General features: G+C 43.4%; 45 protein-coding genes and 3 pseudogenes (1 of these 48 running past the window's edge). 25 read left to right on the forward strand and 23 right to left on the reverse strand.

Going from position 1 to position 57,671, the window contains the following annotated elements; all coding sequences use genetic code 11:
• Positions 1-248 precede the first annotated feature (248 nt).
• Positions 249-1,103 carry a cyanophycinase gene (locus O9334_RS05425; RefSeq protein ID WP_045358267.1) on the reverse strand — a complete coding sequence of 285 codons (855 nt, stop codon included), beginning with the start codon at positions 1,101-1,103 and terminating at the stop codon, positions 249-251.
• Positions 1,104-1,476: 373 nt separating this feature from the next.
• Here O9334_RS05425 and trmD point away from each other — a divergent pair, with 373 nt between their 5' ends.
• The gene (trmD, locus tag O9334_RS05430; protein WP_045358266.1) at positions 1,477-2,172 is read left to right on the forward strand and encodes a tRNA (guanosine(37)-N1)-methyltransferase TrmD; all 696 of its coding nucleotides are present in this window, start codon (positions 1,477-1,479) and stop codon (positions 2,170-2,172) included.
• Positions 2,173-2,502: 330 nt separating this feature from the next.
• On the opposite strand, the gene O9334_RS05435 is transcribed toward trmD, so the two are convergent.
• Positions 2,503-3,081: a transposase gene (locus O9334_RS05435; protein WP_287999639.1), complete on the reverse strand. Its 579-nt coding sequence runs from the start codon at positions 3,079-3,081 to the stop codon at positions 2,503-2,505.
• A gap of 352 nt (positions 3,082-3,433) precedes the next feature.
• On the opposite strand from O9334_RS05435, the gene O9334_RS05440 reads away from it, so the two are divergent.
• A complete protein-coding gene (locus tag O9334_RS05440) occupies positions 3,434-7,159 on the forward strand; it encodes a class I SAM-dependent DNA methyltransferase (protein WP_287999640.1) in 3,726 nt (1,241 codons plus the stop codon).
• Between the two features lie 316 nt (positions 7,160-7,475).
• Complete coding sequence (adhE, locus tag O9334_RS05445; RefSeq protein ID WP_287999641.1) at positions 7,476-10,142, forward strand: bifunctional acetaldehyde-CoA/alcohol dehydrogenase; 2,667 nt, start codon at positions 7,476-7,478, stop codon at positions 10,140-10,142.
• Positions 10,143-10,579: 437 nt separating this feature from the next.
• Here the strand turns inward: adhE and gloB are convergent, their stop codons facing one another.
• Together gloB and O9334_RS05455 are read right to left on the reverse strand one after the other, a co-directional pair.
• Positions 10,580-11,353, reverse strand: a complete 774-nt coding sequence (gene gloB, locus O9334_RS05450) for a hydroxyacylglutathione hydrolase (RefSeq protein ID WP_045358234.1) — start codon at positions 11,351-11,353, stop codon at positions 10,580-10,582.
• 45 nt (positions 11,354-11,398) lie between these two features.
• Positions 11,399-13,249, reverse strand: a complete 1,851-nt coding sequence (locus O9334_RS05455; RefSeq protein ID WP_287999642.1) for a polysaccharide deacetylase family protein — start codon at positions 13,247-13,249, stop codon at positions 11,399-11,401.
• Positions 13,250-13,776: 527 nt separating this feature from the next.
• Here O9334_RS05455 and O9334_RS05460 point away from each other — a divergent pair.
• Positions 13,777-14,928: an NAD-dependent epimerase/dehydratase family protein gene (locus O9334_RS05460; protein ID WP_045358229.1), complete on the forward strand. Its 1,152-nt coding sequence runs from the start codon at positions 13,777-13,779 to the stop codon at positions 14,926-14,928.
• Positions 14,929-15,200: 272 nt separating this feature from the next.
• The gene (locus O9334_RS05465) at positions 15,201-15,947 is read left to right on the forward strand and encodes a hypothetical protein (RefSeq protein WP_190381662.1); all 747 of its coding nucleotides are present in this window, start codon (positions 15,201-15,203) and stop codon (positions 15,945-15,947) included.
• 31 nt (positions 15,948-15,978) lie between these two features.
• On the opposite strand, the gene O9334_RS05470 is transcribed toward O9334_RS05465, so the two are convergent.
• The 8 genes from O9334_RS05470 to glmM all read right to left on the reverse strand — a co-directional run bounded on the left by O9334_RS05470 (position 15,979) and on the right by glmM (position 23,193).
• On the reverse strand, positions 15,979-16,479 hold the full coding sequence (locus O9334_RS05470) for a Spy/CpxP family protein refolding chaperone (protein WP_045358227.1): 501 nt from the start codon (positions 16,477-16,479) through the stop codon (positions 15,979-15,981).
• A gap of 20 nt (positions 16,480-16,499) precedes the next feature.
• Positions 16,500-16,874 carry a hypothetical protein gene (locus tag O9334_RS05475; RefSeq protein ID WP_045358226.1) on the reverse strand — a complete coding sequence of 125 codons (375 nt, stop codon included), beginning with the start codon at positions 16,872-16,874 and terminating at the stop codon, positions 16,500-16,502.
• A complete protein-coding gene (locus O9334_RS05480; RefSeq protein WP_045358224.1) occupies positions 16,874-17,458 on the reverse strand; it encodes a sigma-70 family RNA polymerase sigma factor in 585 nt (194 codons plus the stop codon). The genes O9334_RS05475 and O9334_RS05480 overlap by 1 nt, the downstream gene beginning before the upstream one ends.
• A gap of 94 nt (positions 17,459-17,552) precedes the next feature.
• Positions 17,553-17,678: a hypothetical protein gene (locus tag O9334_RS05485; RefSeq protein ID WP_287999643.1), complete on the reverse strand. Its 126-nt coding sequence runs from the start codon at positions 17,676-17,678 to the stop codon at positions 17,553-17,555.
• A complete protein-coding gene (gene hpsO / locus O9334_RS05490; protein ID WP_287999644.1) occupies positions 17,678-18,847 on the reverse strand; it encodes a hormogonium polysaccharide biosynthesis glycosyltransferase HpsO in 1,170 nt (389 codons plus the stop codon). Before hpsO ends, O9334_RS05485 begins: the two co-directional genes overlap by 1 nt.
• Positions 18,844-19,839 (reverse strand): hormogonium polysaccharide biosynthesis glycosyltransferase HpsN, encoded by a 996-nt coding sequence (hpsN, locus tag O9334_RS05495; RefSeq protein ID WP_287999645.1) that lies wholly within the window; start codon positions 19,837-19,839, stop codon positions 18,844-18,846. Before hpsN ends, hpsO begins: the two co-directional genes overlap by 4 nt.
• A 129-nt stretch (positions 19,840-19,968) precedes the next feature.
• A complete protein-coding gene (gene hpsL, locus O9334_RS05500) occupies positions 19,969-21,696 on the reverse strand; it encodes a hormogonium polysaccharide biosynthesis protein HpsL (RefSeq protein WP_287999646.1) in 1,728 nt (575 codons plus the stop codon).
• Positions 21,697-21,753: 57 nt separating this feature from the next.
• The gene (glmM, locus tag O9334_RS05505; RefSeq protein ID WP_045358218.1) at positions 21,754-23,193 is read right to left on the reverse strand and encodes a phosphoglucosamine mutase; all 1,440 of its coding nucleotides are present in this window, start codon (positions 23,191-23,193) and stop codon (positions 21,754-21,756) included.
• A 298-nt stretch (positions 23,194-23,491) separates the two neighbouring features.
• Here glmM and O9334_RS05510 point away from each other — a divergent pair, with 298 nt between their 5' ends.
• On the forward strand, positions 23,492-24,433 hold the full coding sequence (locus tag O9334_RS05510; protein WP_045355998.1) for a glycosyltransferase family 2 protein: 942 nt from the start codon (positions 23,492-23,494) through the stop codon (positions 24,431-24,433).
• Between the two features lie 579 nt (positions 24,434-25,012).
• Positions 25,013-26,608 carry a GumC domain-containing protein gene (locus tag O9334_RS05515; RefSeq protein WP_045356000.1) on the forward strand — a complete coding sequence of 532 codons (1,596 nt, stop codon included), beginning with the start codon at positions 25,013-25,015 and terminating at the stop codon, positions 26,606-26,608.
• A gap of 68 nt (positions 26,609-26,676) precedes the next feature.
• On the opposite strand, the gene O9334_RS05520 is transcribed toward O9334_RS05515, so the two are convergent.
• Positions 26,677-27,111 carry an META domain-containing protein gene (locus tag O9334_RS05520; RefSeq protein ID WP_052426655.1) on the reverse strand — a complete coding sequence of 145 codons (435 nt, stop codon included), beginning with the start codon at positions 27,109-27,111 and terminating at the stop codon, positions 26,677-26,679.
• A 36-nt stretch (positions 27,112-27,147) separates the two neighbouring features.
• Positions 27,148-27,591 carry a riboflavin biosynthesis intermediates N-glycosidase gene (ybiA, locus tag O9334_RS05525; protein ID WP_045356001.1) on the reverse strand — a complete coding sequence of 148 codons (444 nt, stop codon included), beginning with the start codon at positions 27,589-27,591 and terminating at the stop codon, positions 27,148-27,150.
• Between the two features lie 24 nt (positions 27,592-27,615).
• Between ybiA and O9334_RS05530 the strand changes: the two genes are divergently transcribed.
• From O9334_RS05530 to O9334_RS05570, 9 genes are all read left to right on the forward strand, one after another.
• On the forward strand, positions 27,616-28,137 hold the full coding sequence (locus O9334_RS05530; RefSeq protein WP_190356647.1) for a photosystem I assembly protein Ycf3: 522 nt from the start codon (positions 27,616-27,618) through the stop codon (positions 28,135-28,137).
• 172 nt (positions 28,138-28,309) lie between these two features.
• Positions 28,310-28,606 carry an Asp-tRNA(Asn)/Glu-tRNA(Gln) amidotransferase subunit GatC gene (gene gatC / locus O9334_RS05535; protein WP_045356003.1) on the forward strand — a complete coding sequence of 99 codons (297 nt, stop codon included), beginning with the start codon at positions 28,310-28,312 and terminating at the stop codon, positions 28,604-28,606.
• 134 nt (positions 28,607-28,740) lie between these two features.
• Positions 28,741-29,142 (forward strand): phosphomannose isomerase type II C-terminal cupin domain, encoded by a 402-nt coding sequence (locus O9334_RS05540; protein ID WP_045356005.1) that lies wholly within the window; start codon positions 28,741-28,743, stop codon positions 29,140-29,142.
• Positions 29,143-29,697: 555 nt separating this feature from the next.
• Positions 29,698-31,914, forward strand: coding sequence for an Hsp70 family protein (locus O9334_RS05545; protein WP_190381675.1), 2,217 nt, complete (start codon positions 29,698-29,700; stop codon positions 31,912-31,914).
• 272 nt (positions 31,915-32,186) lie between these two features.
• A complete protein-coding gene (locus O9334_RS05550) occupies positions 32,187-32,675 on the forward strand; it encodes a LysM peptidoglycan-binding domain-containing protein (RefSeq protein ID WP_287999647.1) in 489 nt (162 codons plus the stop codon).
• A 29-nt stretch (positions 32,676-32,704) separates the two neighbouring features.
• Complete coding sequence (locus O9334_RS05555) at positions 32,705-35,164, forward strand: tetratricopeptide repeat protein (protein WP_287999648.1); 2,460 nt, start codon at positions 32,705-32,707, stop codon at positions 35,162-35,164.
• A complete protein-coding gene (locus O9334_RS05560) occupies positions 35,164-35,550 on the forward strand; it encodes a J domain-containing protein (RefSeq protein ID WP_238567709.1) in 387 nt (128 codons plus the stop codon). The genes O9334_RS05555 and O9334_RS05560 overlap by 1 nt, the downstream gene beginning before the upstream one ends.
• A gap of 2 nt (positions 35,551-35,552) precedes the next feature.
• Positions 35,553-36,020, forward strand: coding sequence for a nucleotide exchange factor GrpE (locus O9334_RS05565; RefSeq protein WP_045356015.1), 468 nt, complete (start codon positions 35,553-35,555; stop codon positions 36,018-36,020).
• A gap of 393 nt (positions 36,021-36,413) precedes the next feature.
• The gene (locus O9334_RS05570; RefSeq protein ID WP_045356016.1) at positions 36,414-36,785 is read left to right on the forward strand and encodes a hypothetical protein; all 372 of its coding nucleotides are present in this window, start codon (positions 36,414-36,416) and stop codon (positions 36,783-36,785) included.
• A 225-nt stretch (positions 36,786-37,010) separates the two neighbouring features.
• Here O9334_RS05570 and O9334_RS22805 read toward each other — a convergent pair.
• Positions 37,011-38,703: pseudogene (locus O9334_RS22805) on the reverse strand (IS1634 family transposase).
• Between the two features lie 200 nt (positions 38,704-38,903).
• Here O9334_RS22805 and O9334_RS22810 point away from each other — a divergent pair.
• From O9334_RS22810 to mutL, 3 genes and pseudogenes are all read left to right on the forward strand, one after another.
• On the forward strand, positions 38,904-39,095 hold the full coding sequence (locus tag O9334_RS22810; RefSeq protein WP_080754209.1) for an element excision factor XisI family protein: 192 nt from the start codon (positions 38,904-38,906) through the stop codon (positions 39,093-39,095).
• Between the two features lie 411 nt (positions 39,096-39,506).
• Positions 39,507-39,644 (forward strand): annotated as a pseudogene (locus tag O9334_RS05595) (element excision factor XisI family protein); the annotation flags it as partial.
• Between the two features lie 12 nt (positions 39,645-39,656).
• Positions 39,657-41,309: a DNA mismatch repair endonuclease MutL gene (mutL, locus tag O9334_RS05600; RefSeq protein ID WP_045356017.1), complete on the forward strand. Its 1,653-nt coding sequence runs from the start codon at positions 39,657-39,659 to the stop codon at positions 41,307-41,309.
• Between the two features lie 75 nt (positions 41,310-41,384).
• On the opposite strand, the gene O9334_RS05605 is transcribed toward mutL, so the two are convergent.
• On the reverse strand, positions 41,385-42,497 hold the full coding sequence (locus O9334_RS05605) for a sensor histidine kinase (protein WP_045356018.1): 1,113 nt from the start codon (positions 42,495-42,497) through the stop codon (positions 41,385-41,387).
• Positions 42,498-42,991: 494 nt separating this feature from the next.
• Here O9334_RS05605 and O9334_RS05610 point away from each other — a divergent pair, with 494 nt between their 5' ends.
• Positions 42,992-43,408: a DUF1816 domain-containing protein gene (locus O9334_RS05610; protein WP_045356019.1), complete on the forward strand. Its 417-nt coding sequence runs from the start codon at positions 42,992-42,994 to the stop codon at positions 43,406-43,408.
• A 26-nt stretch (positions 43,409-43,434) separates the two neighbouring features.
• Here O9334_RS05610 and O9334_RS05615 read toward each other — a convergent pair whose 3' ends face one another.
• Complete coding sequence (locus O9334_RS05615; protein WP_287999650.1) at positions 43,435-43,629, reverse strand: hypothetical protein; 195 nt, start codon at positions 43,627-43,629, stop codon at positions 43,435-43,437.
• A gap of 265 nt (positions 43,630-43,894) precedes the next feature.
• Between O9334_RS05615 and O9334_RS05620 the strand changes: the two genes are divergently transcribed.
• Positions 43,895-44,902 carry a GspE/PulE/PilB domain-containing protein gene (locus O9334_RS05620; RefSeq protein WP_287999651.1) on the forward strand — a complete coding sequence of 336 codons (1,008 nt, stop codon included), beginning with the start codon at positions 43,895-43,897 and terminating at the stop codon, positions 44,900-44,902.
• A 66-nt stretch (positions 44,903-44,968) separates the two neighbouring features.
• A complete protein-coding gene (locus tag O9334_RS05625) occupies positions 44,969-45,259 on the forward strand; it encodes a DUF3082 domain-containing protein (protein ID WP_002786666.1) in 291 nt (96 codons plus the stop codon).
• A 116-nt stretch (positions 45,260-45,375) separates the two neighbouring features.
• On the opposite strand, the gene O9334_RS05630 is transcribed toward O9334_RS05625, so the two are convergent.
• Both O9334_RS05630 and O9334_RS05635 read right to left on the reverse strand, forming a co-directional pair.
• Positions 45,376-47,025, reverse strand: coding sequence for an alpha/beta hydrolase (locus O9334_RS05630; protein WP_045356024.1), 1,650 nt, complete (start codon positions 47,023-47,025; stop codon positions 45,376-45,378).
• Positions 47,026-47,345: 320 nt separating this feature from the next.
• Positions 47,346-48,989 carry a Ppx/GppA phosphatase family protein gene (locus tag O9334_RS05635; RefSeq protein WP_287999652.1) on the reverse strand — a complete coding sequence of 548 codons (1,644 nt, stop codon included), beginning with the start codon at positions 48,987-48,989 and terminating at the stop codon, positions 47,346-47,348.
• 406 nt (positions 48,990-49,395) lie between these two features.
• Here O9334_RS05635 and O9334_RS05640 point away from each other — a divergent pair, with 406 nt between their 5' ends.
• Together O9334_RS05640 and O9334_RS05645 are read left to right on the forward strand one after the other, a co-directional pair.
• Entirely contained in the window at positions 49,396-50,694 is a 1,299-nt protein-coding gene (locus tag O9334_RS05640) for a Glu/Leu/Phe/Val family dehydrogenase (RefSeq protein WP_190380481.1), read from the forward strand.
• Between the two features lies 1 nt (position 50,695).
• A pseudogene (locus O9334_RS05645) lies at positions 50,696-50,788 on the forward strand (phosphoribosyltransferase); the annotation flags it as partial.
• 85 nt (positions 50,789-50,873) lie between these two features.
• On the opposite strand, the gene cydB reads toward O9334_RS05645, so the two are convergent.
• Both cydB and O9334_RS05655 read right to left on the reverse strand, forming a co-directional pair.
• Positions 50,874-51,887: a cytochrome d ubiquinol oxidase subunit II gene (cydB, locus tag O9334_RS05650; protein WP_002792975.1), complete on the reverse strand. Its 1,014-nt coding sequence runs from the start codon at positions 51,885-51,887 to the stop codon at positions 50,874-50,876.
• Between the two features lie 8 nt (positions 51,888-51,895).
• Positions 51,896-53,323, reverse strand: coding sequence for a cytochrome ubiquinol oxidase subunit I (locus O9334_RS05655; RefSeq protein ID WP_190380480.1), 1,428 nt, complete (start codon positions 53,321-53,323; stop codon positions 51,896-51,898).
• A gap of 232 nt (positions 53,324-53,555) precedes the next feature.
• Here O9334_RS05655 and mnmG point away from each other — a divergent pair, with 232 nt between their 5' ends.
• Entirely contained in the window at positions 53,556-55,463 is a 1,908-nt protein-coding gene (mnmG, locus tag O9334_RS05660; RefSeq protein WP_045356032.1) for a tRNA uridine-5-carboxymethylaminomethyl(34) synthesis enzyme MnmG, read from the forward strand.
• A 163-nt stretch (positions 55,464-55,626) separates the two neighbouring features.
• On the opposite strand, the gene O9334_RS05665 is transcribed toward mnmG, so the two are convergent.
• Both O9334_RS05665 and O9334_RS05670 read right to left on the reverse strand, forming a co-directional pair.
• Positions 55,627-56,082, reverse strand: a complete 456-nt coding sequence (locus tag O9334_RS05665) for a peroxiredoxin (protein ID WP_045356034.1) — start codon at positions 56,080-56,082, stop codon at positions 55,627-55,629.
• Positions 56,083-56,131: 49 nt separating this feature from the next.
• Positions 56,132-57,671: the 3' portion of an ABC-F family ATP-binding cassette domain-containing protein gene (locus O9334_RS05670; RefSeq protein WP_045356036.1), read on the reverse strand. It continues 155 nt past the right edge of the window; only the last 1,540 of its 1,695 coding nucleotides appear in the window; its start codon lies off the right edge, out of view; its stop codon occupies positions 56,132-56,134.

Genomic DNA, 57,671 nt, shown 5'->3' on the forward strand with positions numbered 1-57,671 from the left:
ACCAATAAAGCTGAGAGGGAATCCGAACTAGGGAAGCATTCGGAAGTCTGTGCCAGATTGTGTCTCGGTGCGGTAGTCTCTACTTGCGTCGCCTAAATTGGTTTAGGCAAGCTCCGTCCCTTTTAGGGCGGGGTTAGTGACGATATAGCTGATGTTCGCTGTTGAGAAGCACAAAGAAGCCGTTGTTTATTGTCCGGGTTTCCGAGATCGGTAAACTGTTCACGATGAACAGTTTTTCAGGAGTTTTTTTACCCCAATTTAGCGATCACTTGCTGTTTTTTGAGATGATAGCCATCACCGTAGGAAAGAATATGTACCCGCAGATTATGCAGACTCAGGGGTTCGTTAGCGGTGACCTGATGGTGGTTGGTGTGGGACATTGCCCTGGCATCAATTACCGTCACTGTACCGCAGCCGATTACCGTCATCGTGCCATCCCGTTCAAACATAGCGCAGGTATCTTCATCGATGCCAATTCCTAAACGTTCGGGATAACCGGAGATAGCGCTCATTAACCGAGCCATGCGGTTGCGATTGTGGAAGTGTTGATCGACAATGACTTCAGGAATCAGACCTAATCCCATGGCCATATCCACTAGGGCCCGATTTGGTGCTTCCCCGCTGCTGCCCCCAGCAATCATGTGATGACCCATAACGGCAGCCCCGGCGCTAGTTCCAGCCAGGGTCAGTTCTCCCCGTTGCACTCTTTGTCTGATTCTTTCCATCAGGGGAGTATCGGAGAGCAACCCGCATAAACGCAGCTGGTCGCCTCCGGTCATAAATACACCTGTACATTCTTCGATGTAGGCCTGGAATTGGGGGTCTTCTCCCTGTACGCGATCACGAATATCGATAACTTTGACGTATTTTGCCCCCATTTCCTCGAAAATCTTCTGATAGCGATCGCCGATTAAAACCGGTTCTCTAGAAGCGGAGGGAACAATAGCGATCACTGCTTCGCTACCCCCGGCGCGATTCCAAAAGGTGTGCAGTATCTCTTTACCGTGGACTTTATCCTCGGCACCTCCAATGACTAAAATCGCCGTTTTGAGAGATATGGGGGCAGGATTTTCGTGGTGTTGGGTTTCTAGCTCGATGATCATGTCACTGAACGAATAGACATTTTTAGGGATGGAAGGTTTTTCGGGAAGATGGACAAGTATTTTAATGTTATTTTCCCTGAACGGTTGACGGAAAAAAATGCGGTTTAGGAATATTTTTCGGGACATCAAGCAATAGTAGAGGCGATTTTAGCAATTTTCTTCGATCCACTGGCAATGACGGACTTTTAGTTAACTTTAAGTCTAGGCTAGACTTCGATCACTCAAGCTAGAGCCAGAAAAACCCCTAGACAGTACAGCATAGTCTATCATGTTATCGAGATAGACTAGCGCCAAATTAGCAAGATTTTAACCGATCGAGCCGTGACAAAATGATACATTAAACACTATTCCAGTCTAGGCCTTAATTTTCCCCGTGCAGTTTGACATTATTACTCTCTTTCCCGATTTTTTTACTTCACCGCTGCAGTCGGGGTTGTTGGCAAAAGCTCTCGAACGCGACATCGCTAGGGTAAATTTGGTCAATCTCCGGGATTTTGCCCACGATAAACACCGTCGCGTCGATGATGAACCCTACGGTGGTGGTGTGGGAATGTTATTAAAACCAGAGCCAATTTTTGAGGCGATCGAGTCTTTAGAAATTTTACCACCCCGGGAGATCCTGCTGATGACTCCCCAGGGGGAACCTCTCAATCAAGCTTTACTGAAAACTTGGTCCAGTAGTTATCAGCAGTTAATTCTCATCTGTGGGCATTATGAAGGAGTAGATGAGCGGGTTTGTGAGCATTTGGTGACTAGAGAGGTATCTTTAGGGGATTTTGTCCTAACTTGTGGGGAAATTCCTGCTTTAGCGATTATTAACGGGGTGACGCGGTTGTTACCCGGGACGGTAGGTAAGGCGGAATCGTTGAAATTGGAGAGTTTTGAGGCAGGTTTATTGGATTATCCCCAATATACCCGGCCGCCGGTCTTTCGCGGTTGGCAAGTGCCGCCGGTTTTGCGATCGGGTAATCATCAGGATATCGCTGATTGGCGCTATCAACAACAACTCGATCGCACTAAGGAACGTCGTCCAGATCTCTGGCAAAAATGGCTAGAGGAACGGGATTAATCCCCAAAAATGCTCGCGTGGGGAGAAGGGAGCAGGGAGCAGGGGAGATTTCCTGAAAACCCTTGACAAATGACGAGACTTGCTTTAAACTTTATGTATAATGGGAATCCGTGCGCACATATATATAGGGTTTTTGGGCAAAGATAAGAGAGAAAAAAATAGCCTGAAAAATCGGGTTGGGTAGGAAGAGGATAAAGGTATGAAGACGGAAAATTTCTCTCCCCGACAAGCATTAAACAAAGCATTTCTGAGTAGGGATAATTCATGAATTATCCCTACGGAATTATCCCTACGGAATTATCCCTACGATCTGAATTGTTGTTACGGTGATTATAAATCCTTTCTACCGAAGTTTTGCCAAAACTGAAGTTCCTCCTGACTAGGTTTGACTTGCTGATTTTCAATATCTTGATGCCATTTTAAAGGATTATTAACAATATATTCTCTAATTTTCGTTAAGGAAACCTCATCACGGATAATATGTTCATAATAATTCTTTTGCCAAACCGATTGACCTTGATTACCCCGCAATTGATTAATCAGTTTAGCACTATTCATTTTAAAATAACCAATCACTTTGGGTAACAACATTTTTCTCCTTTCCTTCAGTAGAGATAATTCATGAATTATCTCTACTGGGTTATCAATAAATATTATTCCATGAATATGATTAGGCATAATCACAAATTCATCCAAAATAACCTCTTTATAACGAGTATCTAAACTATGCCAAATATCCTTAACAACTTGACCAAATTGATTAAGAACCATAACATTATCCTCTATGTTTCCTAATGAATTTTCACTATTTTTAATACAAATTGTTACGAAATATCCACCCGATTGAGAATAATCATAGTGAGATAATCTTAAGGAACGACGATGGGTTTTATCAGAAAAGTTATTCATTTATTCATCTCCTTGTCAGGATAATAAATAGGAATCTCATTTTAGTTTTTGGCTATTTAGTAAAATAAGATCAAGCTGAAGATAACAATAATTGTAACTGCTCGGTCTCGCGTAGCGAGCGCGTTGCGACCGCTTCCTTTAAACTTTCTACCCCTGCAAACTTACTGGCAATTTCCCTCACCTCTTGGGAAGTGGGGAGATTTTCTCAAAACCCTTGACAAATGACGAGACTTGCTTTAGACTTTTTAGATAATGGGAATCCGTGCGCAAATATATATATAGTTTTTGAGCAAAGATAAGAGAGAAAAAAATAGACCCCAAAATCGGGTTGAGTAGGAAGAGGATATAAGGTATGAAGACAGAAAATTTCTCTCCCCGACAAGCATTAAACAAAGCATTCCTAAGAGTCAAACCGAATCGTAGTCAGGTGGAGAAGTTTCAAACCCACCTAGAACAACTTTTGGGGAGTATAAACGAGACAGAATCAGAGGAGTTCCATAAAAACCTGCTTGCAGACTTTCTCAAACACAGCTACTATAGTCCCCAACATTTCATCAACACCAAGGGAAGGAATGATTTAGTCATCCATAATGGGAAAGAGTCGCGGGATTCCGTGGGGGTGATATTGGAAGTCAAGAAACCCAGCAATAAAAGCGAGATGCTGCGGAGAGACAAACTCAACTGTAAAGCATTACAAGAATTACTCCTCTACTTCCTACGGGAAAGAATAACCGAGAAAAACCTAGAGATAAAACACCTGATTGCTACCAATATATATGAGTGGTTTATCTTCGATGGGAATATCTTCGAGAGACTATTCGCACAAAATCAGGAACTTGTCAGACAGTTTAATGACTTTGAGACGGGGAGACTAACGGGAAAAACCACCGACTTCTTCTACAAACAGATAGGAGAACCCTTCCTTAACTCCAGACTCGATTCCCTGACATACACCCATTTTGACTTGCGGGAATACTCCCAAACCATCCGGGAGGACGAACATAACCTTATCAGTCTCTATAAAATCTTTTCTCCCGAACACCTCTTAAAACTCCCCTTTGCGAACGATAGCAACAGTCTCGACAAAAACTTTTATAGTGAACTGCTGCATATCATCGGATTGACAGAGATAAAAGAGGGAGGAAAAAAACTCATCCAACGTCTGCAACCGGCAGCGCGACAACCCGGTTCGCTGCTAGAGAACGCTATCAGTCAAGTGGAGAGTTTAGATAAAATCTCTCGTTTACCCAATCCCGAAGAATTTGGGGAGACGGAAGAGGAGAGACTATTGAATATCGGTTTAGAGTTGGGGATAACCTGGATAAATAGAATCCTCTTCCTCAAACTATTAGAAGCGCAGATAATTAGGTATCATCGGGGGGATAAATCCCTAGGGTTTCTCAATTTAGGCAAAATTGCCAACTATGACGACTTAAATCGCTTATTTTTCAGCGTTTTGGCCAAAAAACAGACAGAAAGAAGCAAAGACATCCAGAATACCCATACTCAGGTTCCCTATCTCAACAGTTCCCTATTTGAACCGACGGAATTAGAACAATCAACCATAGTCATCAGTAACCTGCGTTCGGAGAATATAGAGATTTTTGCAGGAACAGTCTTAAAGGATAGTCAGGGGAAAAAGCGAACAGGAGAAATCAACGCTTTAGCATACCTATTCGAGTTTCTCAATGCCTACGATTTTAGCAGCGAAGGTGGGGAAGCGATACAGGAGGATAATAAGACTCTTATCAATGCGTCAGTGTTGGGATTAATCTTCGAGAAAATCAACGGATATAAGGATGGTTCCTTTTTCACCCCCGGTTTCATCACTATGTATATGTGTCGGGAAACGATTCGACGCGCAGTAATAGAGAAATTTAACCAGAGTCAGGGATGGGATTGTCAGACAATCGAGGATGTGTATAACCGCATCAAAGATAAAACGGCAGCCAATGCTATTATCAATAGTCTCAAAATTTGTGATCCTGCGGTGGGTTCGGGACATTTTCTTGTTTCTGCTTTGAACGAGATAATCGCAATTAAGAGTGAGTTACAGATTTTGGTGGATAAAGAGGGTAAAACTCTCAGGGATTATCGGGTTGAGGTGGTGAACGATGAGTTAATCGTCACCGATGATGACGGTAATCTGTTTGAATATAATCCCCGCAACCGAGAAAGTCAGCGAGTACAGGAGACTTTATTTCAGGAAAAACAGCGTCTGATTGAGGGGTGTCTCTTTGGAGTTGATATCAATCCCAACTCGGTGAAAATCTGTCGGTTGCGTTTATGGATTGAGTTACTCAAGAATGCTTACTACAAAGCAGATAATGAGTTAGAGACGTTACCGAATATCGATATTAATATCAAGGTTGGCAATTCTCTGATTAGTCGCTTTGGGTTATCCAATGATTTACAAGTCTTTTCCCGCAAAAATCGTTTAAGTATCGAGAGTTATAAGGATGCGGTGAGAGTCTATCGCAACGCGGAGGATAAATCGCAAAAGCGTGAGATGGAGAGATTGATTAGTGAGATTAAGAGTAGTTTTCGTCAGACTTTACAGTTAGATAATCCTCTGAAAAAGCGCTTGCGGGGTTTGGAAACGGATTTATATAGTCTAGAGAATCAAATTTTGTTATTTGAGGAGTCACCCAAGGAAAAGAAAGCGCGGGAAAGGAAGATTATTCAGTTAAGGAATGAGATTGATAAGTTACGTCCGCAACTGGAGGAGATTGAAAGCGGTAAGATTTATCATAATGCTTTTGAATGGCGCTTCGAGTTCCCCGAAGTTCTAGATGATAAGGGGAATTTTATCGGTTTTGATGTGGTAATTGGCAATCCTCCTTATATCCGACAGGAGGAACTCAAAAATATTAAACCTATCTTGCAGAAAATTTATCAATCCTATACCGGGATTGCCGATTTATTTGTCTATTTCTATGAGAGGGGTTTACAAATACTCAAAACTAAAGGTTATTTAACGTATATCTCCTCAAATAAATATTTTCGTTCGGGATACGGAGAAAAATTAAGACAACTTCTCAGCAATTCGACGAAAATTTTTAATTTAATTGACTTTGGTGATTTTCCTGTCTTTGAAGAAGCTACCGCTTATCCCAGTATTATCGCTTTAAGTAAAGATAAATGTGATGGCAATCAGTTTAAAGCTTTAGCTTGGGATAAACACAAAGAGCAAAATATCACCCAGTTTGCTACAATTCTAGAACAAGATTATCTGACAATCACTCAAGCTAATTTATCTGCTGATGGTTGGAAATTAGAATCTTCACAAACTTTAGATTTATTGGCTAAATTGCAAAAAGTCGGTACTCCTTTGGGAGAATATGTAAAAGGTAAATTATATTATGGCATTAAAACAGGTTTAAATGAAGCTTTTGTGATTGATAAAATCACCCGCGATAGATTAATTAGTGAACATCCCTCCTCCGAGGAAGTTATTAAACCTTTTCTCCGAGGACGAGATGTAAAAAGATGGTGCGTAGAATATAAAGATTTATGGATAATCTTTACCAGAAGGGGAATTGATATTAAAAAATACCCTGCAATTGAACAGTATTTGAGTCAATACAAACAAAAATTGACTCCAGGTATAGGAAGAAAAGTAGGGAGTTATAAATGGTATGAAATTCAGGATAATATCGCTTACTGGCAAGAATTTGAACAACCTAAAATTATTATTCCTGCTATCGTCAATAATGTTGAATATACCCTAGATTTATGTGGATATTATAGCAATGATAAAACTTCAATCTGTATAACTGATAATGCTTATTGTCTGTTAGCTATTTTAAATTCTTCAATAATGTGGTGGTTTATTCAACAGATAGCATCATCTAAACAGGGTGGTTTTTTTGAATTTAAACCGATGTATGTTTCTCAGATTCCAGTTGTTGACATTGATAATACCCAAAAACAAGCGATCGAATATCTAGTTAAACAATGTTTAGAAGCTAAGGGAAAAGAAGTCAAGGAGTTAGAAACAAAAATTAACCAAATAGTGTATGAATTGTATGGATTAAGCGAGGAAGAAATCGGGATAATAGAGGGAGAAATGAAATAAATATAAATGTAGTAACGCACCCAAAAGCATCCCAAAGGACTAAAAAAAATTTGATCCCCCTAAATCCCCCTTTTTAAGGGGGATTTAGGGGGATACAATCGTTCTCATGATAAATTCTGTTTTTAATAGTATGATAAACTCCCAATCGAACTTTAAAACCCATCTCCCCACTTCCCCATACCTATTACCTAGAATTATTAGTATTCTATAATACCAATGCTTAGGAAACTATAAAGAAAATCCCAAGATTGAGCGAGTACCTTGGCGAAAAAAGCTATAATAGAATAAAATGCCTAATTTTTTCAACAAAATTGTTATGATAGTTACCAATAGACAAGAGCTAGAAGAACTGATACAACAGGTAAAAAAAGCTCAACAACAATTTGCCAACTATAACCAAGAACAAGTAGATCTTATCTTCAAAAAAGCCGCATTAGCAGCCAACAACGCGCGCATTCCTTTGGCTAAAATGGCAGTACAAGAGACAGGGATGGGAGTAATAGAAGATAAAGTGATTAAAAACCATTTTGCCTCAGAAATCATCTACAACAAATATAAACACAGCAAAACCTGCGGAATTATCGAAGAAGATAAATCCTTTGGATTGCAAAAAATCGCCGAACCCGTGGGCATTTTAGCGGGGATCGTACCCACTACAAATCCCACCTCCACAGCCATTTTTAAAGCCCTAATTGCCCTGAAAACCCGCAACGGCATCATTTTTTCCCCCCATCCGCGAGCCAAAGACTGCACCATCGCGGCGGCCAAAATAGTCTTAGAAGCGGCCGTCAAAGCAGGCGCACCGGCCGGTATTATTGGTTGGATTGATCAGCCATCGGTGGAACTTTCCCAAGCATTAATGCAACATCCCAGCATTAATTTAATCCTTGCTACCGGCGGTCCCGGTATGGTAAAAGCGGCCTATTCTTCCGGAAGACCTTCCCTAGGAGTCGGTGCCGGCAATACCCCCGCTTTAGTGGACGAAACCGCTCACATAAAAATGGCCGTTTCCTCGATTATTCTCAGTAAAACCTTTGATAACGGCATGATTTGCGCCTCGGAACAATCGGTAATCGTTGTCGATAGCATCTATGAAGAAGTTCGACAGGAATTTATTGATCGCGGGGCCTATCTTCTTTCCCCCGAAGAAAGGGAAAAAGTCGTCGGGATTCTCCTAAAAGATGGTCATATCAACCCCGATATCGTCGGACAACCGGTAGAAAAATTAGCCACCATGGCCGGAATTTCCGTTCCCGAAGATACCCGCTTACTAATCGGAGAAGTGGAAAATATTGGCTTAGAGGAACCATTTTCCTACGAAAAACTCTCGCCAATTTTAGCCATGTACCGAGCGAAAGACTTTGAAGATGGGGTAAAAAAAGCCGAAAAACTGGTCTTATTTGCCGGTCGAGGTCATACGGCCGTGCTTTATACCGCACCCTCCAATCGGGAACATATTAAGCACTTTCAAGACAACGTACAAACGGCCCGGGTATTAATTAATACCCCTTCCTCCCAGGGTGCGATTGGTGATATCTATAACTTCCGTCTCGATCCTAGTTTAACCCTCGGTTGTGGCACTTGGGGCGGTAATTCCATCAGCGAAAACGTCGAACCTACCCACCTATTAAATATTAAAACCGTAGCCGAGCGCCGGGAAAATATGCTTTGGTTCCGAGTACCACCAAAAGTATATTTTAAATACGGGTCATTACCCGTCGCTATTCGGGAATTAGCCGGCAAAAAACGGGCCTTTATTGTCACCGATAAACCTCTTTTTGACCTAGGAGTTACCGCAGCTTTAGAGGAAGTTTTAGAAGAAATCGGCATCACGATTAATATCTTTTATGATGTGGAACCCGATCCTTCCCTAGAAACCGTCGAACGGGGGTTAAATGTAATTAATACCTTCAATCCCGATGTGATTATCGCTATCGGTGGTGGTTCCCCCATGGATGCCGCTAAAATTATGTGGCTACTCTACGAGCATCCAGAGATAGAATTCGAGAGCTTGGCCATGCGTTTTATGGATATCCGCAAACGAGTCTATGAATTGCCCCCTTTAGGCGAAAAAGCTCTGATGGTTTGTATTCCCACCACTTCGGGAACAGGATCAGAAGTGACTCCCTTCGCCGTCGTGACCGATCGCCGTAATAATATTAAGTATCCTCTGGCAGATTATGCCCTAACTCCCAGCATGGCAATTGTCGATCCAGAATTAGTGCTAAATATGCCGAAAAAATTGACAGCCTACGGCGGAATTGACGCTTTAACTCACGCTCTTGAGGCCTACGTCTCGGTTTTAGCCTCAGAATATACTAATGCTCTTGCTCAAGATGCCATCCGACTGCTGTTTAAATACTTGCCCAGTTCCTATCATAACGGAGCTAAAGACCCGAAAGCGCGGGAAAAAGTCCATTATGCGGCGACAATGGCAGGAATGGCCTTCGCTAATGGCTTTTTAGGCATCTGTCACTCCATGGCCCACCAATTGGGGGCAATTTTCCACATTCCCCACGGTCTAGCCAATGCCTTGATGATTTCCCACGTCATCCTCTATAATGCCACCGATGCCCCCTTTAAACAGGCGACCTTCTCTCAGTACAAATATCCTAACGTGAAGTGGCGCTATGCCAGGATCGCTCATTCCTTGGGATTGGGAGGAGAAAGCGAGACCGAAAGTGTGGAAAGATTGGTATTAGCGATCGAATGTTTAAAACGGGAAATCGGTATTCCGGCCAGTATTAAAGAGGTAATTCCCGAAACTGAAGCCGAATTTATGGCCAAATTAGACCATTTAGCCGAACAAGCTTTCGATGATCAGTGTACCGGAGCCAATCCCCGTTATCCCCTGATTGAGGACTTAAAAACCCTGTTAATCCAAGCTTATCACGGCAATTTGCCCCTAGAGGTGGCGGTAAATGGTCACGGTGATGTCAGTCTTGCCGATTTGAAGTTAGAGCCGCAACCGTTGAGCTTGTAGGGATAGATTTTGCCTTTGATTCCCCCTACCCCCTGTAGGGTTGATTCATGAATCAACCCTACACCCCACACCCCACACCCCACACCCCACACCCCACACCCTACACCCCACACCCTACACCCCACACCCTACCCCCCTTAATCAGGGGATATCCCCCCTACCCCCCTTAATAAGGGGGGCTAACCACAGAAACCAAAAACCTACCTACTTAGGGTTTGCTGAATAAATGTGAAATGTAGGCAAAGTAAGGGTTTTGGGGCTTTTCTCGCGAAACAGGTGCAAGATTTTGAGAGAATCGTCGTTCAAAACCTTGCATCTTCATCGGCCCGCGTCCTGTAGGGGCGAAGCATTCGGGCAATAACCTATCGGTGAAACCGTAGATTTTCTATCCGAATGCTTCGCCCGTACTTTTTCAGCAGACCCTACTTAGCCACTACTTAAAAATTATCTTTTTTGCCCCGCAGCCGCGCAAACACTTGTACTGGTTCGATGCTATCCATGGTCATGGCCAAAGCGGGACTATCCCAACGCAAAAAAGGATTAGTCAGCTTTTCCGTCCCCAAAATTGCCGGAATCGTGGGCAGATCTTCAGCGCGATGTTTTTCCACTTCCCGATAACGCTGTTGCAGAGCAGCATTATTAGGGTCAACTGTCAAGGCAAACTTTAAATTATTTAACGTATATTCGTGAGCGCACCAAACCCTGGTCTGGTCGGGCAGCGATCGCAATTTAGTTAAAGAAGCCACCATTTGGCCCGGTGTTCCCTCAAATAAACGACCACAACCCCCAGAAAACAGGGTATCACCACAGAATAACTCGCCGTAATCTCCGGGGTTAACCGGGGGAAAATAATAGGCAATATGAGCGCGAGTGTGGCCGGGGACAAAGAAAACCTCGGCCCAGCGACCGGCAAATTCCACCCGGTCCCCCTCCTCTAAAAACAGCTGCTGGCCCGGAATGCGACCGCGATCCTCCTTTCCCCCATAAACACAAAGATGGGGATAACGATTAATTAAAGCCTGATTAGCCCCCACATGGTCGCCGTGGTGATGGGTATTGAAAATAGCGACTAAATCCACCTGTAAAGCCTCTAATCGCCTGAAAACGGGTTCAGGTTCGGCTGGATCCACCACGGCCGCGATTTTTTGTGCCGGATCGTAGAGGAGGAAAATATAATTATCGGAAAGGGCGTTAAGACGTTCGATCTCCATGGTAGAATTTTGGGCTAAGGTTTAACTCGATCATATAGTGCTAACCTAACTCCCCGCAGGACAGGAATCGGCGAAAATTACGCAGGGAATCCCCACATGACTAACGGGAACAATATAGGTTTCTGTGGGGGGAAATAAAGCGACAACGTGGGGAACGGGACGGGGAGTATAATGCACTTGCGACTGGCCTTGATAAGCGAGGGAGGTGCTTGCTCCTGAATCCAACATCACCGCGTCCCGAAAACCTGCCTGTACTAATAATTCTCCCAAAGCCATCGAATCGATCGGCTCTCTGGAAACCCCGATTACTGGCTGTCCTGCCTGATTAATCCCCCAAAAAGCCCGGTGACGCAGGGCATCAAAACCGTAAAGTGTACCAAAGGATTCTCGGGATTGTGGTTGTCCATCTTTGACTAACCAAGCGGCCGCGACAAAAGCATCCGTCACCTTGAGATCATCTCCGGCCTCCGCTGCGATTCCTTCTAGGGTATTATGACGGACAGGATCAAAAGGAAGATAACGCACCCATCGATCGGTAATGATTACTAAAGGACGACCCTCTAACTTGCCGATTTCCCCTTCATATCCCGGGATAAAGCCGCCATTTTCGCTTAAAACCGGCCCGATCATCTGATTTGAGTCCAATTCCTTGAGGGAGAAAAAACCGCCATCTACAGCCGCGATCGCTTCTGTGCCGGCGATAATTTCCTCCACTTGATAACGACTATCAGCGTGGATGGTTTTGGGAATACCGCCACTAATCAGAACAAGTGTATTAGTTGGAAATTCCACTTCCCGTTTTTGGATGGTGGTGGCAAAGTTAAAACCGCCATCGCTACGGGGTAAGGGATCACCTCCCCAAGCTTGCGGTACAACTTCTCGCGTGCGCGATTGCCCAAAGCGTCCAATAGTGAGTAAATCGGGGGATTGTCCGGCAAAATGCTCATCGAGGTCATTCATCGATAAAGCAGCCCGATAACCCGCTTTTTTGACGAATTCCTTCACTCGATCGTCCGCCTTCCCTTCCGGATAGGTGAAATAATTAATCGGAATGCCCAATTCTTTTTCTAAGATTTGTTTCGATTGCTTGACTTCTTGCTCCAAATCTGCATCGGACAATAACCTTAAATCCCGGGGATGACTGACACTATGGGAGACAATTTGTACTAGAGGATCGGCGGCCATTTCCCGGAGTTGTTGCCAAGTGACACTGGTTCTGCCAGTTTTTTGAGTCATTTTATTGATATAAATCGAGAAAACAGCAGGATAGCCGTATTTTCTCAATAAAGGATAGACATACTGGTAATGTCCCCCATAACCATCATCAAAAGTTAATAAAACTGGTTTAGCGGGAAGGGGAATACCTGTCCGCAGATGGGAAATTAACCAATCGATACTGATAGGAGTTGCCCCGATTTCCCGCAAAAATTGAAAATGTGCCTCTAATTCGCCAGGAGTAACGTCAAAGAATACCTCTTTTTCCGGTAAAATGTCGTGATACATTAAGATCGGTACTTTTGTCTCTTGAGCGCGGGGATGAATTTCTGGCCAGGGTGCTAATTTGATCGCTGTTGCCGAGTTATTTTGCCAATTATCGAGACTAATATCGTTTTTTTGGAGAGATAGGGAAAAAATCACTCGATCGGAGAGGTTTTTATAGGTTTTACAATCAAAAATTCTCGATATATCCTTAAAAGAACTATTTTCTAGGACATAATCCGCGCATTCCGGTTGAAACTCCCTAAAAGGTGCGGGGAGAGAATCACCCCCCACCAGAGCATTAGAACGAGGATAGAGAGAACTTGCCCAAATAATCAGACAAACGACGATAAATGCCAAAAATCCGTATAGGGGAAGGAAAGAAAAGGAAGATTTTTGCCGAGCTTGCCAACGCATAAGATCAAGTAATAAAGTAAAAAGTAGAAAAGAAAAAGTAAAAAAGCAGATAGGCCTTGAGTTACCGAAAAAAACTGCCTTTTATCTAGATTTTTGGCTTTTGTTTTCTCGTCAGCAAAGCCCACTGATTACAAGCTGAGTTTCCCCATAATCCGTTCCCTTGTCAAGTTTTCTAGAACACCCTCATCAGTTATCAGTTATCAGTTATCAGTTATCAGTGAGCAGTGAGCAGTGAGCAGTGAGCAGTGAGCAGATTTGAGTTTTCAGTGGACAGTGGTAATCAGTGAGCAGTTGTCAATAGACTACCTTTATTGATTCTCCCATCTCCCCCCACTGATAACTGGTTACTGTTTACTGATCACTGAAAAACCCCACACCCTACACCCCACTTCCCCATTTCCCCATCACCCCACACCCCACACCCCACACCCCACACCCCGCTATGTTCACGCAGACTAAGTTGGTAAAGCGTGACACAAAACTGCTAGAGTGAGCAAAGACGAGTATATAAACTTTACAGATATTGTATGAGAGTTTTGGTTATTGGCGGAGACGGCTATTGTGGTTGGGCAACGGCACTCCATCTATCAAATAGAGGTTACGAAGTAGGCATACTTGATAGTTTAGTTCGTCGCTATTGGGACTTACAATTAGGCTGCGATACCTTAACACCGATCGCACCCATATCTCATCGGATTCAACGCTGGCAAGATCTGACGGGAAAATCGCTCGATCTTTTTGTCGGGGATATCAATAACTACGACTTTTTGATTCAATCCCTGCGACAGTTTCAACCGGATGCGATTGTTCACTTCGGAGAACAGAGATCTGCACCCTTCTCCATGATTGATCGCGAACACGCAGTTTTAACCCAAGTTAACAACGTTGTTGGCAATTTAAACATCCTCTACGCGATGAAAGAGGAATTTCCCGACGCGCACCTAGTGAAACTGGGAACGATGGGTGAGTATGGGACACCTAATATAGATATTGAAGAAGGCTACATCACGATCGAACATAACGGTCGTAAGGATACTTTACCCTATCCCAAACAGCCCGGTAGTATGTACCATCTCAGCAAAGTCCACGATAGCCATAATATCCATTTTGCCTGTCGGATGTGGGGTTTAAAAGCCACAGATCTCAATCAAGGGGTGGTTTATGGAGTCCTCACCGAAGAAACGGGAATGGATGAGATGTTAATTAACCGTCTCGATTACGATGGGGTTTTTGGTACTGCTTTAAACCGTTTTTGTATTCAAGCGGCGATCGGTCATCCCCTGACAGTGTACGGTAAAGGTGGTCAAACGCGAGGATTTTTAGATATCCGCGATACCGTGCGTTGTTTGGAATTAGCGCTCGCAAATCCCGCTCAATCGGGAGAATTCCGCGTCTTTAACCAATTTACCGAATTGTTTAGCGTCGGTGACTTGGCACTGATGGTTAAAAAAGCTGGTTCCGCACTAGGGTTAAATGTGGAGATTAACAATCTTGACAACCCGCGCATCGAGTTAGAGGAACATTATTTCAAGGCTAAAAACACGAAATTACTCGATCTAGGCCTACAACCTCACTATCTCTCCGATTCTCTCCTCGATTCCCTCCTAAACTTCGCCACCAAGTACAGAGAGCGGGTAGATATGAATCATATCCTACCAAAAGTCACTTGGAAACGATAATTTATCAGTAAATGATAAGTTGAGGATGGGGTAGTAACCCATCCTTTGCGTTTTTCTCCAGAAATCGAGCATTGCAGTTGTCACCCGATTTTGCTCGTGTTAGGATACACTCAGGCAAGATTAATGTTTAGCCTAGATATAACCTTAATTTTTTTTACTTCTAAATTCCTCCTTTGGTCTTAGGATTATTTGCCTATGCCTAATCAATCGCTTCTAAAAACCTATTTTGCATTTTACATTTTCCTAATCACCATCCCAAATTGTCAAAAAATATGAGAAAACTAGCTTGGCAAAAACTGGCTCCATTGTTACTTTGTGGTTTAATTGCTACGGGTTGTGATCAAGACAAAAATTCTTTGACGGAACCGATCAATTGGCAATCCATATTATCGGAAAGTTTGGCAGATTTAGACCTAGAAAATATTTCCCTTGATCAGCTTTTAGGAATTTTAAATAGTCTCTCACTTTTTCCTGACGATATCATAGGAATTGACGAAAACTGTCTGGCCGAGAGCGGAGATATCGGCAGCTCCCTAGCCAGCAATAGAAGCATTACCTGTCAATTACAATTGAGTAATGGCGAATGGGTAAGTATTGTTGTTAACCGAGATTTATTCGGCCTTGACAATATCCCTAATAATAAACTTCAATCAGGTCCCTCATTTACTTTTAACCCTTCGGGGGAAACAACCACAAATCCCGACCCAGAAATTAGAAATTCTGTGGGCGAAAATTGGCTTTCAGCAGAAACAATGATAGGTAATTGGGGTTCAATCGATAATTGGGGTAATTGGGGTTCAGCAGGAGTAACGGTTAATGGGTTTTCAGGAGGCTTCATCAATTATTGGGGTATTTCCACTTCTCTGATTCCGTTCGCGCCTTTTAATCCTGGGCAGCAGGTTAATGTATCGGAATCAAACTCGATCGCCAGCTTAGGATTTTTCAGTATTTTACTGTTCGGACAAAGAACATTCCAATATTTTCGCCGACAATATCAGGCCAAGAAAGTGAAAAAATAGGCAAAAGTTCCTTAATCCGAACTGATAGGAATTATGGTCGTCCGCAATTCGGGGAATTAGGGCAACGTTCCTGCATTAACTGGGAAAATTCGGTTCTTTGAGCAGGAGTTAGGACTTGGCGAATTTCCAAAAAACTTTCAAATTGCAGGTTACTGATTTCTTGGCGATTCCGGGAGATTTGCTGATGTTTAGCACGGATATCTCGATCGGAGGCATTATTGGATAATAAACTATTTAGTTCTTGTTCGTTGCTTCTCAGGTTTTCTCGCAACTTTTTGGTTTTTTCCTGATATTTCTGACGAATAGCGGCAACTTTTGACTTTTGGTCATCGGTAAGGTTTAATTGTTCGATTAGTCCTTCTCTAGAATTATTCATCCGACGGGGACGATTTTCAGGACGCTGGGGAGAGCTAGTTTGAGCGATAAATAGACGATCTTGGGGATAGGATAGCACAGTGGCAGTTGGGACTAGGTTAGCCGCCAGAGTTAAAGCCATGGTTGTGCCGAGAATCGAGAGAGTAGAAAGGGACATAATTGACCTCCACAAAGAAATTAAGGATTATAGGTAGAATAGGTGAGTTGAGGCTCGTTTAAGCTCATCCAAGGCGAACTATAAACGCTAGGAGCAGCAATCGGTGGAGCGATGCTATGGTTCCAACTCTCCACTAAAAAAGCTTCTAACTCCTCGTCAGAAATTTGGCTCAGTTGTGGATGAGGATGAGACCAACGATAGGAAGCAAAAATCAGGGCCGATAAGGCAGTAATACCAGTTATCAAACCCAATAAAGGCGGCAATTTTGGAGAAGTTACCGGCCTTTCTCCCCTAATCATTTGCATTAACTGTTCCTCTTCATCTATCGGTCGAGGTGGCAGCGATGGACGATAGCGACGCAGAAAATTAACCACTTTGTCATCTTCTGGGGACATTAGAGAACTCCTTGTTTTTGCAAAAATTGACCCATGGTTTTACGCGCATAATGAAGACGTGATTTCACCGTACCGAGGGGAATTTCTAAGATTTGGGCGATTTCCTTTTGGGGTAAGTCCTCTAGATCGTGAAGGACGAGGACAGCGCGATGTTCTAAACTGAGAATTTCTAACCCTTGTCGGACCACTTCCTCATAATGCAATTGCATCAAATCGGGACTATCTTGGGGACGGGATTCGCTATCAAGGGAGTTTTCCTCATCAGTGCTTTTGGCCATCCTCATTTGTCTTTTGGCTAATTGTCGCCGACCATCGATCGCTACATTCCAGGTGATCCGATAAACCCAAGTGGAAAAGTATTCAGGTGAACGCAATTTCGGCAACCCGTGCCACACTCTTAAAAATACCTCTTGGACAAAATCCTCTAGGAATTCCTGTCCACAGAGTTGATAGAGAGTAGAGCGGATTTTTGGTTGATAAAGACGGTAAAGGTGACGAAAAGCAGCCCTATCACCCCTTTGACACTTTAAGATTAACTCTCGATCGCTCACACTTGTTTGCTTATCGGTTATCACCTCGATCATTCCCCTCACCCCTAGCTACTTGTCCGTTTAGACTGGGGGGTGTCAAGAATGGTTCATAACCGGTGATCAGTGATCAGTGATCAGTTATCAGTGATCAGTTATCAGCTTTTTTCTCCCCACACCCCATCTCCCCTCTCCCTTCTCCCTTCTCCCCTCTCCCTTCTCCCCACACCCCACACCCCACACCCCACACCCCACACCCCACACCCCATCTCCCCATCACCGAGGGAGTAATTGTTGATAGAAATCCAATTGTTTTTGAGCGAGGGCTTTATTAGTATAATTGGTCATTACTCTCTGATAACCCCTCTGGCCTAATTCTTGAGCGAAGCTGGGATTATCTAAGAGAGTTTGTATAGATTTAGCCAGTGCCTCCCCATCTTTTTCGGGAAAAATTAACCCCGTATCAGCAATAACAAAGGGAATTTCTCCCGAATCAGAACCAATAACAGGAACCTGACAGGCCATGGCTTCAATTAAGACATGACCGAATTGTTCTTTCCAACCGACGGCCGTTAAGGTTTTGACCTGATAGGTGGTTTCTGACGGCAAAACTAAAGTGTTCATCAGGTTAAGATAATTAACTACTTGATCGTGGGGAACACTTTCCACTATCATCAAGCGCTCGCTTATTCCTGCGGCTGTAGCTTCGCTGACTATTTTATCTTTGAGGATTCCCCGACCTAACAGTAATAATTTCCACTTACCTGTTAATTTAGATACGGCTTTAATCAGAGTTAAAATGCCTTTCTCTTCTACAAAACGACCGATAAAACCAATCACAAATTCATCGTTTTCAATGCCTAAAGATCGGGCTAAATCGGGTTGCTTGCTTGGGGAAAAAAGGACTTCATCCACTCCTAATTGCGGTAAAACGGTGTATTTCCCCCTGTAACCACGTTCTTTTAAAACATCTACTCCGTCTTGATTACCGGCGATTAAACCATCGGTATTTTTCAGGTTATAAGCTTCTAACCAAGAGATGGGAAATTTAGGAGTATAGGGAAGATTCCACCAAGTAAAGAATACATTTTTAGCCCGGAGATTTAAGAGATGATTCAGAGTAATAGATTGAGCATAAGCAAGAGATTTAGAACCCTGTTCCACTTGAATAATATCGGGTCTAAATTTTTGCAATAAAGAAATTATATCAGTGCCAAAAGTTAATAAAGATTGGTTATTCTGGCTAAAATTAGAGATAGGAATGACTCGGAAATTATCAGCTATTTTCGGTTGACTTTCAATGATTTTATTTTGGACTCCTCCCGGTTGCCAACGTTGGGGAACAACAATAGTAACCTCAATATTGGGATTTAATCTTGTCAGGGAGCGCAGTTTCTCACAGTTGAGATCAACTATATATGTATGACTAGCGACTAAAATTCTCATAGATTATCTAGTTTTGTATAAATTTGACCATCATTCCAGAGGGACTTTACTTGAGTTTTCAGAGCATCGAGAAAACCTAAACTATAAAAAATTCCCCTAGAAAGGATTTTAATCGGGGAACCACCTTTATTACAGGGAGGATTGCCAAGAACGTGACAATCAAATAATTTAGCATAGAGTCGCAATTGTTGAGCGGGAGTGAGATTTTTCAGAGCCATCAAAAAGTGATTATGATAAAAAGTCGTCTGATAACTCAAAGAACGAGTGCTAATATCATGACAGCCGCCGGTTTCTTCCCCTAAATGAACCAGATAAGCCGTGGGATCGTACCAGACATGATAGGGAGTCCGGCGTAACCTTAAGCAAAAATCCGATTCCTCGCGCACGGCACTGCCACGAAAACGTTCATCGAACCAAATGCCGTATTTCGTAAATATATCCTTCCGGAAAGACATATTACAGCCCCGGGCCGAGATTACCTGCTGGGGTTTAGTGGTGTGGACAAGATCGATGTAATACCAAGCAATGCCTGGATCCATGGCTTGGGGGGGTAAAAAGTCGATTTCGTAGGGTTTGCTGGTATCTGTCACCATTTTTTGGGAGTCACCCAATTTCATGCGATCGAATACCCGACCGGCCACTACACCTATCTCAGGGTTCTTGACAAAATTCTCACCATGTGCTTTGAGATAATTATCCGGTAGCCGCACATCATCATCGATAAAAAGAACGATATCGCCTTGGGCGCGACGGACTCCATAATTTCTGGCCCCAGGTAAACTCGCCCAATCCAGGCGATACCAGCTAATTTTCTGCTGATTAGCCAGATTTTCCAGATAGGATTGTATGGCGGGGCTGTGGGTAGCGGTTTGGTCGATAACTAATACCTCAAAATCGGGATAATCTTGTTTGAGTAGGTCATCGAGGGTATCTTTAAGAGGCTCTTCGCGTCGATAGGTGGGTATGATGACAGAAATCGAGGGAAAATTCATAGCGGGGAATGGGGAAATGGGGGAATGGGGGAATGGGGGAATGGGGAAATGGGGGAATGGGGAATGGGGGAATTTTCACTAAAACCCTAAAACCCCAAAACCCAACCACTAACACCCAGCATCCACATTTCAAGCTAAAGAAACACCCTTGCGTTTAAAATTTAAGCCCTTTTTGGAGGATTTTGTGGCGGTTTCTCCCGCCAGAATTTTGGCTTCTTTTTCCTGTTTTTCGATAATGGGTAATCTAAAAATTACGCCCGCAAATATCCAGTAATAAACGCCCACAGGATCCGTATCGAGGGCATACCAATAGGGAAGATAGGCAACAAAGAGCAGGAAAACCCAATAACTACCGGCAAAACCTCGCAGAGTCGGGTCTTTGAGGGAACGATAGGTGCGGAAGGCCAGATAAACTAGATGGGTCATAAATATCATGTACAAGGCAAAACCAATGTATCCCAACTCGAATAAAACTTTACTGTGATAGGTTTCCACAAAGGAAATATCACCGAAAAACCTAGCAGAAGATGTGGCCGCACCAAGTCCACGACCTAAAATACCGCCCTGATTACGGATGGCAAAATTCAACTGTTCTTGAATAAAAGCGGTGGGGGGACTGTTTTGCCAACGGGCGAGGGCGCTATCGTAGCGTTGTTGGACAAAATCGGGGTTAAGAAAAGAAAAACCGATAGCTAGAAGTAAAGTGGCGGCAAAAATGATCGGCAAAAATCGTTTTAAGTTAGCGATTTGTCCCGTAAGAATCGTGATCAGACCAATAATCATCGGTACGGCAAAGAAAGCTAATCTTTGCCCAGAGATTACTGAATTAATAAAAACTAGGGTTAAACCCATTAGGGCTGCTAGTCGCCATTTTTGGGAAGTTTCACTAAAGGCACTGGCATAACAAATTACGGCACTAGAGACCAAAAACCAAGCCCAGTGCCAGGGAGAAACAAAGGTACCGGGTAAACGGATCATATTCACTTCCGGACTATACACTAATGCCCCACCGATCAAACACCTTGCATCTAAGTGGGCTTTGAATAGTGCATCAGCCACGTAGCCTCTAGTTCCTACACAACGACCGGTTTTCAGCATCCAGTATTGCATTAGTCCTAGGACACAACAAATAATCACTAAAGTCACTAAAAGACGACCAAAAAATAATAGGGTGGGTTTGTCTTTGATTAAGTAATAAGTGCAGAAGATTAAGGGGACATAACCTAGCAAAACTTTAAATCCTAATAGTCCTTGCAGAAAAGTCTCACTTTCCCGACAGGGAACTCCGCGCAAACGGCCATCCCTAAACATACCCATCCCAGCCACGGAATCGCAAGTAGGCAAAAATTGTCTTTGTAAATTGACCGCTAATAGACAGACCACACAGAAAACAAAGATTAATAATAGAGTTGTACCTAATTGTTTCGGGACAATAATCGGTAATTGCTTTTTTCGACATTCTAAAACTAAGGCGATTAAAGCGGGTAGATAAAAGATATCTTTACTTAGCTGGAGGATTTGATTACCTCCCAACGAATAGATAACAGTGCCAATGAAGGGGACATAGATAATAAATGCCCAAATAGCCGTGCGAGGATAGCTAAAGGAGAAAACTACTAAAATCAAGACTAAACTTACTGCAGCTCCTATCTTGGCATCAAATAATAAGCTGAGGGGTAATCCGAGCAAAATTGCTACACAAATAGTAAAAACAATCAACCCCGCTAACTTTTGTTTCTTTTGCCTTTCTTCTTTTTTGAGGTCAAGTCTCTCTTTGATGTTAAGCGGGGGACTATCAGCTTTTGTTTGGCCTTGTTTATTCCTTTTTTTCTGGCGATCGATACTTAGTCCGGTCATAATTATCCCTTGCTAGGCTAGGCTAAGGGCATTATAATCCCTGTTCCCCTCGATCGACTACAAAAGATAGCTTCGCACCGCTTCCACTAGCCTTTCTGTCCAAAAATTGGCTAATTCTAGGGTTTCTGCTTCCACCATCACCCGAATTAAGGGTTCTGTCCCGGAAGCGCGCACCAAAATTCTACCTTTTTCTGCCATGGCTGTCTCAGCTTTGCGGATTTCTCGCCGCAAAGGTTCACATTGCTGCCAATTGCGCCGCACTTCTCTATCTTCCACCCGCACATTGCGTAAAATCTGCGGATAGGTGACAAAGCTATGATCGACTAAGTTAGCCAAGGAAACCGCCGATTTCTGCACTAAAACCGCTAAATGTAGGGCGGTTTGCATTCCATCCCCAGAAACCCCGTAATGATGGCAGAGGATATGACCGGATTGTTCACCCCCTAGCATGGCTCCAGTTTCCCACATTTGCGCCTGAACGTGCTGATCGCCCACGGCAGTCCGCAAGAATTGACCCCCCAGTTTTTGCCAAGCGCGTTCAAAACCTAAATTAGCCATCACCGTTGCTACTAATAACCCATCGGGTAGCTGTCCAGCTTCTAAGAGGGAACGACCCCAAAAATAGAGGATATAATCGCCATCTACTACTCTACCTTGACTATCCACGGCCAGGACTCGATCGGCATCGCCATCGAAGGCAAACCCTAAATCCGCTTGCTGATTAATCACCGCCGCCTGTAAGCTTTCTAAATGGGTAGAACCACAATTAACGTTAATGCGATCGCCGTCGGCTCGATCGTGTAGGCAGATAACTTCCGCCCCCAAGGTTTGGAATACTAAAGGTGCTAGGTTAACGGCTGCCCCCCAAGCTAGATCTAAAACTATTTTTAATCCCGATAGGTTAATATCCGTCCCGACGGAATTAATCACAGCTTGATAATATTTTTGGATTAATTCGGGACAAAAAGTCGCTTTTCCCCAATTTTCCGGTTTATCTGCTAATTCTAAATTGCCTCTTAAACCCGCTTCTATCTGTGCCGCTAAACTGCCAGACAATTTTAAACCGCTGCTGTCAAAAAATTTAATGCCGTTATCTTCAGGAGGATTATGACTGGCAGAAATCATGATCCCACCCATCGCTTCGCTTTCTCTGGTTAAATAGGCGACGCAGGGAGTGGGACATAATCCCAGTTGCCAGACTTCTATTCCCGCCCAAGTTAAGCCCGCAGTGATAGCATTGGCTAACATATCACTGGAATTACGCGAATCTTGACCGATAATTACTGGTTTGGTGACACCAGCTTGATTTTTTAATACCTGTCCCGCCCAAAATCCGATTTGTAGCGCTAGGGGGGCAGTTAATAATTCTCCCACTTGGCCGCGAATTCCGTCCGTGCCAAACAGGGGTGATGACGGTAATTCGATCAAACCCCCTAAGGATAACAGGGGATGCGATCGAGTTTTTTGCCCATTTTGATACGACAGAGAAGCTACCATGGCCGATTCCTTTCCTCACACAACACATTCAGAGGATAACATGATCACCGATTTTTTCAAATCAATGTTCCCAGTTGACCCTAATCCTCCTCCCAGGGTTCCTTACAGTGTGGGGTGTGGGGAGAACAAAGCTGCCTTTTGCCTTTTGCCTTTTGCCTTTTGCCTTTTGCCTTTTGCCTTTTGCCTTTTGCCTTTTGCCTTTTGCCTTTTGCCTTTTGCCTCCTGAATAATGAAGATTTTTGATTTTTGCCAGAGGTCTAATCATTTGTTAAGCTAAAACGGTAATCTTGATCCCCGAATGCCTGTGCTGATCAGTGTTGTCATCCCTACCTACAATCGCGAAGCAATTTTAAAAAAATGTTTACTTGCTCTAGAAAATCAGCGTTTAACCGATAATAAGGTGGAAAACTACGAAATAGTCCTTGTCGATGATGGCTCTACCGATGGGACGATCGCTTGGCTAGAAACTCAAAAGGCTAATTTACCCCACCTGCAATTGTGGCAACAGGATCACGGTGGACCAGCGATCGCTAGAAATCTGGGGGTAGAAAAAGCTCGTGGTGATACGATTATTTTTATTGATAGCGATCTGGTAGTGACAGAAAATTTTTTGCAAGCTCACGCCGACGCTTTAACCGCCGGGGCAGCAAGTCTCGGCAGCGAGCGCTTATTTACCTACGGCAGCGTCATTAATACCTGTAACTTCGAGCATCCCAGCAGTGAACCTTATAAAATCACCGATTTCTCCGCCGCCTATTTTGCCACTGGCAACGTGGCGATCGCTAAAAAATGGTTATTAGCAGCGGGATTATTTGATACCCAGTTTCAACTCTACGGTTGGGAAGACTTGGAATTAGGGGTGAGATTGAAGCAATTGGGACTAAAATTAATTAAATGTCCTGAAGCCGTCGGTTATCATTGGCATCCCCCCTTTAATCTCGCTCAAATTCCCAATCTCATCGATAAGGAAATTCAACGGGGACGAATGGGAGTGCTTTTTTATCAAAAACATCCCAGCTGGGAAGTGCGGATGATGATTCAAATGACTTGGATTCATCGACTGTTGTGGGGTTTACTTTCCTTGGGCGGAACCCTGAATGAACGCAGCCTCTCTCCTCTGTTGCAATGGTTGATCGATCAAGGTAAACCGCAATTAGCCCTAGAAATTGCCCGCATTTTTCTCAATTGGTACAACGTGCGCGGCGTTTATCAAGCTTATCGGGAAATGCAGCTTCAGTGAAATGTCTTACCGACACCGCTGACCGAGTTTCTCAGAAAGATGAGGTATAATGGGATTGGCCATAGTCTTGGGACGACCAGCTAATGTTCAATATTCCGGCGTTCTCTAAAACCAGAGAATTTGTACCCCACCATTAAGATAAATGCTATCGAGGTCAACATTTCCTGATCAAAAACTGAATATTTTCTTTTTTTTTTTTGATAATTGCTGCCACAATCAAAAACAATCAGAATAGAGAGTAGGAGTTGCCAGGCTCGATTGCCGAAAATACTGACCACGTTTGCCCCTTGTTAATTAGGGTGTGCTGAATAATGGTAAAACCCTTTTAAAATAAGGCTTTTGACCTGTTAAAATCCGATGTTAGTGCTGCGAAAATAGGATTGGGATCTTCAAAAATCTTGCATTCTCCTTCTTGTAGTACATAAACTGGTAGGAAAAAGAGGGCAACAAAGCCTGAAACTACTGACTCGGAGACTCGGAGACTCCTAACCCCACCAACAAACTTTTTCAGCAAGTCCTAATTATCTGGTGAAATTTGGCATACTTAGAAGTAAATTTTTTTATTGGAGGAATCCCATAATGAATATCGTCGATATTTTAATCGGTTTTGTCGGTGGAGGTGCGATCGGGGGTGGGGCTTTATATGCCTTCCAACAGGGAAAAATCAGGGAAGCACTAGAAAAATATGAGAAAATTCAGGCGGCTTTAGGTCAAACCGAAGCGGAGTTAAAAGACACCAAAGGACAGTTAAAGCTACTCGATCTCTCCGAAGAACGGATTCGCAATATCGAAGCCACCCATAGAGAAGAAGTGGCTAAATTGCAAAAAGAGTTAGAAGATAGCCAAGGGCGTTTACAAGAGGCAGCCAGCGCAACTCCCGATCAAGCCGTGGAAGTTGCCTATAAAACCCAAATTCAGCAACTTCAACAGGAATACGAAGCTAAAATCGAGGAATTGCGCCAAAGCTATCAAAGTCAAATTCAAGAGATGATGGACGGGAAGCAAGGGGAAATGGAGGCCCTGGGTCAAAGTCAACAGACGCAGATTCTAGAATTAGAAAATGGCTATCAGTCGCAAATTCAACAACGAGAACAGGGTTATCAACGCCAACTGTTAGAACTAGAAAATGCCCGTCAAGCAGTAGTGGATGATCGAACCACTGAAATCGTCGAACCTTGGGATGATTTCCCCGATCACCCCAGTGCCGAAATCGCCACAACTGCTGAGGATTTCATCTCTGAACCGGAATTTGCCCCTGAAACAGCAGCTTTCGGCAGTTTTGAAACAATGGTAGAAACGCCCGTTTCTGAAAGTGAAATGAGTCCTTTTGATGGTTTTGTCACTGAAGAAACCGTAGTATTAGAGCCAGAATTTGCTCCTGAAACGCTGGTAGAAACGCCCGTTTCTGAAAGTGAAATGAGTCCTTTTGATGGTTTTGTCACTGAAGAAACCGTAGTATTAGAGCCAGAATTTACTCCTGAGATGCTGGTAGAAACGCCCGTTTCTGAACCAGAATTCGCTCCTGAAATGAGTCCTTTTGATGGTTTTGTCACTGAAGAAACCGTAGTATTAGAGCCAGAATTTACTCCTGAGATGGAGGTGTTTGGCGGTTTTGAAACCCTAGAAGGACATCTGGAACTAGAACCAGAATTCGCCCCAGCAATGGAGACATTTGACGGTTTAAACGCCAGGGAAGAAACCCTAGTTTCTCCAGAAATGACCATAGTCGAAGATTCTCCCGTCATCGAAGAACAAGCGATCTCTAACTTGGAGATATCCGCTGCTGAGATGGAATTTCTCAATGCTCTACAATTAGAGGAAGAAACGAGAACGATCAGTAGTCTAGAAGAATTATCGGGTAATGCAGAAAAATTCGCTGATGCCCAAAATTCTCTAGATGACTTATTTGCCGATGTTGCTGACAGCAATAGCTCCGAATTATTCGATCCTTTTGCTGAAGAAACCCCTAAAGTTGAAGCTAAGAGCAAAAACGGTTCTTCTGTTCTGAGCAACCAAGAAGAACCAGATTTTTTTAGTATGTGGGATGATCAAGAAATGGGAAATCTAGAATCTCTGCCTTCTGACGAAGAACTGCCCCTTGATGATCTATTTAGCGATGATTTATTCTCGGATGGCGACAATAGCAAAACCACGAAGCTAGAATCTCATCAGTAGGCAGATTGCCCGCTATGAAGGCAGAAGACAGAATTTCTTCCCCACCCAATTTCTGGCTTCTGACTTTCTTATTTTTTCAGGTTTTCAGACATAAAAGTTAGGATACCAAATCCTTCCGGCAGACGATAAACTAACTGCAATTTTCCCTCTTTAGTAATCCCATATTGCTGCACACCTTTTAAAGCTGCTAAAAAACTCGCTTCCTGTTTCATCCAAGCTTCCGGACAAGCTTTCATGGTTGAGGCAATTTCCGACTGCACCGCCATATTATCTCCTTCCTTCTGGTAACGGGTGACATAGCGATTGCACCCCGAAAAACCAGCTAAATTACCCCCAGTGAAAGCAACGCTGATTTCCGTACCTTCTACTAATTCTGTTCCCGTCCACTGGCTCAATTTCCAATTAGTTCCTTCTAGAGTTACAGTAGAGGCGATCGCTTGTTGCCCTGTCAGCACAGATGCCAGGGTGATTAATCCTAGAAAACTCGTCAGCTTCTGTCTCATGCTCTTAATTCCTGTCAATGATAGCCAGTTTCTATCCTAGCCAATCAGCCGGAAAACCTGCCTCACTTCCATAAGAATATGGCCTAAACGGTTTTTGCCGCTACCATCAGCACCACAGCCCCAATAATAATCGATCGGCGAATTTTCTACTAATAAACTGTCGCCTGTACTTAGCAGAATTTGGCGAAAATCGCCAGTAATTGTCAACTTTCTTAATACACCTCGATACATGATTTCCTCTTTGACATTTTCCCAATCGGGACGCAAGGGATAAAAATTAGTGCGCTCCCTAGTTGCCGATTGCTGGGGAGTGGCTGCCAGTCGAATCGCTTCTGAATAGGGATGTTGAAGGAATTTCTGTGCTTGAAAATAATGTTCGCTGGTGGGCCGCCAAAAACCATCTAAATCGAAACCGTGGCCAGAAAAATTAGAAAAACAACCATAGGGTTTCTCGCGAGTGCTATAAAAGTAAATAGTCATTTCGATCGCTTACCAGTCCTAACTATGCCACGCACTCAACGTAACGATAATTTTATTGATAAATCTTTTACGGTCATGGCGGATATCATTTTAAAGATACTCCCCGCCAATAAAAAAGCCAAGGAAGCCTTTGTTTATTACCGCGATGGGATGTCTGCTCAAGCTGACGGCGAATACGCCGAGGCCCTCGATAATTACTATGAAGCTTTAACATTAGAAGAGGATCCTAACGATCGCAGTTATATCCTCTACAATATCGGCATTATCCACGCTAGTAACGGCGAGCATGAAAAGGCTCTGGAATACTACGAAGAAGCTATCCAACTTAATCCCAGAATGCCCTCCGCTTTGAATAATATCGCCGTTATTTACCATTTTCAAGGGGAAAAAGCCAGAGAGGACGGTCAACAGGCCGAAGCAGCAGCACTCTACGACAAAGCGGCAGAATACTGGAAACAAGCCATCCGATTAGCCCCCAATAACTACATTGAAGCCCAAAACTGGCTGAAAATCACCGGGCGATCGGAAATTGATGTTTTCTTCTAAATTGAGGAGTCGGTCGTCAGGAGTTAGGAGTCAGGAGACAGGAGGCAAAAGGCAAAAGGCAAAAGGCAAAAGGCAAAAGGCAAAAGGCAAAAGGCAGCTTTATTCTCCCCACTCCCCTACTCCCCCACTCCCCAATTCATAATTCATAATTCATCATTACCCCATTTCTCCCATGATCGATCGAGCTACAGTTGAAAAAATCGCCCATTTAGCCCGTTTAGAGATTAATAGCAGCGAAGAAGAACAATTTGCGCTGCAATTAAGCGGGATACTGGATTATTTCGAGCAGTTAAGCGAATTAGACACGGAAAATGTGCCACCCACCACGCGAGCGATCGAAATTCAAAATATTACTCGCGCCGATAGTAATAGACCTTATCCCGATCACGAGGTCTTAGTGCAAGAATCGCCGGTCCCAGAAGGGGATTATTTCCGTGTTCCCCGCATTCTCAACACCGACGAAGACTAAATCAGTGATCAGTTACTCAGTTATCAGATGTGAGTTTTCAGTTCACTGTTTACTGATCACTGATTTAGATGCCATCTAGGGTTTTTGCTGCTATCTTGGACTAAGAGCAGACCTAGCAATGGAGACATAATATAATGATCGCATCTCAAGATGTGGCACCATTTCAGCTTATTTCGAGCGTAGAATCGGCGGAAACAGAATTTAGGCCCTGGGGTTCCTTCACCACTCTAGAAGAAGGTCTCGGTTATAAAATCAAGCGAATTGAAGTGAATCCGGGTCATCGTCTCAGTTTACAGATGCACTACCATCGCAGTGAACACTGGATTGTCGTTTCGGGGACTGCAAAAGTCACCTGTGGAGATAACGAGGAAATTCTCGGAGCCAATCAGTCCACTTATGTGCCTCAGTGTACCGCTCACCGTCTGGAAAACCCCGGGGTGATCAAATTGGTGTTAATTGAAGTGCAGAATGGGGAATATTTAGGAGAGGATGATATAGTCCGTTTTCAGGATGACTATGCTCGCCATCAGAGCTAAGACTGCTTTTTTAGGGAGATAGAAGGGCAAGAAACTATATTTTTGCCCCAAAAACCTTTTTTCCTTTTCCGGCCGGGTAGCGGTTTTCCTCATGGGAGGTAAAGGCGCGGGGAGGGGGATTGATTTTGACCATGTTGTGAGCAAAGAACGGGTAAAATTTGTAGAAAAATAAACTTCCCCTAGACCCTGTGTGGGCAGCTTGAGGAAAGCTGGGCTAAGGGAAATGATTTATTCCTTTGCTGGATTAACTTCAGCATATAACTCTCATTTGTCAGGACTATAACAGCCAGATGTCAATTCTGTGACAAAGAAAAGCCGATCAGGAGTCGGGCAAGAGGCAAGGGGCAATGATTCAGGCGGGAGGGAGTGAGGAAACGGCTTGATCTTGTTGATCAATGCGGCAAAAAACCAAGGAAGTTTGCAAAAAATAAACTATATGTACATTGGTTAATATGTATAGAATAAAATCTATTAACTATAAATAGTATTTCCTTTAATAAATAGAGTAATCATGGGTATAATTAAGAGCAATCTTAAAGAAGATGAAGGCATCCGATGGGTAATATTGTCGGGATAGATTTGGGTACAACAAATTCCGTGGCGGCATTCAAATTTGCGGGGGTAGAGGTAGTGACCGCTGCAGATAACTCGCCTCCGGAGAGAAAATTAACCCGATCGCTCGTCTCCCTAGCCGGAGAGGGGCTGATCGTTGGAGAGGAAGCCTACAGACAGATCAAGGCGACCCCAGAAAACGTGATCATGTCGATCAAGCGTTTGATGGGTAGGAGTTTTAGCGATACTATCGTTCAGGAACAAATACCCCGTTTAAGCTATAAAGTCACTCGCTCGAGCCGGGGTACAGAGGATAGTCTATCGGTATGGTTAGGGGGCAAGGAATACGAACCGGAAGACATATCGGCCGAGATTTTAAAAAAAGTAGTAGCTAATGCCCAGAATTATCAAGGGGCTAACGGTCAGAAAAGCCGGATACAGGAAGCTGTGATCACTATTCCCGCCTATTTTAACGATAAACAGCGTCATGCCACGGAGATGGCGGCAAAACGGGCTGGTATCATCGCCCGCGAGTTGCTCTCGGAACCGACCGCGGCGGCAATTTCCTACGGTTATAAACCGGATTCGGAGGAGGTAAAAACTATACTGGTGTACGATTTCGGTGGCGGTACTTTCGATTCTTGTTTGATCACCGCCGCAGGAAATCAATTTATAGAATCGGGGAAAGCTGGGGATCTGTGGTTAGGAGGAGATGACATAGATGCACAATTAATGCGATTTGTCAAGGAAAAAGTGGCACAAGAAGAAGCTCTAGAGGATGTGGACGCTCTGATCGCCGCGATGCCCCATTATCAAAGGGTAAGATTTTTAGGGGATTTCAAGAGTGCCGTAGAGAGGGCAAAGATAGATTTAAGTAGTGCTGAAAGTGCTGCCATCATCCCCGCGACCCCGCTGATCGATGAGATGGGTATGGCGATCACCATTGCCGTGACGATGAAGAGGAGTGAATTTGAAGAGATGATCCGGCCCCTAGTGGAGAAAACGATCGCCATCTGTCGAGAAGCGATCCGGTATTCCGACTATCCCGAAGAGCTGATTGATGTGGTGTTATTAGTGGGGGGTTCCTCCCAGATTCCTTTCGTCCAAGAGGAAGTTAAAAAAGTTTTCGGTTCCGAGAGAGTGGTAGTTCACCGACGGCCGATGTATGCAGTAGCGGAGGGAGCAGCGATCGTGGCTGCTGGTTTAACAGAGAAGGTAATGACCGTATCCCGTGATTACTGTATCCACTTGGCCGACGGCAGCCAATATCCGATCATTAGACAGGGGGATATATTACCCGTTAAAACCATCCAAAGTTTTAAAACCGAAGTGGATGATCAGAGTCTGATCCATTTAAAATTTTCTAGTCCGGATCGGGTGCGGGCAGAAAGTACCGGGGAGAGGTGCGACGAGAAAATTGGCGAAATGTGGTTAGCCCTCGATCGACCCTATCCAAAGGGTACAGAAATATTACTAGCCGTTTCCCTAGACGAACAGAATAATTCTCTATCGATGGTAGCAAGTTTAAAAAATGACCCCTCGCTCAAAGTGAGTTCCGATTTTTCCCGCGGCGGTGAGGACGAGGATATCTCGCGACAGGTAGAAGAAAGTATCGAGGAGATGAACCGTAAGGAGTTATTAACCAAGGTAGGGGCCAAATACGTCTATCAAATAGCTGGGGAAATAGTTCGGGCGGCCAATCAAATCCGCGGAGAGGATGGAAAATCGCGGCAAGATCGGGTCAAGGTGGCCAGGGAAAAATTACGCGAGTTAAAAACTTACTCCTGCGAGGATAGTAGTCAGGGTCAAATCCTGATCTCCGAGTTCGAGTTCGTTTTAAAATACTGTCAAATTCTGGTTCCAGAAGAACAACAGGCGCGCATCGAACAACTGATCGAAGATTTAAATAAAGCTATCAATAACGGTAATCTCTCGGCTATACAGCGATTAAATGAAACAGCACTACAGGAGAGGAAAAATTTCCCCGAATTGCTGCTGCTGCTGCTATTGTGTCGTACGGTCATCACCCGTACTGGAGTGGTAAATCAAGCCAGCGCGGATAGTATGGCGAGAAAATTCGGTGCGGTTATCACCGCTTTGGCAGCGGGGGATCAAGAAACGGCGGAACGAGAATTACAGCGATTATTACCGGAAGTTCGCCAGAATTGCGATCTCGAATTACCGACAGGCAATGTGGCTACTGGATTAACCCGATTTTAATTAGGGCTGGCTGAATAAATCTAAAAAACTTGTTGGATAAGGCTTTTAGACTTTTTTGACCTCAAAAAGTGCCGACCCTTGGACTGATCGGGGGTAAAATTCCGGTACTTTTTGCCTGAAAATTAGGTAACTGACTACCTCAAAATCGGTAAAACCCTACACCCCACACCCAACCCCCCCAACCCCCCCGATGTCGGGGGGGCAGGGGGGGTGGGGGGTTGGGGGGGCCACACCCTGCCCCCACGAAAAACTTTTTGCCGCAAACCCTAATTATGAGTAAAATTAATTGTCCCGTTTGTCAACGATCGGACGTGGAGGGGAATGTTTGCCCCAATTGCGAGACGGATTTATCCTCTCTACGTCTTTTAATGGAACTATCCCCCGTTGTCGATAATCGGACTCCAAATAACCGCCGCGGTTTATTACTGGGATTGGCTCTTTTACTGTTAATTTCGGGGATTTTTCTGGGTGCTATCGCTTCTAATCTATTTCCCCGTTCCCTAATCCCTGTCAGCGAATCTAGTCCCGTTATCCCTCCTGTTGGGGAACTGATTGCGCCATCGAAGCAGCTGACTAAAACTGTCTGCGTGGATGGGTTTAACTATCGGGTTCGATCGGGTGATTCCCTATCTCGTATCGCTCAACGTTTTTACGGAGATGAGTCTCTATTATCTCCCATACTTGAGGCTAATCCTTTTTTGCTTGATCGGCTCGATTCTCTCGAGGTCGGTGAAAAGTTATTGATCCCCAACTCTGATTAATCCTGTTAATTTTACCCAGTACGAATATTATGTTAGTTTTCTTGGGCTATGCTATTGGATTTGTTTTAGCTTTTTTTCTCGCCATTAGTTTAAAGGCTGTTTTTTTAGGGTTTCCTCCTAATAAGGACAATAACTATTGGTCAAGAAAATTAGAAATATTAACTGGCTTTGGTGGCGGAATTGTCATTATATATATCCTCTTTTTCCTCAAAAATTGGCTGGCTTTAGATGAGAATTTTATCACTTATTTTTCTATCACTACATTTGTTTTGATTTTCTTGGTTTTTTATGGACGAATAGAAGAAAGAAAAAAGGGTAGAGAACTAGAGTATAAAGCGAGAAAATTACAGGCTGAGGATACGGGAAACCCTTTCGAGAAAGGAAAGTTATCGGAGGCTTTAAAATTCTACCAAGAGGCTAACAAATTAATTAATGATCCTCAGTTAAGATGTTTAGAGAAAAATCTTGAACAAGAATTAGAAAAAAGAAAAAAATTTCTGGATTTTTTTAAACAGGGTAAGGAGTTGGGAAATCGGGGATATTTTAAGAAGGCTTTAGATGTACTGGAAAGCGCACAGGCTCTTTATTCCCATCACCGAATCGGTTTAGAAATCCAGAAATGTCAATTACAGGTAGAGCCAGAAAATATCTGTCAAGTAAGACTTAAAAAAGCCCAGGAATTAGCCCGACAGGGAGAACTAAAACAATCGAGAGAATTAATAAATCAAGCCCTAGCAGATTTCCAGCGACTGGACGTTAAAAACCTATTAACTAAGGTAGAACAGATAACGATCGGCTTCAATTATTTTGAACAGGGAGTGGCTGCCGAAAAAAACGGCGATCTAAACAAGGCGATAGATAACTATCGAAAAGCCCTACTCATGACACCCGAATTAATCGATATAAACCGGCGATTAGGCATGACGAATATTAAAGCGGGGAACTATCGGGAGGGAATAGAACAATTAGAGGGAATCGAAGATAGGGAATCGATCTACTTACGGGGTTACGGTTATGCGAGATTAAAGGAATGGAGGAAAGCGCGTCGGGAATGGAAAAAGATCGATCGACCGGAAATTAAAGAACAGATAGAGCTGCTCACCCGATATAGCCAAAGGGAAAAATTAACTCTACAGCAGGAAATACAAGAACTAATTCAAGAAGAAAACCTAGAATTAGCCCGCTCGAAAAGCGAGGTGTTTTTAGAGAAATTCGGCGATGACCCTCAAGTTAGCCAGAACTTAAGCAATCATATCGTCTCCCGGATAGCCCATCAACTCTGGATGTCTCAGGATCGAGAAAAAATCCTTATCAACGCCGAGAGGGAATGGGAAAGAAAACGCAATCTGGAATCATTGCACAATTTGGCAATCGCCCTTTATTATCGATCGGTAGAAAATCCCGCTACCCTAGAGAAATTAATACCCGTCTGGTTATCCGCTACGGCGAATTTAAATCTCAACACCAGTATCAGGAATATGGTTTGGAAAGTTATCGATGACGGTGATATAAGGGACTTAGAAGCACAATTAACCCGAATACTTGAGGATCTGATCGATCGAACCAAAGAAGACCTAAATTACTACCTGCAACTTCGCGATCTTTACCGTCGCGATACTGTCGCCCTAGGGTTATTACGCGATAATCCTGTAGAGGGAATCCATATCGAAGGGTTAACCATCCTACCTGGGTTGTATCGGACTCACCCTGATAGAAATACTGTTAAACTGCCCGATCAATTCTGGGCGACTCTCTATACCCGTTGGGGGGAATCGGTGGCTGCCTGTTTGCAGGGGGATCGGGTTCGCGGAGTCGCGTTAAAACCCCTAACCTGCCAATCTACTCTCGAACAGATAGCTAATACTTTTGTATCATTCCACCAAGGTTGTCATTATCTACAACAGAAACAGTGGCAAAAAGCCGAGAATCCTTTAAAAGAGGCAAAACCAGCCCTTAAAAATCACCCAGAATGGATTGAGGAGATCGATCGACTTTACCTAGAATTACAGGAGGAGATTGAGGGTTTCGAGAATCTATTAAGGATGAATAGAAATTGGTACGAGTTAGTACAAACTACTAACTCGAAAATGTATTACGTCCGAGATAAAGCCTTGGAAATAGTCAGGAGATTGGATGAGCAAAAGATAGACGATTCCAAAGCTTTAAGCGAACTGGAGAAATTAAAACAGATAGATTACAATAATGCGATACTAAACGAATTGATCGAGGAGATTATTTTTAGAAAAGACGTAAGGGAAGTAGGGCGATTGATGGATCGCAATCAATTTTCCGAGGCGATCAAAAAGGCGAAACGATCGAGATCACAAAAACTCCGTCACCTTACCGCCCAATTCTGTCTCAATCTTTTAAGAGAAAATTATCAAAAATTACCCCCAGAATTACTAATAGAACTTGTTAGATCGGCTTACGAATTATGCCCCAACGATCCAGAGTTTCGAGAAGTATATAAACTATTTCATATTATTTAATGGGAGTTAGATTAATGTACGATAATTTAGATAGTAATCCTTACGATATTCTAGAAATTTCTCCGGCCGCTTCCACTGCCGAAATCACTAAAGCTTTCGGTCTAGCTATGAAACGCCGTAGCTATTCTATGGATAGCATAGCTAAAGCGCGTAAGATATTAATGAATCCTCAAGATAGGATAGTTGCGGATTATTTACGTCCTCATCTCCCTCTGGTTCAACGCTTGAAAACCATGTCTTTCTCGGAATTGTCTGAACCTTTACCATCTTTAGAAATCTTAAATACCATGGATGATATTAATAATTACGATCAAGAACAACTTAAAAAAGTTGCTGGCGAACTGGCTTCATCGATACTCAAAGACCTTAATTTTTTGGAGGAATAAGGATGAATAATTACAAAATTAGCGAAGAAGATAGAAACAAATTATTAAGCCTAATTATAAATTTAACCAAAGAGGAGGCAAGTTTAAAACAAGCTTTACGGCAGCAAGGAGAGAACAATCGCTCGGAAAAAGAACAGATTTTTTTAGAACTATTAGAGGTATTTGATACCCTCGAATCGTTATTAAATTTTTTAGAATATCGACACGAACCAGATGATCGAGTCTGGAAAAGATTACCGAAATCTTTAAAAAGTGTACAGACAAAATTATTAAGTATTCTAGAAAAACGTCAGGTGCTGAAAATAGAACTGTCCGCTGATCAGCCAGATTTTACTATCTGTCAGGTGGTCGAGCGAGAAATACGCCCCGATTTGGCAGAACAGACGATCACAAAAATAGTCAGGCAGGGATTTACTATCGAGGATAAATTACTCAGACCGATGGAGGTTATTACATCTAAACAAGAATAGATAACCCCCTTGCCACTTCCCACTCCCAACTCTGGCCTTCTGGCGATCCCGTCCACCTATTTCCTGAGAATTCTAGAGGTACTTGTAAATATTTGTTACAACGAGACGAGGAAAAATCTGAGGACAGGGACACAAGAAAGGATTATCGACGGGGATCAAGGATTTCAGCAGTAAACTGCATTGGGGATCAAGAGAAACCGATTGTAAAGTTTTCGATACCTCTCGCCGATTCTTGTAATAGTTCGATACATATAACATAGATGATCAGCGATGATTGTAAATTTATATTGCGAATAGCTCATCTTCTTCGGTGTTTTCCCTATACTGGTTTTCATCAACTTTGAGCCGACGTGCAGAAAAGTTAGACCACCAAGTTTGTAAGAGGTCAGGAAGATGCAATTAACCGCAAGAAATAATTGGGGCTACGTTTCTTTAGCAATGCTAAAAAGCTTTCTCCTCTGGAGTTTCGTCCTCACTGTCTGTTTATTAGTAGTGGGATTTCCTTTAGTAGTATTAATGATGACAGTGGGATCATTGTCGGCGATTATCTTACAGTCAGTTTTACCGATTAGTTCCGTGCTTTTAGTTGCGGGGATGATTATTGGTATCAATATTTTAGCTATCCTAATTAGTGCCGCTTTATTAACAGCAAAAGGTGTTCATCCCCACGAAGTTAGCTGGTTACACTGGTTACACGGTGAGGTAAAAACCTCTCATCAAGCTGTTTATGCTTCTTGCCCCTTAACTTGCGGGGTAGTTCATTAAATTTGATTTTCTTAGAGTGGAATTGCTTACCTTTTTTCTATTTACATTTATTCAAGTTTTCAACTGCTTTATCAGTTGACTATACAGACTCCAAGCTAGTGCAACCCGGTTTCACCGGGTTTTTTCATCGTTATTCAGCAAACCCTAGTTATACCTGGACTTCCCCGTTGACAAAAGGCCATAACATCTGCTGTAGGAGGGATTAAGAGAATTTCTGCTGCCCCGTTACTGGGTACAAATTAAAGAAACCCCCAATAAATCTAACGCATGATTGTTGTAGTTCATTCGGTCGAGTTATCTTAGAAAAACGATAACTTCCCTCTCTAATCGTACATTCTACTGTATTCAAGCAAATTGTCCCCAGGTCTTCCAACAAAGTCCGAAAACTATGCACGGGAAAATTCTCTTGATTCCGTTTTTTTCTCTCTTTAGATTGCACCGATTCACTGCGACTCGCTTTAATCACATCAACGGAACTATCATCAATTTCTTCATCCTCAAATAATCAAGGAGCCAAGGACTGTTTTAAGCGATTAATTCCAGCTTACGCTGATAGGAAAAACTTTCTGACCTTATCTCTAAGTTATAGTATTTATTGACTTTAAACCGATTAATAACCTTGCCCACTCTCAAAGCTATCTTATCTTGACCTTTTAAAGCTCTTGTCTCCCTTTGAGTCGCTTGAACAATCAAATCCAATTCCTTCTCTGTTGCTTCTAATAATGCCTCTCTTTATTGTTGATTTTTCTGAGCTATCAACGGATTTCGACAAGCAATTAATCTTTCGTCTGGATAATCTTCACTCTCGAATTCCACTAAGTTTACCTGCTCAAATAATCCTAATTGAATCACTTCTACTTCAGCCAGTTTCCGAATTTGAGGCTTAGTTAAACTGGTAATATAGTCTAATCCTTCTATCGGTTTTACTAATTCCTTGATTTTTGAGTTAGTTAAAATCCCTCTATCACTTACCCAGACGATATTCTCAATCCCCCAACCCTTTCTGACTTTCTCGATTTGTCTGGCTAAAGTAGCACTGTCTGAGGTATTTCCTTCAAAGACTTCTACCGCTATCGGACAACCCTTAGCTGAACATAGCAAACCAAAAACTATCTGAGTTTTCCCTTTCTTTTTATCTCGATTATCACCATATTTGACCAGTTCACAGCCATTTCCTTCTAGGTAGGTGGAAGTGACATCAGACAAGACTAATGTTCCTGATTCTAATTGTTTCAGTGCTAGTTGCTTCTCAAGTTTCTCTTGTTTTTCTAATAACCAATCTAGGGCGTTATATAATTCGTCTTCATCGGCTTTCTCTAAGTCTAATAATTGTCCTAAACTCTGGCTGCCAGTCTCGCCATTAAATCCTCTCGCTGTGGCTAATTTCGATTTAGGATTGATGATTCTTGCCACAATCATCGCCACCACTAAGTTTCTGATTCCAGGCGTTCGGCGATCTCAGCCGAGCCGAGGATTTTTCACTGATTATTCTATCTAAACCTAATTTTTTAATCGTCTCTAAAATAGCCATTACATGACCATGAGGAAGACTTCTAATCACTTCAAAATGAGCGGGAATGCCTTCAGTCATTGAAACTTTTGCCCCTTTGAGAGCCAGTTTCAAATTGTCGATAATATCATCGGGTAATTTTGAGAGGGCGTTCGGCGAGACTTCGGACGTTCGGCGAGACTTCGGCGTGAGCTTTTGTCGAACGCTCAGTCGAGCGGACGGTGAGATCAGCCGAACCGCCGAACCGCCGAACCGCCGAACCGCCGAACCGCCGCGTGAGCTTTTGTCGAACGCTCAGCGGAGCCGTTGGCAAGGGTTCTTTTTTTGACTCGATCTCCTTCTCGGTAAGAATCAGGTCGAAGAACGGCGGGGGGGGGAATTACGGTTAGGAACTTTTTCTATATACATGACTACCATTCTAGCAAATAGAGAGAATTTTGTCCATTAAGAAATGTTACAAATTACCTGGGTACATTAAGAAAAGTTAACGGGTGCATCCATTGATGGATAAGGGTTTTCGGCTCTTGTAGTAGATATGTATGGTGGAAGTTCAGGTATACAATTTTGCGCTATCAATTAACAACTACACGAGAGTTTAATGCAATAAAATCAGAAGATTTGTCTATGGTAAACTAGCGCCTAGTGATCCCGTAAAAACCGAAACAGTTTTTGACACCAAACAGGCTCGTTATCTTTTGCTTAATCTGGGTTTTAGGGACAGCATCAAGCGCATTTATGGCTGTATAATTCACGTTGATATTATCAATATACCTCTTGTAAAAATCAAAAATTGTTGTTAGGGTTAGGAGTCAGTAGCCAGTAGTCTCCGAGTCAGGAGAATTAAGAATGAATAATAATTAAAGAAATGGTATATTTACAGATTTTATGCCATTTAATCCTTATTTTTGCCGTTTTTGAACCATCAAAAATTAATTATGCAAGAGGTCTAATACTAAATCCGTTGAGTATAGGCTACTTATAGAGGAGAGGCAAAAGGCAACCCCCCCAACCCCCCACCCCCCCGATGTCGGGGGGATGGGGGGGGTAGGGGAAATAAATAATCAGTTTTTAATAACCGGATTTAGTATAATACCCCGTGTGCAACTATATTTTCAGTCTTGATTTACAAGGTTTTCAGAAATCAGCAGAGATAAAGTATCCTCTGGAATCCTGATTCTGTGGTTTTTAGTTGCACATCGCGTTATAATAATAAAATTTGGGTGCAGCACGACGGCACGGAAGCAGCGATCGCAGATAAATTGGTAGCTAGGGGAGTTCCCAAACAAGACATCGTTTTAGCTTACCATGGGTCTCCTGTGCGACAATATAGCGAGTTTGCCCTTGGCTAAAACCATTAATTGATGACCTTGCCCATACAAGTTTTACCCCAAGACGTAATCGACTTAATTGCCGCAGGAGAGGTAATCGACTCTTTAGGTGCTGTGGTGCGAGAATTAGTCGAAAATGCCATTGATGCAGGGGCAGATAGGATTACCATCGATATATCTCCCCAAAACTGGCGAATACAAGTATCGGATAACGGTAGGGGAATGTCTAGAGAAGATTTGCAACTGTGTAGCTATGCCCACAGTACCAGCAAAATCCGCCAACGGGACGATCTTTGGCAGATTACCAGTCTCGGATTCCGTGGCGAAGCTTTGCACAGTATCGCACAGGTGGCGCGTCTGCGGGTTGCCAGTCGCCATGACGATGATTTGGGTTGTTATTGTCTTTACAATCACCAAGGCGAGCCAGATAATTTAGAAACGATTCCTATAGCTATCGGCACTATCGTCACGGTAGAGAATCTCTTTGGTAACTTTCCCGTGCGTCGTCAAGCTTTACCGTCAATTAACAAACAATTAAAGGATATACAGACTTTAATTCATAATTTTGCTCTCTGTCATCCCCACATTACTTGGCAGGTTTTCCAAGATCATCAAGATTGGTTACGCATTAGTCCGGGTAAGGATGCCAGTCAAATATTACCGCAATTAGTTAAATCTCTGCATTTTAACGATTTAGCATCGCTAAACCTTGACTTAACGACTCCTGACGCAGAATCGGCTCAAATTGAATTAGTCATCGGTTTGCCCGATCGCATTTCTCGCCATCAGCCGGATTGGGTTAGAATTGCTGTTAATGGACGAATGGTGCGCTCATCGGAGTTAGAACAGGCAATATTTCAAGCTTTCGCCCGCACAGTTCCTAAGGATCGCTATCCCGTTTGTTTTCTCCATCTAGATCTTAACCCTCGTTCGATCGATTGGAATCGTCACCCAGCCAAAGCGGAAATATACCTGCATAACCTCATTTTTTGGCAAGAACAGATAATTGCAGCCATAGACAAGGCTTTAGGACTAAATCCCGAACATATACCCGAAAAAGCGCAAAATCAGCGCGTCAGTCAAATTCTCAAGGCTGCCGAAGAAAAAAGCACTTATATAATAGGGGAGAAATCCCCGAAAAATCGGCTGGAATTAAAGGCATTAGCCCAAATTCACCAAACTTATATAGTTGCCGAACATCCTAACGGATTATGGTTAGTGGAACAACATATTGCCCATGAGCGGGTTTTGTACGAACGTTTAGAGGATAACTGGGAAATCGTGCCGTTAGATACTCCGATCATCTTAAATCAGTTAACTACTCGACAAATCGAACAATTACAACGTTTAGGACTAGAAGTTGCTAGTTTTGGCGATCGCTCTTGGGCAATTCGTAGTATTCCTGTTCTCCTAAAAGAACGCAAGGATCGGGCTGATGCTTTACTAGAATTAAGTTTAGGGGGGGATTTACAAGCCGCTCAGGTTGCCACCGCTTGCCGGAGTGCGATCCGCAACGGTACAGCTTTGAGTTTAGAAGAAATGCAGAATTTACTCGATGATTGGCAAAATACCCGTAATCCCCGCACCTGTCCCCACGGAAGACCGATTTACTTATCCTTAGAAGAAACCTCGCTCGCTCGCTTCTTCCGTCGTCATTGGGTAATCGGCAAAAGTCACGGCATTTAATCAGTTATCAGTTATCAGTTATCAGTTATCAGATGTTAGTTTTCAGTTCACTGATTACTGTTTACTGTTCACTGTTCACTGAAAATTGGCAGATATGGCTAGGGAAAAACGAAAAGTGCTGCCTTTACCTAATTCACTTTCTACCTCGATTTGACTTTGGTGTAATTCCACTAAACGACGGGTAATCGCTAAACCAATACCACTACCCCCAGAATAACGGGAACGAGAACGATCGGCCCGCCAAAAGCGCTCGAAAATAAAGGGTAAATCCGCTGCTGCGATGCCGATTCCTGTATCGATAACGGCAATTTGTAGGTGGTTTTTGTCCCTTGTCACTTGCAGGGTAATTGCACCATTATCGGTGTAACGAATGGCATTACCGAGCAGATTAACTAAGATTTGTTCGAGGCGATCGGGATCGGCCATTACAGCTGGTAAATTGGGGGGACAATCTAACTGTAAATTCGGTCCATCTTCTAATAATTGATCGGCAAATTTTTCGATGAGAGAAGTTAACAAAGGTAATAAATTAACAGGTTGCAGTTTAATCGAGAGATAACCAGATTCCGCTCGCGATAGCTCCTGTAGATCGTGGGTTAAACGTTCTAACCTGCGGGTTTCTTTCACTAATTTCTGATAAAGTTCTGGATTAGGTTCGATCGCACCATCGGCTAATTCTTCTAAATATCCCCGCACCACAGTTAAAGGGGTGCGTAATTCGTGGGTAAGATCACCGATTAATTCCTGGCGCCGTTTTTCCACATCGGCTAAACTAATCGCCATCTGATTAAAACTGATGGCTAATTGATTTAATTCGGGGATTTCGCTTTCTGGAACTCGCGCCGATAAATCCCCTTCAGCAAAATTTTTAGTGATTTGTTTCATTTGTTTTACCGGTTTCATAATGCGTTGAGAAACCAAAAAACTCAGATAACCAGCCGTACTTCCTCCGGCAATGAATGACCAAACAGCACTACTATCCCAAGCTGTCTCAAAACCCCTAACCAAGAAAGTTCTCGCCGAGCGCACAGTAAAAAATCCCTGCCTTTCTAACTGTTCCAAACGCAAAACAAACATTCGCGGAGAGGATAATTTAGCAATGATAATAAAGCTACTCAATCCCACCACCATAACGAGGAGATGGGATAAAAATAATCTGGTTCCTAAGCTTAATTTTGGTGGCTGCATATTTGTTAAAAAACTCTATTTGTCGTCAATGTTATTGACAGTGTTTTTCATAAAGATGAAGTATAACAGGATTTGGTATCGACGACCGACTCCCCAAAACAAAAACTTTGTACCTCACCATTAAGATAACTGCTATATATTCGGCTACAGCATCTTGAATAAAGGACTCTATCGGGTTCTTGCTGTCTAACAATCTCCCGTCAAGCTATGCCGTGAGGGGAGAGTAAGCTAAGACGCATTTAAAGCGCTTATTCTTAAGATTAGCCGAATCTCCCCCAATCCCTTTACTGTTGCCTCTTGCAAGAGTGCCTCTTGCCTCGTCTCAACAAGCAATTTAAATGCGCGGGCAGCTTATCTCAAAACCTAACTTTTTGCCGCTCTATGCTATGGTATCAAGAGGCGCTACTCTGTTAGGAGATGATTTTGCTTGAGTCATCTGCTCAAAGTAGCGTCTGTTTTTTTAACCCTTACCCCCAAAAGAGAATCTTTTCTGTATGCTAGAGGCTAATAATCAGGGAGAGAATCAAATATTTCTCTATGAAGTTGTTTTTTCCGGTTCTTCTGGCTCTTTGCCTCAACGCTTCTCCCGGACAGTCCTGCGAGTACCTAAAAGCCGCATGAGTCAAGAAACACAGCGCCTCCTGCGCCAAGGTGCCAAGATTCTCAGTATAAGGCCTATTGACCCAGAAACTGTCTCGATCAAGCCTAGTTCACCCCCCCCACCCTGGTGGGTAGAGATCATCACCAGTCAGCCGAAATGTCTCTATTATTTCGGCCCTTTTGAGAGTTTTTCGGAAGCTTTATCCCATCAATCCGGTTATATCGAAGACCTACAATCGGAATCTGCTGTGGGAATTAACAGCGAAATTAAACAATGTCAGCCAGAGGTTTTAACTCAAGAAGATTTTTAATTTATGGTATCTAATTATACAGATTTTTAGCAATAGTTAGTTTCCTCTTTTTTTTGTTTAACAATGCCTTTACCTTCACAGAATTTACAGGGGACGGATTCATTCTCCGTCTCTAGATAGATTCTTCCTTTGCCTTGGCAGTGGGGACAGATAATTTGTTCTTCCCACCAATAATTCTCTAAAAAAGCCTCATCGGTAATATAGGTAAAATCTTCAAACATTGGCTTGTCCTCTTATCGTTGAGATAGCTTAATCTGGATTCATCTTTCCACCTGAGAAATTGAAAATCAGTTTTACCCCCATCGTAAAAAAGATCGGGTTCATTCTTCTTGAAACTTAAATTACTTCATATTTATTTATATTTATTAATATATAATGAATGATTGTTCACTATCAATAAAAAAATCGCCTGCCTGTTAGCTGCGCTGAGAAAATGGGCATAATAAGTAATGTAGTCGGCTGTACAGTCTTAACTGGTTCTATTCCATGTCATCAGCAAACGAGAAACCCCAGACCAAGCTGCCTTCCTTTGCCCAAAAGTTAGTGCAATCGGGTTATATCACTATCGGGCAACTACAAAAGGCAATGATCGAAAAGCAGAAAAGTCATCTACCTCTAATCGAAATTTTACCCCTGATTACCGGTCGTCCTTTACCCAAAGAAGCACTGGCATACTACCGACTCCAACAACTGTCAAAATTAAAAGCCAAGTATGGGGTAGAATATCTTGACCCTGAAAGTGAGACGATCGACTGGACAGAAATCGAGAATCTGTTTCGTCAAGTCCTCCCCTTTGAAATTTGCCGTCGTTATCAGATCCTGCCCCTACAAAAACAGAAATCCCCTCCCCATGTCCTTCACCTAGCCATGGTGGATCCCGCTAATCAGGAAATTCTCGATGATTTACGTCGTATCCTCCGGGATCAAGAATTGCAGTTTGAACGTCGTGTCATTGATCGGGCAGATTACCAGAAATTGGTCGAAATCTATCATTCTCGCCAAGAAGAAGCCCTATCTGGCCATTGTCTTCCCCAAGAACAAGATCTAGAGGCCATAGTTGACACAAGCGACATTTTTGAAGATGCCCAATCTCTCCCCCATCTCAACCCCGAGATTACCTGGGATGTTTTCGGGAGAATCGAGGCGATCGAGCAGCTATTACAGGCTCTCAATCGTGAATTACAGTCACTAAAGCGGGAAATTAACCTAAATTCGCCCAAAGCTTCCCCTGAGAGCGCAAGTCCGACTATTCTCGACCAGGAGTTGCCTGATTTGACTAATCCAGTCCTTCCTCCGCGAGACCAGTCATCGGACAAAGAAACGATCGTTGCCGATGATCCTGTTTATGAGGAGTTAACCGACCCCGGTGATTGGGAACAGTTAAAACAAGAAATAGACCCGAATCAAGGATCGATCGTCTCCTCGGATTTAGACGATCCTTTCTCTCTCGAAGTCAATACCTCTTTTCCTTCCGTCCCCGATCCTTGGTCCTAGTCAGGTAAAATGCTGGGGAAACAGAATTAAAATTTAACCTGGGCAATATTTGAGGACTAAAAAGTAATGACCACAGAATTAGAAACCAAAAAAGTTACTCCTACTCGCTGTTTAGTTGGCGCGGCAATTTCGGCAGCATTGGGGACAATTCTCTATTATCTCACGGCAGCGATCGGTCATTCTTTTTACTCAAAACCGATGGTTGCTCACAGTCCGATCGCCTTGAGAATTGGCAGTGCTGTCCGCACTTTAGTTTTTGGTTTAGCTTCTCTAGGAACCTTTATTTTTGCTTTTGTCACCATTGGTTTAATTCTTTTGGCTATCCAATTACTACTTAAACGCCCTCAACAAACATAAATTATGAATTATGAATTATGAATTATGAATTGGGACTAGGAGGTGGTAATTTTTTTCAGTTATCAGTTAACTGAACACTGATAACTGATAACTGATAACTGATAACTGATAACTGATTAACGGACCTTTTGAGCCATAAAATCTTCGATGAGTTGTTCTAAAGCGGCCGAGGAGGCGCGGGTAATCAGAAAACATCTAAACTCTTGGCCTTGACTGAGATATTGGGAATAGGCCGCCTGTAAAAAAGGTTTATAGCTGGGGTTTTTGCGAATATACACCTCAAAAAAGGCCAAAGATAGGGAATGGGCGTAACTATCGATCAGATAGGGTGCTGGCAGGGTAAGATCGGCTACGGATTCGATCGCTTCGTTAATTCCCGCGTCTAGTACCGAAAAATCGACGTGAGCTTGACCTTCAATCAGAGCTAAATATTTATTTTCGGTATTGAGCAGGGGAAAAGAGCGCACCTGTTCAAAAATAGCGGGAGTAGCGGGATCGTAGGTTCCTGCCGCTACAAAAGTGGGAATTTCGATCTTAGCTAGTCCTTTAGCCCCGAAAATACTCCAATTAAACGGATTAACCGTAAAAATCGCTTTTATTCTCGGATCGCGAAAGTTGTATTCTTCCCGGGGTAAATCCAAAGCACGACACTGCAGCAAGAGGGAGACATTGAGAAAAGCCAATCTTCTTTGGCAGTCCCGTTGTAAATTCTCGAAATTGATCGTCGCCCCACCCACGGCTAAGGCCGTATAACCGCCGAAGGAATGTCCACCAACTCCCACATTATCTACATCTAATTGCCCTTGAAATTCCCTAGCGTTGCGTCTTTGCAATTCATCGATCACAAAAGATATGTCCAATGGACGATTGACAAATTCGTTGGTATCAAAAACCTTCCGCGATAAACCGGCGAGCAGATTCTGCACCTGTAGGGTATCACTGCCGGGGTGTTGGGGCATGGCGACGAGATAACCGTAACTAGCCAAGTGTTCCGCTTGTCGGACAAAATCTTCAGGACGGGAAGCTAAACCATGGGAAAAGACGATAATGGGGGTTTTCTGGGTTAATTGCCCCTTGGGTTTGACAATGATTAGATAAAGTTCCCTCTGACGACGGCTATCGGTTAAATCCAGCCGCATCTGTTCCACTTGTTGGGGTCCTGGTTGTCGGGGGTCGGTCATGGCGGTAAAATTAATTTCACCGGCCTTTTTAGCTTCTTCTAAGGATAATTGCGCCACCTTTTCCGTAAATACTCTGGTGGCTTTCAGGACGATATCGATCGCCCGGGCTAATCTTTCCACTCTTGTCACATCAATCTGCATATTAGTGGGCAGATTACCCAGCAGGTTAAGAATAGTTACCCCTCCCGGTTCAAAGGCTGATTTAACTAGGGCAGAACGCAGGGCAAATTTACCATTAATACCCCCTTGAATGGTGATCAGTTCCCCTAAAAGGGTTAGTATATCTTCCCCCATTGTGGTGTTAAAAAAGCGCGAGATCAGGACGGGATTAACTTCTTTACTTGTGGTTAAAGCTTGGCGAAATTCTTTTTGTTGTTCGGCGGTTGTATTACCTAAATATTGTCTTAGATTAGCGTCAATTCTGCCAGTCTTGGCAAAGTTTTCTAGGGAACTAATTTCTAGGGTTCGACTAAAGGGCGCTAAGATAAAAGTGATTCTCTCGGCCGAGAGGACAGGAAAGCTAGTCAGTATTGTTCCCAAGCAACCCAGAGCGATCAAGCGACCGATTTTAGCTAATTGCAACAAGTTTTTCTGCTCCTTTTCTTCCTGCGTTCCTATTCCTTCTAGATTATAACAGTAACCTGGCAGTTTTTAACGGTTTTCCTGCTTGATTATCAACAAAAATTATCGATTTACCACAGTCGATAATCTTGACCAAGAATAAGTACCTAGGCAAAATTAATTACACATATCTCACTACCTCTTGCATGAGTGCCTATCCTAACCAAGAAATTAATTTTCCACGACTACTTAATAGGCAACAAGTCTGGAAAATAGACCTCTTGCCGATTTCAAGCTACTTAATACCAGCGCTAGTCAATGATAACCGATCACTGGTCGTTATTTCAGGGTAAAAATGCCAAAGTTGCCACCACTTTCACCCCAAATTCTTCCTCAAAAACAGGTTTTTTATAGTCTAAACTCCACAATTCTAAAGCACAATCATCTTCAGCATTATTGGGAAAAAGATGCAGATGTAGTGTCCTATATTCGGGATCGTACTTACATTCAATCTTTTTAATCGCTCCTATTTGTCGCCGATCTAAAGCCACAGCCAAGCGCAGTATAGCACTTAAATGTCTGACCATATACTGATAGTATTCCGTTAATTTTATAAAATCATCATGCCTTTTCTTCGGTTTACTTTTGCGGTGATAACGAGCGATATTAGCGATCACTTCTAACTCTATTTCCGTATAGCCCAACAGTTCACCATTGCGAATTAAATAATAGGAATGTTTATGATGGGCAGCATGACTAACATATAAACCACTATTATGTAAAATTGCCGCCGCCCATAATAGATCTTTAGCCTCCTGATTCCAAGAATGTAATTGTCCTTGCGTTTGCTCGAACAAAGACAGGGAAAATGTCGCTATCCTCTCGGCCGATTCTAAATTAACTTGATACTTTTTCGCTATTTTCAAGACACTGCGCTGACGGATTTCACTCTGATAAAGTAACCGATTATCAATTAACCCGTGCGTCAGCATCCAATCGACGATCACCCCTTCTCGCAGGGCCCTTTCACAGAGAACTAACTTATCAACATCTAACATGGTCATCGCTTCCAAAAGCACGATCGAACCAGCTAGAATTATCTCGGCCCGTTTATCGGACATCCCCAGAATTGCCAGCCTTTGATGGTAGTCCAAAACGGCGAAACGTTTGACTAATTCTTTGACATCTTTGCGGGTTAATTGATAACCATTTAAAGGATTAGGAATTTCCCCCAATTTCTCGAAAGCATGGATAGTCATCAAAGTTTCGATCGTCCCAGAAGTTCCCACTAAACGCGGCACTTCTCCCACCTGTAAATGATGTTTAATTTCCTCTACTGCCCGCTCTAACATTCCGCGGGTGTATGCCCTTAAATAGGCTAATTCTGTGGGACTAATGGGATCGGTGGTGATCAAATCTTGCGTCAAACGCACCGCGCCGATTTTGGTACTACCAAGAAAGCGAATTTCTTGACTATCAGCTAAGATTAATTCCGTGGAACCACCACCGATATCGATAATAATATGGGCTTGATTTTGGAAATCCATCCCCGAGACGACACCGAGATAAATCCGGCGCGCTTCCTCCTGTCCAGAGATGAGATTTACGGAAATACCGACTTCTTTCTCGATTAAAGCCAAAAATTCGTCGCCATTGGCCGCTTCCCGGGTGGCGCTGGTGGCAACGGCGATAATCTGATCCGCATGGAGACTAATGGCTAGATCGTGACAGCGTTTTAAAGCGGCGATCGCTCTTTCCATGGCCGCTAGGGTTAATTTACCGGTTTTCCGATCTCGATCGCCCAGACGGACTGTATCCTTTTCTCGGGCAATAATCGTAAAAGCGGGTAAAGACGGTTCAATTTTCACTACTACCATGTGAACCGAATTCGTACCAATATCGATCGCCGCTAGGATTTGGGCATCGGAGGCTTTTCTAAGGGGCGCTAGTCCCCGATTGGGTGTAACTTGATTAGAAATATTCACCATCGCTTATCAGTGATCAGTTAAGCTGTTCGTAATTTAAATTGCTTGTTGAGACGAGGCAACAGGCACTCTTGCAAAAGGCAACAGTAAAGGGATTGAGGGAGATTCGGCTAATCTAAGAATAAGCGGTTTAAATACGTCTTAGCTTACCAGTCGGGGCATAGGGGTTAGGACTGGTCTTATTATCCCTCTAATTGCCCGCCTCGGCCCCGCAATTTTAGCTTGATCTAGCATTTATCTGAATAATGAGGTACAAAGTTTTCCCTTTGGGGGGTCATTCGTCCTTTATCGATGCCCGCTCCGATTATACTTCATCTTTATGAGAAACTTCCTAATTAAGAAAAATAAACTGTAGTGAAATATACTGTTTTTCCATGTTCTAATGGGGATAGATAGGGGGAAAAAAATCATGTCGAAATCACTCTTTACCGATGCCAGCAGTCGCCTAGAACGGGCCCTTAAGTATGTCTCCATTTCCGATGATGCGATCGAGCGGTTAAAATATCCCAAAGCTAGTCTCAGCGTCTCCATACCCGTCCGTATGGACAACGGCACTTTAAGAATCTTCCAAGGCTACCGCGTCCGCTACGATGACACCCGCGGCCCTGGCAAGGGAGGTGTGCGCTATCATCCCAACGTCAGCATTGATGAGGTACAGTCCCTAGCCTTTTGGATGACCTTTAAATGCGCCCTGCTGGATTTGCCCTTTGGTGGGGCTAAGGGCGGTATTACCCTCAATCCGAAAGAATTGTCAAAAGCCGAGTTAGAACGCCTTAGCCGGGGCTATATCGAGGGTATAGCCGACTTTATCGGTCCGGATGTGGATATTCTTGCCCCCGATGTCTATACCAACGAGATGATCATGGGTTGGATGATGGACCAGTACAGCATTATTCAGCGTAAAATTAGTCCGGCGGTGGTGACGGGGAAACCTTTAACCATGGGAGGCAGTCGTGGTCGCGATACGGCGACGGGAACGGGTGCTTTTCATGTTATTCATTCTCTTTTGCCGAAATTAGACAAAAAACCGGCTAATACTACCGTGGCCGTCCAAGGGTTCGGTAACGCCGGGGCCGTAGTGGCAGACCTCCTCGCCAAAGCCGGTTATCAGGTGGTGGCGGTAAGTGATTCCCAGGGCGGCATTTATCGGGAAAAAGGGCTAGATATTGCCAGCATTCGTGAGTATAAACAGGAACATCGCGGCATTACTGCTATTTACTGTGAGGGTACCGTGTGTAATATCGTAGAACACGAGGCGATTACTAATGAACAATTATTAGCCCTAGATGTGGATGTTTTGATTCCGGCTGCCCTCGAAAACCAAATTACCGCCGAAAATGCCGATCGCGTGCGGGCGAAATATATCTTTGAAGTGGCCAATGGTCCAACTACCTCAGAAGCCGATCGCATTTTAGACTCAAAAGGGATTCTGGTTTTCCCCGATATTCTGGTTAACGCCGGTGGGGTAACGGTGAGTTATTTTGAATGGGTGCAAAATCGCAGCGGTCTTTATTGGCAATTAAACGAGATAAATGAGCGCTTAAAAGAAAGAATGGTGACAGAAGCCGAAAAAGTCTGGTCTTTCGCCCAGGAGTTCGATACGTCTCTGCGTAACGCCGCCTACGCCCAGGCCATTACTCGTCTCGGTGAAGCCCTAGATGCGAAGGGAACCCGCGATTATTACGTCAATGGGAAGAGTTATTCCTGAAGTCGATTCGGGAATCACTCTCCCAAAAAACTCCCTTTTGTTACAGGAAAAACACGGGATTACCAATATCAAAACTGCGGTGATCTGGTACAAACCAGTACCAATTGCACCCGTTAGTTTGGGTCTAGGTTTTAAAAATCCCACCAAAGAAGATTGATATCTGAAATCGGCAACGTCATCTATTCTCCGTAGGATTCAGCAGTAATTTTACCCCGAAAAACGATGTAATTATAAACCGTATAGGCCAGTAAAATTGGGATTAAAAACCCCACAAAAGTCAGCATAAACACCAAAGAACTAGGGGCGGCTGCCGCTTGATAAATTGTCACGGACGGGGGAATAATATCGGGAAAAATCAACAATCCCAAACCGATAAAAGAGAGCATAAACAGCAATACTGTCCAGACCATCGGGGTGTTTTCTTCCTTTAGTTGCAAACTCCGCAGTAACAAACCCAGTAACACCACAGCTAAAATCGGGATGAGGATAAAAATGTAAATTAGTCGAGGGTCAAATAAACGCTGACGGATATGGTCAGAAAGCAGCGGCGTACTGATGGTGATAAAGATAGCACCGATAAAAGTGGTAATAGCGGCAATTTTTGCCGTTTTATAGTGAACTTCCTGTAAATTACCTGTAGTTTTCAGAATTAGGTAAGTGGAACCCACTAAAACATAAGCTTGGATTAAAGTTAGAGACACTAGAATCGATCGCCATGTTAACCAATCAAAGGGGCCGCCGGCAAAATGACCCAATTCATCCACTTTAATGCCCTCAAAAACCGCACCGAGGGCGAATCCTTGCCCCAAAGCGGCCAAAAAACTGCCGAGTCCGAAGGCATAATTCCAGAACAACTTGCGACGAGAATGTTCACGAAACTCGAAGGAAACAGCCCGAAATAACAGCCCCACCACCATAATCACTGCTGGTAGGTATAAAGCGTTTAAAATTGTCCCGTAAGCTAGGGGAAACGCCCCAAACAGGGAACCACCCATCAAGACAATCCAAGTTTCGTTAGCATCCCAAACATTGCCCAAACTGGTCATTAAAATACTGCGACGCTTCTCGGAGGAGGAAGTCAGGGAAAGAATTCCCACCCCCAAGTCAAAACCATCGAGGAGGACGTAGAGAAACAGGAATAAACCCAGAATAAAAAACCAAATTTGTGGCAAAAAATACTGTAACGGTTCCATAGTTCCTCCTATTGTTGCGCTTCTAGGGAACGAGGATTTAGTTCTGGTGAGGTCACTTTTTCCTGTTGAGTCCCCGGCAGTGGTAAGTTAAGATTGGGTCCCTGACGGATAATAAGACTACCGAAATAGAGAGCAGAAACCAAGAAAACGACATAAATCGCCGTAATTCCGATTAAAGAGGTTAAAATCTCGCCTGCGGGCAGTTTAGAAGCAGCATCCACTGTCCGGATTTGATTGTAAACCGTCCAGGGTTGACGACCGACACAACGGACAATCCAACCGGTTTCAACCGCAAGATAACCCAGAGGGGCCGCAAAAACCCAAGCGCGCAGTAACCATTTTTGACTGTCGATTTTTTCGTTACTCAGTTGACCGCGCAGCCATTGCCCGACAGTTACAGTCATTAAAGAAGCAAGAAAAAGACCGATAGCGACCATAATCCGGAAGGAATAATAGATTAGCCCCACCATGTGCGGTCTGTCTTCGTATTTCCACGTTTTTAAGCCGAGAACAGGTTCCGATAACTTGGGTTTTAACTCCAAAAGATAACCCAAAGCATTAGGAATCTTCACTTCCCAGCTATTTGTCTCCGCTTTATCCTTGGGTAAAGCGACCAAACTCCAAGCAGCAGTTTCTCCCGCAGGAATGGTTTCCCATTGCGCTTCCATGGCGGCTAATTTAGCCGGTTGATAGTGATACACTTGTTCGGCACTAAGATGACCGACAAAAATTTGCAAGGGGGCGATAACAATCGCTAGAGTAAGAACAATTTTGAGAGAACGACTAAAAAAGCTAATGTGACGTTTATTGAGCAAATACCAAGCACTAATACCACCAATGACGAAAAGAGAAGTTTCCAGAGTAGCGAAAAACATATGCAGGAAACTATTAACCATGAAGGGATTGAGAATCGCTTGTAGGTAATCCTGAACGATAAATTTACCATCCACGAAGATGCCGCCGGCGGGGGTTTGCAGCCAAGAATTAGCGGTTAAAATCCAGAAAGTGGAAAGATTAGCCCCGAAAGCGACGAGAATTGTCGCTAGGAAGTGAATTAAAGGGGGAACTCGTCCCCAACCAAACAGCATAATTCCTAGAAAACTAGCCTCTAGCATAAAGGCCATGGTTCCCTCGAAACCGAGGATAGTTCCGAAAAAGTCCCCCACTGCTTCCGAAAAAGGCGCCCAATTCATGCCAAACTGGAAGGCCATGGGTAAACCAGAAGCAACTCCAATGCCGAAATTGAGAATGTAGAGTTTTGACCAGAAGCGAGCGTGATGATAGTAGTCAGGATTGCGGGTTTTTAGCCATAATCCTTCGACAATGACTAGATAAATGCCCATACCAGTGGTTAACACCGGCCAAAGCATGTGGAAAATAGCGGTGATGGCGAATTGTATCCGCGACAAAGCAACGGGATTGGCAAGTAAATCCATGATTATAATCTTTAAACGATCGTGAAAATATGATAAGCACCTATAATACTTAGCCAGTAATACCCTGAAAAGGCAAGGGTAAATAGGGATTATATAGATTGTTTTTAGATTTATGCGATCGCTTTGGTGTTAGTCAATGACTTAGTTAGTATTCTTGTATTATATTGGGAGGAAAACTCAGAAAAATTGCTAGAATATTAGCCTGATTAATTAATTTTCCCCTCGATCGACTATGACTTTCTCCTCAGCCGCAGACTTTCAAGATGAATTTGATGTCATCGTCGTCGGGGCGGGCCATTCCGGCTGTGAAGCGGCCCTAGCTTGCGCCCGTCTCGGTTGTCGTACCCTTCTCCTCACCCTTAATCTCGATAAAATCGCTTGGCAACCCTGTAACCCCGCCGTCGGTGGTCCGGCTAAATCCCAATTAACCCACGAAGTGGACGCTTTAGGCGGCGAAATTGGCAAAATGGCCGACCGCACCTATCTGCAAAAACGGGTTCTTAATGCCTCTCGCGGACCGGCAGTCTGGGCCCTACGCGCCCAAACCGATAAACGGGAATACGCGGCGGTGATGAAAGGTATCGTCGAAACCCAAGCCAATCTGGTTATTCGGGAAGGCATGGCCACAGACCTGATTTTAGGGGCAAATGAGCAAGTTTTAGGGGTAGAAACCTATTTCGGCACTTGTTTCGCCGCTAAAGCCGTCATTTTAACCACTGGCACTTTTTTAGGCGGCAAAATCTGGATTGGCGGCAAGTCTATGGCAGCTGGACGGGCGGGGGAATTTGCGGCGGTGGGTTTAACAGAAACCCTAAATCGTCTCGGATTCGAGACCGGTCGCCTAAAAACTGGCACTCCTGCCCGTGTGGATAAGCGTTCGGTGGATTACTCCCGTATGGAACCGCAACCGCCCGATGACGAGGTACGTTGGTTTAGTTTTGATCCCGATGTCTGGATCGAACGGGAACAAATGAACTGTCACCTCACCCGCACCACGGCGGCAACTCATCAATTAATCAGAGATAATTTACATTTATCCCCCATTTATGGCGGTTTTATTGACTCCAAAGGGCCGCGTTATTGTCCTAGTATTGAGGATAAAATCGTCCGTTTTGCCGATAAAGAAAGTCATCAAATTTTTATTGAACCGGAAGGGCGCGATATTCCCGAACTTTATATCCAAGGCTTTTCGACGGGACTGCCGGAAAATGTTCAATTAGCAATGCTGCGGACTTTACCCGGTTTAGAAAACTGTGTGATGTTGCGGGCTGCCTATGCAGTGGAATACGATTATTTACCGGCAACTCAGTGTTATCCAACCCTGATGACGAAGAAGATTGAGGGGTTATTTTGTGCGGGACAAATTAACGGGACAACCGGTTATGAAGAAGCGGCAGCCCAGGGACTGGTGGCGGGGATTAATGCGGCGCGGTTTGCTTTAGGAAAAGAGTTAATTGTTTTTACCCGGGAGGAAAGTTATCTAGGAACTTTGGTCGATGATTTGTGTACCAAGGATCTGCGGGAACCCTATCGAATGTTAACCAGTCGTTCCGAATATCGCTTAGTATTGCGATCGGATAATGCCGATCAAAGATTAACACCTTTAGGACGAGAAATTGGTTTAATTGATGACCGGCGTTGGCAATTATTCCAGAGCAAACAAGCTAATATTATCGCTGAAAAAGAACGCCTACACGAAACGAGAATTAAAGAACGGGATCAGGTGGCAATTGCCATCGTTAAGGATACGGAACAAAAAATTAAAGGTTCTCTCTCTTTAGCTGATTTACTGCGTCGTCCTAGCTTCCATTATCTCGATCTCGATCGCTATGGTTTAGGTAATCCCGATTTAAATTTAGCCGAAAGAGAAGGGGTAGAAATTGAGATTAAATATTCCGGTTATTTGAAGCGACAACAAAATCAAATCGACCAAATTAGTCGCCACAGTAACCGTCATTTATCCCCCGATATTGACTACATGAAAATCGAAACTTTGTCAATGGAATCGCGGGAAAAATTAACAAAAATTAAACCCGCCACCATCGGCCAAGCCTCGCGAATTGGCGGAGTCAATCCCGCCGATATTAACGCTTTATTAGTGTATCTAGAAATGCGGCAGATGTCGGCAGTTAAAAGTTAGGAAATAATCTTGATTATCAGCGATCAAGATGGGTGCATCTCCTTGACTTTCTCCCATTGATTATTATCAAGATTCTGGCGACATAGTTGTAAAAGCTGACCAGCTTTCCACGCTGAGGGTTGCAATTTCTTTTATTGTGGTGGCCAGAGCCATTCTCGTCAACCTAAAAAGATTTAATTGTGTTCAAAGATTCGGTAACGTGAGCTTTAAAATCTAACATAGAATCAAAAATATGTCTGACGATTCCCTCTTTATCAATGATATAGGTAACTCGTCCAGGGAGAACGAATAAGGTAGAGGGAACACCGAATAATTTCCGGACTCGGTTATCGGTATCACTTAAAAGGGTGAAGGGAAGATTATATTTTTGGGCAAATTGTTGATGAGATTGGGGACTATCGCCACTAATACCAATAACTTCCGCACCCGCATCGGTAAACACTTCGTAACTATCGCGGAAAGCGCAGGATTCTGCGGTACAACCCGGAGTATCATCTTTGGGATAGAAATAAATTACCAGGGATTTTTTACCGATTAAATCGCCGATATTAACCGTTGCCCCTGTTTGGGAAGGGAGAGAAAAATTGGGAACTCGATCGCCTACTTTTATAGCTGCCATAAGATTAATTAATTGATAGATAATCGTGGATAGGGTGGTACTTTACATTCTAACCTTTTTTGGCCTTTTGTTTAGCCCGTTTAGCGGCAGCTTTGGCCGCTTTTTCTGCTTCAATGCGTTTTTGTTCGGCTTTTTGTTTTTCTTCGTCTAGTTTTTCTAGATAATAGTGATAATCTCCCGCGTAGGCAATTAATTCGCCATCCCGAATCTCGACAATTTTGTTAGCTACCTGGGAGATAAAATAACGATCATGAGAAACAATTAAAACCGTGCCTTCATAAACTTTTAAAGCCGATTCTAACATTTCCTTGGCGGGAATATCGAGGTGATTAGTGGGTTCATCGAGAATTAATAAGTTAGCGGGAGCAAGTAACATTTTAGCTAAAGCAAGACGCGCTTTTTCGCCACCACTCAAGGATTCTACTTTTTTTAATACCGTTTCCCCACTGAATAAAAATCGCCCTAAAAGACTACGAACTTCCACATCTTTCCAATCGGGAACTTCATCATGAATGGTATCTAAAACAGTTTTAGTTAGGTCTAAAGCTTCCGCTTGGTTCTGCTCAAAATAACTAGGAATAACGTTATGTTTACCGATTTCGATCGAGCCTTCTGTGGGAGTTTCTAAGCCAACAATTAAACGTAAAAGCGTGGATTTTCCCGCACCATTGGGTCCTAAAAACGCCACTCGATCGCCCCTTTCTATTTCCAGATTTGCTCCCAAAAAGAGAATTTTATCATCGTAGATGTGAACAAGATTTTTAACAGTTACCACTTCTCGACCACTACGCACTGCTGGAGGAAACTGGAATTTTAAGGTACGCACATCGGCGATTGGTGCTTCAATTTTTTCTACCTTTTCTAATTGTTTTTCCCTGCTTTTTGCTTGGGTGCTGCGGGTGGCACTGGCCCGGAATCGATCCACGAAAGCTTGCTGTTTTTCTAGTTCTTTTTGTTGACGTTCGTAGGCACTTAACTGAGCGGATTGTTGTTCGTATTTTTGCTCTAGGTATGAGGAATAATTACCTAAATAAGTGGTAGAAACTCCCCTTTCAGTTTCGACAATTTTGGTACAGAGACGATCAAGAAATTCCCGGTCGTGGGAAACTATGACCATGGGAGTGGTTAAATCCTTGAGGAATTTTTCTAACCATTCAATGGTTTCTAAGTCTAAATGGTTAGTCGGTTCATCGAGGAGTAAAATATCGGGAGTTTGCAGGAGAATTTTGCCTAAACTCATCCGCATTTGCCAACCACCACTAAAGGAACTTACCAAGCGATCGCCGTCATCAATAGTAAAGCCCATTTCCGGTAAAATTTTCTCGATGCGCGCTTCTAATCCGTAACCATCTAACCCTTCAAATTGTCTTTGTAGGCGATCCAATTGATGAATTAAGCGATCTAATTCTTCGGGATCAGCTTTTTCCATGTGCTGGGGAATTTCTATTAGTTGATGGTGGACTTGATTCGCTTCTTGAAACACCGTCCAAAATTCCTCGCGTACCGTCCGACGGGGATCCACTTCAAATTCTTGGGTAAGATAGCCGATATGCAGACTGGTAGGACGGATGATCTCCCCAGCCGTAGGT

The sequence above is a fragment of the Microcystis sp. LE19-8.1F genome, assembly GCF_027531715.1.
Classification (GTDB): domain Bacteria; phylum Cyanobacteriota; class Cyanobacteriia; order Cyanobacteriales; family Microcystaceae; genus Microcystis; species Microcystis wesenbergii_A.

Bases quoted from the DNA above. Each gene is read 5' to 3' on its own strand.
- O9334_RS05425 (WP_045358267.1), bottom strand. From the start codon at position 1,103: ATGATCATCGAGCTAGAAACCCAACACCACGAAAATCCTGCCCCCATA.
- O9334_RS05435 (WP_287999639.1), bottom strand. From the start codon at position 3,081: ATGAATAACTTTTCTGATAAAACCCATCGTCGTTCCTTAAGATTATCT.
- O9334_RS05440 (WP_287999640.1), top strand. From the start codon at position 3,434: ATGAAGACAGAAAATTTCTCTCCCCGACAAGCATTAAACAAAGCATTC.
- adhE (WP_287999641.1), top strand. From the start codon at position 7,476: ATGATAGTTACCAATAGACAAGAGCTAGAAGAACTGATACAACAGGTA.
- gloB (WP_045358234.1), bottom strand. From the start codon at position 11,353: ATGGAGATCGAACGTCTTAACGCCCTTTCCGATAATTATATTTTCCTC.
- O9334_RS05455 (WP_287999642.1), bottom strand. From the start codon at position 13,249: ATGCGTTGGCAAGCTCGGCAAAAATCTTCCTTTTCTTTCCTTCCCCTA.
- O9334_RS05460 (WP_045358229.1), top strand. From the start codon at position 13,777: ATGAGAGTTTTGGTTATTGGCGGAGACGGCTATTGTGGTTGGGCAACG.
- O9334_RS05465 (WP_190381662.1), top strand. From the start codon at position 15,201: ATGAGAAAACTAGCTTGGCAAAAACTGGCTCCATTGTTACTTTGTGGT.
- O9334_RS05470 (WP_045358227.1), bottom strand. From the start codon at position 16,479: ATGTCCCTTTCTACTCTCTCGATTCTCGGCACAACCATGGCTTTAACT.
- O9334_RS05475 (WP_045358226.1), bottom strand. From the start codon at position 16,874: ATGTCCCCAGAAGATGACAAAGTGGTTAATTTTCTGCGTCGCTATCGT.
- O9334_RS05480 (WP_045358224.1), bottom strand. From the start codon at position 17,458: ATGATCGAGGTGATAACCGATAAGCAAACAAGTGTGAGCGATCGAGAG.
- O9334_RS05485 (WP_287999643.1), bottom strand. From the start codon at position 17,678: ATGGGGAGATGGGGTGTGGGGTGTGGGGTGTGGGGTGTGGGGTGTGGG.
- hpsO (WP_287999644.1), bottom strand. From the start codon at position 18,847: ATGAGAATTTTAGTCGCTAGTCATACATATATAGTTGATCTCAACTGT.
- hpsN (WP_287999645.1), bottom strand. From the start codon at position 19,839: ATGAATTTTCCCTCGATTTCTGTCATCATACCCACCTATCGACGCGAA.
- hpsL (WP_287999646.1), bottom strand. From the start codon at position 21,696: ATGACCGGACTAAGTATCGATCGCCAGAAAAAAAGGAATAAACAAGGC.
- glmM (WP_045358218.1), bottom strand. From the start codon at position 23,193: ATGGTAGCTTCTCTGTCGTATCAAAATGGGCAAAAAACTCGATCGCAT.
- O9334_RS05510 (WP_045355998.1), top strand. From the start codon at position 23,492: ATGCCTGTGCTGATCAGTGTTGTCATCCCTACCTACAATCGCGAAGCA.
- O9334_RS05515 (WP_045356000.1), top strand. From the start codon at position 25,013: ATGAATATCGTCGATATTTTAATCGGTTTTGTCGGTGGAGGTGCGATC.
- O9334_RS05520 (WP_052426655.1), bottom strand. From the start codon at position 27,111: ATGAGACAGAAGCTGACGAGTTTTCTAGGATTAATCACCCTGGCATCT.
- ybiA (WP_045356001.1), bottom strand. From the start codon at position 27,591: ATGACTATTTACTTTTATAGCACTCGCGAGAAACCCTATGGTTGTTTT.
- O9334_RS05530 (WP_190356647.1), top strand. From the start codon at position 27,616: ATGCCACGCACTCAACGTAACGATAATTTTATTGATAAATCTTTTACG.
- gatC (WP_045356003.1), top strand. From the start codon at position 28,310: ATGATCGATCGAGCTACAGTTGAAAAAATCGCCCATTTAGCCCGTTTA.
- O9334_RS05540 (WP_045356005.1), top strand. From the start codon at position 28,741: ATGATCGCATCTCAAGATGTGGCACCATTTCAGCTTATTTCGAGCGTA.
- O9334_RS05545 (WP_190381675.1), top strand. From the start codon at position 29,698: ATGGGTAATATTGTCGGGATAGATTTGGGTACAACAAATTCCGTGGCG.
- O9334_RS05550 (WP_287999647.1), top strand. From the start codon at position 32,187: ATGAGTAAAATTAATTGTCCCGTTTGTCAACGATCGGACGTGGAGGGG.
- O9334_RS05555 (WP_287999648.1), top strand. From the start codon at position 32,705: ATGTTAGTTTTCTTGGGCTATGCTATTGGATTTGTTTTAGCTTTTTTT.
- O9334_RS05560 (WP_238567709.1), top strand. From the start codon at position 35,164: ATGGGAGTTAGATTAATGTACGATAATTTAGATAGTAATCCTTACGAT.
- O9334_RS05565 (WP_045356015.1), top strand. From the start codon at position 35,553: ATGAATAATTACAAAATTAGCGAAGAAGATAGAAACAAATTATTAAGC.
- O9334_RS05570 (WP_045356016.1), top strand. From the start codon at position 36,414: ATGCAATTAACCGCAAGAAATAATTGGGGCTACGTTTCTTTAGCAATG.
- mutL (WP_045356017.1), top strand. From the start codon at position 39,657: ATGACCTTGCCCATACAAGTTTTACCCCAAGACGTAATCGACTTAATT.
- O9334_RS05605 (WP_045356018.1), bottom strand. From the start codon at position 42,497: ATGCAGCCACCAAAATTAAGCTTAGGAACCAGATTATTTTTATCCCAT.
- O9334_RS05610 (WP_045356019.1), top strand. From the start codon at position 42,992: ATGCTAGAGGCTAATAATCAGGGAGAGAATCAAATATTTCTCTATGAA.
- O9334_RS05615 (WP_287999650.1), bottom strand. From the start codon at position 43,629: ATGTTTGAAGATTTTACCTATATTACCGATGAGGCTTTTTTAGAGAAT.
- O9334_RS05620 (WP_287999651.1), top strand. From the start codon at position 43,895: ATGTCATCAGCAAACGAGAAACCCCAGACCAAGCTGCCTTCCTTTGCC.
- O9334_RS05625 (WP_002786666.1), top strand. From the start codon at position 44,969: ATGACCACAGAATTAGAAACCAAAAAAGTTACTCCTACTCGCTGTTTA.
- O9334_RS05635 (WP_287999652.1), bottom strand. From the start codon at position 48,989: ATGGTGAATATTTCTAATCAAGTTACACCCAATCGGGGACTAGCGCCC.
- O9334_RS05640 (WP_190380481.1), top strand. From the start codon at position 49,396: ATGTCGAAATCACTCTTTACCGATGCCAGCAGTCGCCTAGAACGGGCC.
- cydB (WP_002792975.1), bottom strand. From the start codon at position 51,887: ATGGAACCGTTACAGTATTTTTTGCCACAAATTTGGTTTTTTATTCTG.
- O9334_RS05655 (WP_190380480.1), bottom strand. From the start codon at position 53,323: ATGGATTTACTTGCCAATCCCGTTGCTTTGTCGCGGATACAATTCGCC.
- mnmG (WP_045356032.1), top strand. From the start codon at position 53,556: ATGACTTTCTCCTCAGCCGCAGACTTTCAAGATGAATTTGATGTCATC.
- O9334_RS05665 (WP_045356034.1), bottom strand. From the start codon at position 56,082: ATGGCAGCTATAAAAGTAGGCGATCGAGTTCCCAATTTTTCTCTCCCT.